Below are 56573 nucleotides of genomic sequence, written 5' to 3' on the forward strand. Positions count from 1 at the left end.
CTTGTGTACGGCTTATTTGGTATGCGCTTTTTCTTGGATACGTGCATTTGCTAAGGATTTCAGACTTCTTGCCTCCTTAATTGTCAACCTATAAAATTTGAGTAGTTAATAATTCACAGGAATCATACCATGTACTTTTATCGGTTGTGAAGAGAGGACTTTTAATGATCAAGCTTCGAAATGTATTCCATTCCTATCGGGACGGAACACGGATGGTATCGGTTCTGCGGGGCGTCGATCTCACGATACGGCAGGGCGAGTGGGTTGCAATAACCGGTGCCAACGGATCGGGAAAATCGACTCTGATCCGGACGTGCAATGGGTTGCTCATTCCGTCGGAAGGTACCGTGAATGTGGCCGGGCTGGATTTATCCGATCCGCAGAACAGGGAACAGGTCAAACAAAAGGTGCAAATTGTCTTCCAGAATCCAGATGCCCAAACTGTAGGAACAACACCGGTCGAAGATGTGGCGTTCGGTCTGGAGAATCGGGGAATTCACCGGGAAGAGATGCAGGTTCGGATCGACAATGTATTGCGCAAAGTGAGGCTGGAGGACAAGCTGTTCGCGGATGTCGCCACACTGTCCGGCGGGCAAAAGCAAAGGCTGGCAATCGCCAGTTGTGTAGCACTTGAACCGGATTGTCTGATCTTTGACGAAGCCACTTCGATGCTCGACCTGGTTGGGCGAAAAGAAGTCTACGCCATTGCCCGTTCGCTCTGGAAAGCCGGCACCACGGTCATCTGGGTTACACAAAGATTGCAGGAATTGCTGGATGCTGACCGGATTCTCGTCCTGGAAAGTGGTCAAATCACTTATGACGGGAATGCACGGACCCTTTTTTACGATTCGGACATACCGGTCCGGTGCAATTGGGAAGTACCGCCAGTTATAAAAATCGGATTGTGGCTTCGGCGGCAGGGAGTGCCCTTGCACACCCTGCCTCTGCTGGAAGAGGAGGTGCCGGATCTCGTATGCAAATTCGTTTCGCAAGCGTAGGGTTTCGGTATGAGCGGGAGCCGATTTTACGGGATGTGAATCTGGAGATTCCTGCAGGGAGTTTGACTGTAATCTGTGGTCGGACGGGCAGCGGCAAGTCCACTTTGCTGCAGCTGATGGCCGGACTCGAATCTCCAACTGCGGGAACCATTCGATACAAAGGGGCAGGTGAAACCGATGACCGCATTCTTCCCGCGATCCCGAGGGAACGGCTGGCGATTGTGTTTCAAATGCCCGAAGCACAACTGTTTGCCGGGACGGTTCAGCAGGATGTCGGATTCGGTCTTGAAGTAAGGAAAGTACCCAAGCCCAATCAACTTCCTCGCATCGAGGAAGCTCTCCGCAGGGTGGGGTTGGAGTCATCCGAATTTCTGGAGAGATCCCCGTTCCTCCTGAGCGGCGGCGAAAAACGGCGGGTAGCCATTGCGGGAGCGCTGGTGCTGGAACCGGAACTTCTTATTTTGGACGAGCCCACAGCCGGTCTTGATCCGGCTGCAAGCCGGGAATTGCTCGGGATTCTTGCGAGGCTTCGCGAGCAGCGGATGACGATCGTTGTGGCCACACATGATTTGGATTCCTTTTTCCCTCTGGCGGATCAGGTAGTCGTGATGGAAAAAGGGCAAGTCGCATATGCCGGGGGATCCAAAGGGCTCTTGATGGAGGCGACCATCTTGCAGGAGGCGGGTCTGGAATTTCCCTCTGCAGCAAGAATCGCTTCCCTCCTGCGGAAGAACGGAATCCTGGTGGAGGCCCCCCTGTCGGTGGATGAACTGATTGAATCATTGGAGAGAGGAAATCTGGCTGAACCATCCCAAGCGGCTGATTGGGAACTGATTGAGGATACCTATCGCTCCGAAGTTGTTCCTATTTCGAACCGATTGGCCGCTCCGGTCCTGAATCAACAACCTGAGAGTTCTATGCTGCACCGTCTCGATCCCCGAATGAAATGGTTTGCCATGGTTTCGTTATCGTTGGCGTGTTTGAGTGTAGCAAACGGTTGGGGAGTGGCGGCTTCATTCGCACTGACGGCAGCCCTTTTTCGATTTGCCAAGATCTCTTGGCGCAGGGCGTGGACTTTCTTTCGTCCGGTTCTCTTTGTGTTTGGATTTCTGTTCGCAATTTCCGCTGTCACTTTTCAAAATCCGGACTGGTCGCTCGGGCCAATTGGCATCACTTGGCAGGGAGCAAAGCTCGGGGGAATAGGGGTTGCCAGATTTCTGCTGGTGATCTTACTCGGTTTCCTGTTTACGGAAACCACCACGGGTGCACCGCTGCGAGAAGGCTTGGAATGGGCGATTCGTCCGCTTCGAAAAGTAGGAGTTCCAACTCGGGATATTTCACTGGCAGTCTCAATTGCCCTGCAATTCGTTCCGTGGATTCTTGAAAAAATGGGGCAGATCCGGAAGGCGTTGGCTTCCAGGGGACAAGAGATCACCGGAATCCGAAAATGGTCGCCGAGGCAAATTTCGATGATGGTAGTGCCGCTCATGATTTCTGTGTTGACCCTGGGAGATGAATTGGCCACCGCGATTGAATCGCGGGGGTATAACAGGTACGTCGAGCGAACGCCTTGGTACGAATTACGGTGGACAAGAACAGACACCGTCGCTTGCGGTATTACCGCAGTCACAGCCGGTTTGATCGGGTGGCTGGGATAAAAAAAGAGCACTCTGCAGCGAGTGTTCTTTTTTATGGCTATCGTATTACTCCGCTTTTGGTCCAGCTTGGCGGATTTCCCCGGAGACATCCGCAAATTTCTCGAAGTTCTTCACGAAGCGGGATGCAAGATCACGGGCTTTTGCATCATACGCTTCCTTATCTGTCCAGGTATTTCGCGGATTTAATACTTCACTGGGAACCCCTTCGACACGATCCGGCACCAATACGCCAAAAATCGGATCGGCTGTAAAGGAGGCTTGCTCGATGTTTCCGTTAATGGCTGCTGTTACCATAGCCCGGGTGTAGGAGAGGTTCATGCGCTTGCCCACACCATAAGGCCCTCCGGACCAACCGGTGTTTACAAGGTAAACTTTCGCGTTATGCCGGTCGATTTTCCTGCCGAGCATTTCCGCATAGACACTTGGCCGAAGCGGAAGGAAAGGCGAGCCAAAGCAAGTGGAGAATGTAGCTTCCGGTTCCGTTACTCCCCGTTCCGTACCTGCGAGCTTGGATGTATAACCGGATAAGAAATGGTACATCGCTAGTTCTTTCGTTAATTTCGAGATCGGTGGCAGTACGCCGAACGCATCGGCAGTCAAGAATACAATGACCTCGGGATGGCCTGCCACACCGGGAATTACGGCGCCCGGAATGTTATCGATCGGATAAGCCGCACGTGTATTCTCTGTAAGGGAGTTGTCGTCATAGTCGGCTACCCGTGTATCAGGATCGAGAACAACATTCTCCAGAACGGAACCGAATTTGATCGCATTCCAGATTTGCGGTTCTTTTTCTTCCGACAGTCCGATACATTTTGCGTAGCAGCCGCCTTCGAAGTTAAATACACCGTTATCGGACCAACCGTGCTCATCGTCACCGATCAGACGGCGGTTCGGGTCTGCGGAAAGAGTGGTTTTCCCTGTACCCGACAAGCCGAAGAAGAGAGCGACATCGCCTTTTTCCCCCACGTTTGCCGAGCAGTGCATCGGGAACACGTCTTGGAACGGCAGCAGATAGTTCAGGGCGCTGAAGATCGATTTCTTCATCTCGCCGGCGTACTCGGTTCCGCCGATCAGGACCACCCTTTTTTCAAAAGAAAGAGCGATGAATGTCTCGGAATTTGTACCGTCTGTTTTCGGATCCGCTTTCAGGCCGGGAACTCCGATCACGGTAAACTTCGGTTGATGTTCCACCAACTCTTCCGCTGTTGGACGGACAAACAGTTGATGAACAAACAGATTATGCCATGCGTATTCGTTCACAATCCGAATCGGCAAGCGGTAGTTCCGGTCAGCACCTGCAAACCCGTCAAATACGAACAAATCCCGATCTTTCAGATATTCAACAGCTTTTGTGTACAAACGCTCAAACTGTTCCGGTGTGAGTGGCTGGTTCACGGGTCCCCATGCCACATGCTCGTGAACAGACGGGTCATCCACAATAAATTTGTCCTTTGGGGAACGGCCGGTATACTTGCCTGTGGTAGCCCGCAAAGCGCCGGATGAGGCCAAGATTCCTTCGTTCCTGGATAGAGCTGCTTCCACCAGCTCCGCCACGGACAAATTGCGATGAACCCGTTCTGTTTGCAAAATGTCGTTCAATTCAACAGTATAAGCGTTCGCTTTCATTGCTTTCTCAGATCCTTTCTAACCGGATATCGGATAACCCGTTTATAGAGTAAATTGTATTATAATATGTCATATTCATCAATTAGTACATACTAATTATTTTTTTGACCGATTTGTGAACAGCCTATTTCCCAAAATGTAACCGAATATTGGTAAGTGACGTCTATAGGGTTAAACAAAAAATGGGGGGATATGTAATGAAAAAAATAAGGACTGGATTGCGGCGGTTTGTGCCGTGCTGCTGTTCTCCGATGGATAGAACATTGGACAGGTTCGCCTCGCTGGAACTGCGAATTCCATCCACGGTCATGGGAGAGGCAATCAACTCGCTGAAATCGATGGGGAAGGTTGCCAATGAAAGAAAGAGCGGACAGGATGTAACGGAAGAATATATTGACGTGGAAGCCCGGATTAAGGCGTTAAAGGTGGAGGAAGAGCGTTTGCTCGAATTGGTGAAAAAGGGCACCAAGCTGGAAGAAATCCTGCAGGTGGAACGGGAATTGACCCGTGTCCGGGGGGAGATTGAGCGGGCGCAGGGACGAATCAAATTTTTGGACAATAAGATTGAATATGCCACCATTCATCTGCAGCTTGAAAAAGCGAAAACGCTTGATAACGAAAGCCCGCAAAGCGCAACGAGCCGGACATGGCAAGGACTTGTCGATGATTTGGCCGATCTTCTGAATTTTGGAAAAGAGGCGCTCATCTGGCAGGCAAGCAACTTGTTTACCCTGCTGCTCCTGGTGACAGGAGGCTATATTGCTTATCGAAAATTGAAACCGGTCTATGACAAAAGAACGGGAGGACCGAAAGGCCCGACTCCGCCTGGCCAATAGGGGTTGTGATAAGGGGAGTTGGCGGTGATGGAGAGAGGGACATTCGTCCCTATCTCCTGTTTTCAAACAGTCCGATCAGTTTTTGAGCCCTGTTTTTCCAGGACAAAGATTCGCTAAGGGCAATTTCTTTGGCTGCCTTCTGTTCCGACCATTCCTCTTCCGCCCGTTCCAGAAGAGACAAAAATTCCTGGTGGTTGGAGCCTACAAAAATAGTGTCGCCAAAACGTAAGGCACTCGGCAAAGCTGTTGAGACGATCGGCTTGCCTGTAGCCATATACTCATATAGTTTTAAAGGGTCGGAAGCGAGGGAATGAGGCTGGTAATTGCGAGGTAATAAAAGTACGTTGAACTGATGAAGGAGATGCGGTACTTCTCCGTAAGGTTTGGCTCCCGGAAATTGAATTTTGGGATGGTCTTTCATCCGGTTCAACAAATCCGCAGGCACAGCACCTTCTATAAGAGGGCCTACCAACACCAGGGTACCTGTTTTCGGATGATCCGCAATTTTTAACAAAAGTTCAAAGTCGATCCAGCTCGTCAATGCCCCCACGAAACCAAATAAGGGTTTTCTGAAATCCTCCAGCTCTTCCAAAGGGGTTGCATATTCACTGCGATAGCGGAATTGCTCAACATCGACCCCGTTTGGAAGCCATTCTACGGGAATTGAATACTCTTTTTGGGTTTTGTTGACTAAATGCTCAGAAACAGCAGTAATCAGGGTCGCTTGATTTAGAAGCACCTGAAACTCATTTTCTAAAAGAGCCCTTTCGTCCTCTTGAATCCCGGGAAACCCAAGGTTGTCATCAAGAATATCCAAAATCAGCCACTTCGGTTTTAAGGTTACCGCTGCATCATACGATTGAGTAATCCCACCGGAAGAAAGATAGATCAGGGTTTCTTCCCGCCAGTTGGCGCCTAATTCCCGTTCCACCAAATCGTTGAATCGCTTTAAGATCCAGCTCTTTTTCATATTTCCCAAACCGAAGGAGGATGGAATTACTTCCAGCGGAGGTGTGCAGACAAGAACCCCTTGATCCTCTTTACATTCCCAATCGGTACGGAAGCCGTACCCCTCTTGAGAGGCCCGCCGAAACCCGACGCTTGGATTGATAAACAGCCTTTTATACCCTTCAAACGCTTTCGTCATTGAGCGCATGGTATCACTTATCTCATCGCTGTGCCAAGGATATGGATACATCCCCAGTACGATTATATTTTTTATTGTCACTCTACCACCTCAATAGCTTCAGCTGTCATTCGGTCTCTATTATACCTCAATTTTTTATACGAGGGGGATTGAGCAACTCTTATCGAATTTATGTAAATTCCTTCGGGACATACGGTTCTACGGATTGGCATAAAAATTTAAGAGCTTGCTTACTGGAGGAAGGAATTCGGAGGAAAAGACAGAATTTTCTGTGTGAAGGGTTGAGTAGGGATTCCCAGAGGGAGGTAGGAAGTACATGTTGTTAACGACAGGATTTTTGAATATTGTCCGGAACTGTGCGAACAAGACTGCAGTCCTGGATGGTGATGTCAGACTCACTTACGGGGAGTTTGGTGACCGGGTCAAGCGGCTGGCGGGCAAACTGCAGGAGATGGGGGTCGAAAAAGGGGATCGCATCGGGCTGCTGATGCTCAACAGTTTTCGGTACCTGGAGGTTTTTTACGCAAGCTTCATGCTGGGGGCGATTGCAGTCCCTTTGAATATTCGGCTTGCCGGGCCGGAAATTGCATTTATTTTAAACGATTCGGGAACGAAGGTGTTGTTTTTTCATCGGGAGTTCATTCCGGTTGTATACCAGCTGCGACAGGACTTGCCCGGGATTCAGCATTATGTTTTGGCAGAAGATGTCCCGATTGCAGAGGCGAGTGCGATTTTTTATGAAGATTTGATGCTGGAACCGGTTGCTCCGCAGGAAGCAGAATTGATGGATGAGGACACGGCGACGATTATGTATACAGGAGGAACCACGGGGCTTCCGAAAGGGGTTATGCTGACACATAAGAACCTGGCGGTTAACGCTTATCAGGTCGCTTTAGCAACCGGATATAGCCGTGAAGACGTGTACCTGCATGCGGCCCCTATGTTTCATGCGGCGGATGGGGCAAGCACTTTCGCCATCACCATGGTAGGCGGAACCCATTCTCATGTACGGGCATTCGAACCCAAACTGGTTCTGGAAACGATTCAACGAGAACAAGTTACGTCCATGCTATTGGTCCCGACGATGATTAATATGCTGGTGAATCATCCTGAGGTTACCAACTATAATCTTTCCTCTTTTAAACGTCTACTGTATGGGGCTTCTCCCATACCCGCGGAAGTGTTGAAGAAAGCGATATCAATTCTTGGATGTCAGTTTTTCCAGGCATATGGAATGACGGAAGCGGCTCCTTGTTTGACGTTTTTACGTCCTGAGCACCATATTGTTGATGGAGATGAGAAGGCGACCCGAAGACTGCAGTCTTGCGGTCAGCCGCTATTTAATGTGGATCTGAAGATCGCAGATCCGGACGGAAACGAAGTTCCCTATGGCACTGTGGGGGAAGTGGTTGCGCGCGGCCCCAACATCATGAAAGGGTATTGGAATCGGCCGGAAGAGACAGCCGCCGTTCTGCGTGACGGGTGGTATTGGAGCGGGGATATGGCGGTGATGGATGAAGACCGGTTTGTCTATATAGTGGATCGCAAGAAGGACATGATCATTACCGGCGGAGAGAACGTGTACTCAGTCGAGGTCGAGAATGTCATCTACCAACACCCGGCCGTGTTGGAGGCAGCAGTGATCGGGGTTCCGGATGAAACTTGGGGAGAAGCGGTGAAGGCAATTGTTGTACCAAAATCGGGACAAGAGTTGACGGCTGAGGATCTCATTGCACATTGTCGATCCCAACTGGCCAATTACAAAGTGCCAAAATCGGTAGATTTCGCAGATGCGCTGCCCAAGTCGGGAGCCGGAAAAATTCTCAAACGAACCCTGCGGGATCAGTATTGGCAAACAAGGCAGCGTCAAGTAAATTAACATCATTTTTCATTCGGGGGTATGTCGAGAGAAATTAAGGAAACAATGGGAGGTGAAGTTCAATATTTCATGAAGCGAGGTCGATGACAATGGAATTGAGTCTGACAGCGGAACAGGTTCTCGAGAAAATCAGGAACATGCACCAAAAAGGCGTCAATATGACCAAGCGACACATTAAAAAAGCGGAACCTGAACTTCTCCGTCACGCATCTTATTACTATCCGTCTTGGGAACATGCGTGCAGGGAAACGGGAATCGAAATTTGAACCATACTTTCCAACCTGGGACCAGTGTCCCGGGTTTTTTTATCGTTTTAAAAAAGGGCGTCCCCTGTACAAACCTGTTTGTACTTCCCTTCATACTCTAGTATCTAGGAAAGCCTTCTGGATACTTGGGGGGAAGAAGTATGGGGAGATTTGCAAAAATTTTGTATGGTGTTACGAAGCCTAACGGCGGTGGGAAATCGGAGCGTCTTTTGATTGTTCTGAAAAATAAGCACTGCTATCACAAATGTCTCTGGGAAATGAAATCCGTCGGACTTCAACCGGTGAAAAAACTTTTCGGTATTCATGCAGTCTGCTGCCATGTTCCGGAGGGTGCCGATCTCTTCGAACTGCAGCGGCACGGAATGGTGAAACGAATCGAAAGGGATGTAAAAGTCAAACTGCATCAGGAATCCCAGCCGGTCATCAGTTCACAAACCACTCCTTGGGGAATTCGGCGGATAAGAGCAAACGAAGTATGGAATGACACAACGGGCAGACGCGTCAAGGTAGCGGTACTGGATACGGGAATCAGCGATCACACCGATCTGAAAGTCGCGGGAAGACACAGTACGATCAACCAAAAACAGGCGCTTGATCCGAACGGTCACGGGACACATGTGGCGGGAACGATTGCCGCCCTCAATAACACATTTGGAGTTGTTGGAGTGGCGCCGAATGTTTCGCTATATGCAGTAAAAGCGTTCCAAAAAAACGGTTCAGCCTTTCTGTCCGATATAATTGAAGGAATTACTTGGTGTATTCGGAACGGAATGCAGGTGATCAACATGAGTTTCGGCATGAGTCAGCGAAGCGAGAGTCTTCATGAAGTGATCCAACGTGCTTTCAGAAACGGGATTGTCATGGTAGCCTCAGCCGGCAATGACGGACCCAATAATCAACGACTCGATTATCCGGCCCTGTTTTCGGAGACGATTGCAGTAGCAGCTGCCGCGAAGGGTGAGGGAATCGCAAACTTCAGCAGTCGAGGGGAAGGAATTGATGTATCCGCACCTGGGGTTGGCATTTTATCCACCGTCGGAACGAATCGGTATCAAGAGAAGAGCGGAACGTCTATGGCAGCTCCCCACGTGACGGGAACAGCCGCATTGCTTCTGAGCCTCCGACCCTCTCTGACGACTGATGAAATCAAAAGTATTCTCCGTAGCACCGCCACACCCATTTCCGGCTATAGTCAGCGGGAACAGGGGTCCGGTATAATTAATGCGGAGCGTGCAGTCAACTCGTTGCGATAATTGATCTGTTCGACTGAAGCCGTCAAGTCTGAAACGAGGTATCTGTTATGAAATATGTCTTCGTATACGGGACTCTGCGTCCGGGGCAGAAATACCACCATCTGATTGAAAAATTTGTTGAAAAGACCATCCCCGCTTTTGTAAAGGGAAGATTGTATCATTTGCGGGAAGGGTACCCTGCTTTACTATTGGAGCGGGATTTGTCTTCATCGGTTGAAATCGTCCCGGTTCGGGGGGATCTGCTCGGTTTTACTGAGTTGGACCCCGTCCTTCCGATACTTGACGAATTGGAAGATTACTTCGGACCCCGGGATCCTCGCAACATGTATGAACGAGTCACCACTCTAGCCATTACGTCCGATCAATCCGCCATCAGCAGCACGGTGTATGTATTTTCCGGCGAGAAGCTTGACTGGTTAGAACGGAATGCGGTTCCAATCCCGACAGGTGATTGGGTTCTAGGGAATTCCTAAACGAAGCCCCTTCTGACAAGAAGGAGGCTTTTTATTCTTTCTTCCGAAGCATTTCAATCGCACTTTCCTGAAGCGACTCGTCCATTTGCGCAAGAAAACCGTACAGCACTTTCCGCACTTCATCGTCTGACAGATTCGCAGTAGGCAAATTAACGCCAATCTCCTTTAAGAACGCCTGCACCTCTTTTTTCGGCATAGTCTTTAACGTCTGATCCCAGAATTGTTCCAGCACAGGTGTTGCGTTGGCCACAAGTCTTCACCTCTTCCAGAATAGGCTGTCCTTTAGTATTGACCAAGTAGTGGATAAAAATCATAAGATAAACAAGCTAAAAACCACCGGATGCCGGGTAAGAACTGGGAACTTCAGTGGAAGTTTGCTCCATTCTCTTGTGGTACCTGCAAACTCCGTGACAGAGCGGCCACCAGAAAAAGAAATAATGATTGAGATAGTCCGTGCTTACATGGAAAACATGATGAAACAGATTTGCATGGAGAATGGCGATTGCAACTGCGACCGGAAGCAGGAGCCAGGCACGGGCCCATTTTCTTGGAACGACAGGAGCGAGGAAACGTCCCATCAGACAGCCAAGGATGCACACACCAACAAGAGAAGTACCGACCAGTAAAAGTGTCGACCAGGAAAAAGCCATAATAACCCCCCTATTCAGAAAAGTCTTTCTTACTAGAGGTTCAAGGTGAGGCGAAAAAGTTCCTTTTTTGTTCACAAATTAAATTTTGGTTTGGAAACCAAAATGAGGAAGAAAAATTTGTTCCAATTCTGAAACTTAATACGTTAAAGTACGTATAGACATATATCGTGTGGTACTGAATGATCACAAAAAGGGGGAATTGAATGACCGAGCTCTATTGGGGGTGTCTTGCGGGTGGAATTCTGTTCGCGGCAATTACAGTGTTTTTTGGTGATGTATTGAGCGGGATCTTTGATGGAATGTTTGATTTCCTATCCGCAGATTTTCTTGAACCCATGGTGGTCATAGGCGGGATCACCGGATTTGGCGGGGCTGGGATTTTGCTTAGTCAGTACACTTCCCTAACCACCATGGCCGTTTTTGTTTTGTCGTTCCTGCTTGCGATTTTGTTGGCAATTATCGTCTATTTCGGTTACGTCAAACCCATGAAGAACAGCGAGAACTCGACAAGCTGAGAGATACGAATATTGCGGAGGCCGCAAAAGAAAAAGAATTGAAGGTCGCGTCTTTTAAGAAAGATCAGGATCTTGCGAAAGCGGAGGCGGATCAAGCCTACGCGATTCAGGAAGCCCGCTCGAAGCAGATGGTAGTGGAAGAACAGATGAAGATCGAACTCGTCCGAAAGGAAAGAGAAATCGATCTGGAAGAGAAAGAAATTCTTCGGCGGGAGAAGCAGTATGACGCCGAAGTGAAGAAAAAAGCGGATGCCGACCGGTATGCGGTGGAGCAGGCGGCGGAAGCCGACAAGGCGAAACGGATGCGCAGAAATATAAGATTGAAGCGGAAGCAAAAGCGCTTGCAGAACAGAAGCGGTTGGAAGGTCTCGCGATTGCGGAAGCGGAGAAGGCAAAAGGGATTGCCGAGGCAGAAGTGGTGCGCCTGCGGGGGCTGGCTGAGGCGGAAGCGAAGGAGAAGCTGGCGGAAGCGTTCCAAAAATTTGGCGAAGCGGCTGTCTTGGACATTATCGTGAAGATGCTGCCTGAGTTGGCCGGGAAAGTGGCTGAACCACTGAAGTCGATTGATAAGATGACCGTGGTGGATACCGGGAATGGAGAAGGGGCGGCGCGGGTAAGCAATTATGTCACTACCCTGATGGCGACTGCACCTCAAATGCTCAAGGACGTATCCGGCCTCGATTTGGATCGGCTTGTGAAAGGATTGACGCAAAAAACCGTTCATTCAGACGAACCTGCCGCAGAAAACAAAACCGCATAAAAATTTTCAAATTCGTGGATGAAACCTTTTTTGAAATTGCACGTAATACAACACTAGGGAAATGAAATCCCATTGTTGGTAAAAATCTTGGAACTTTTGAGGGGGAACTAGTGATGTCACTGTTCAAGCGTTTACGAGATCTCACATTGTCGAATGTTTACGCTTTGATTGAGAAAGCGGAAGATCCGGTGAAAATGACCGATCAGTACCTGCGGGACATGCACGATGATCTGGAAGAGGCGGAAAAAGCGGTTGCCGCGCAAATCGCACTGGAGAAGAAGTTTAAGCAGCTCTATGAAGAGCAGGAAGCATTGGTTAAGAAGCGCAACGAGCAAGCCCATACAGCGGCACAAGCAAAAAATGTGGACCTTGCCCGCCGGGCATTGGAAGAGAAAAAAGCGGCTGAGCAAAAAATGAACGAATATAAAGCAAGCTACGAACAGAATAAACTGGCGGCTGATAACCTGCGTGAGAAGCTGGAAGACATGCGAAAGCAAATCACCGAGTTGAAAAACAAACGGGAAACGCTTGTCGCCCGAGCAAACGCAGCGAAAGCGCAAAAAGACATCAACAAAGCAATGTCCGGGATTGGCTCAGATACCGCGATGGCAGGCCTGAAGCGGATGGAAGACAAGGTGCTCCAGATGGAAGCGGAGGCGGAAGCCAGCGGCGAGATCTATAAAAAAGAAAAATCGCTGGACGAAGAATTTGAGAAGTTGGGTAAAGACAAGCAAATTGAGGACGAATTGGCCGAATTGATGAAGAAATATGAATAAGGGGTTCACCGCTGTTGCGGTCCCCTTTTTCTTCTACTCGTTGCAAAGTATAAGTCAGGGGAGGAATCTGGTTTGACCTGGACGAATGTGCTGGCGATGGTGGTATGGACCGGTGCGGGAGCCGTATTGCTGTTCGTGCTCATGACGATTGACTCGTTGTTCACTAAATATAAGGATATAGCTGAGATTCGAAATGGGAACGTGGCGGTAACGACCCGTTTTGTGATGAAGCTGTTTGCGCAAGGGTATATACTGTCTCAATCGATTTCGAAATCAAATGATTTGTGGCAAGCGTTGATGGTCTCAGTGGTTTCATTCGTAATATTATTTGTTATCGAAATGATTATGGAGATTGCCCTGAAGAAAGGTGTCGGGTTAGATCTTGATCAAGGCACACAGGAAGGAAAAGTGGCCCATGCCCTCCTCGGGGGTTCCCTGCATGTAGTCGGGGCACTTATTTTGGCGGCGTGTCTCTAAAAAACTTCAACGTAGATTCTCTGCGCACAGAATTGACAGGAAGGGGAACGAATTGTGAGTCTGTTGAATCGAATCAAAAACATTCTCAAACAACCGGAACCTCCCAAACCGGAGAAAAGCATATTAACAGTCGGACCGGGTGATGTGATCGAAGTATCGTTGATAACGTATCAAATAACGGGCCGAACCCGAAACACCCACCGCAATGCGATTCTCCTGACATTGCAGGATGGGAATACAGTCCGTTATCTCCATATTGAAGAACGGGAACGGACGGCGTTCGCGTTATACAGTCCGATCGACGGACGGTTGGATTCGTTTAACGAAGTGCCAACCACAATCGAGATGGAAGGTACATCGTACCATCTGGAAGAGCAATATTCGGGGAATGTTACGGTGGCAGGGAAGACCCCTTTTTCAAACGGGGGAGAGCAGTATGTTTGGCAGTTTCAATCGGATGATCGGAAATTGCTGCGAATTGAGTGGCAGGACGGTCGGTTTATGTTGTATGAGGGAGAGTCGGTACTGCCTGCTGATGTGCAGGTATTGCGTGGAAGCTAGGGGGTGAGAGAACCGATGCAGGGGCTGTATCGTTACCTGAAGTTATTCATGGCAGCAGCGTTGGCGGTATCGCTTGTAAGCGGGTGCGGAAGCCGGTCTGTGAGCGAAACTTATCAACTGGAATCGGTGACGCAAAATGGGCCTCAAGCTTCCCGCGTATACCGGGCGGAGAATAAAACGGTCCCGCAGGTGGCGCAGGAACTGGCAGAACAGAGAACCCCCCGGGAAATCTCAAAAGAGGACCCGGAGCGAATGTTTCTCGTGTATCCGGATGAGTGGTACCATCTGCAGCGAGATCCGCAAAAACCTGGCGATACACTGATTGAAATAAGCAGCAAAGAATTTATTCAGCAGAATTATAGCCCGGGATTCCTGGAGGGATACATCCTGGCTGAGATTCTGGATGAACTGTTTGATGCTCACAAGCATTATTCGGGGAACTATCGGGGATACACGAGCAAGGATATTTATAAACCGAATATTGAGTATCGCAAGCCAACGGCACAGGAGAAAAAACAGGTCCCCCCCATCACAAAGCAGGGCAGCGGATCGATCATCAAACGGAGCGACAAGCCTTCGGCAGCTTCAGAACCAACTGTTGGTTCCGGGGGAAGCATCACGAAGAGAGAACCGGCGAGCCCACCAAAGGACACAGGTACATCTTCTTCTGCTGGCGGAAGCGGTACGATCATGAAATCTTCCCGAAGTATAACCGGAAGTTCCACATCGAAGTCAAGCTCTTCCAGCTTTTCGCCGCCCAAGAATAACTCTCCGCCAAAAACCAAAGTTGGCAGCTCCGGTTCCATTACAAAACGCAAATAACGAAAACCGCTCCGTTGGGAGCGGTTTTCGTGTTCTTGCCAGTTTTTCTCTTATTCGGAGATTACATTGAACAAAATAGAAGCGACTTCGGCTCTTTTTGCTTGATCGTTCGGTGCGAATCGTCCATCTGCATGGCCATGGATCAAGCCGTTCGATGTGGCTGTTTTTACGTAAGGAAGTGCCCAATTTGGGATGCTGTTCGCATCTGTATAATTTAACGTGTACTCATCGGTAACAGGCAATTCAAGACCTTTTGCCAAAATGGTCACCATCTCTGCCCGCGAAATCGGTTGGTTCGGACGAAGAGAATTGTCCTCGTATCCCAGCTGTCTGTACGTAACCGTTCGCCCAGGCCGGGATCTGGTCCTTGTCTTTAAACGTAAGGTTTGCAGATTGCGGTTCCAATTCGAGCGTTTTCACAGCCAGCGTAATAAATTCAACGCGGGAAATCGACTGTTCCGGCTTGAAATCATTGTGATCATACCCACTCACAATCCCTACGTCTCTTAGGCCTATACTGTCGAACCCGGGCAGATGAATGTTTTGTGCAATTTCCCCGACTTCGATAAGCGCAAAGGAGAACCCCATGTCACCATATTTTCGTGGGTTTTCAAACAAATGATAGACATAGAAAATTGCCACATTGATTTTGGAACTGTCAATGTTGTTCCCAAACTCTGTAATTCTTCTCAGGGTGTCATCATCCCGGTCATCAAAAATGCGCACCTTCTTTAAGGAATGGGTCAGGGGCAAATATTTATAGATTCCGTCCTCAAGCTTTTCGGTGTTTCGAATGATCATATAAAGATAGATTGGATATAGTCCTCCACCAGATGGGGCGGTCCGAATGGGATTAACAGTCTTTACTCCCAGAGATTCGGTTTCTAGCACGTTTTCTCCCTCAGAACTAACGTCAAACTCTCCGCTCACCCCATTGGCGTAATATAGAACGTTGGACAATTGTTGCAAAGACATCTTTTTGCCGCTCATTTCTCGAACGCTGCGTCTTGAACGAATGGCAGCTCCTAAAGATGTATTGATGTTTTTGTAAGGAGGAAGTTTTACTGTACCGTCTTTTACGTTATGTTCCTCTTCTTCTTTCAGATGCCTTTGCACTAGACTTCCAAGCACACCGGATGCAGCATAGGCAAATACGCCAAGTGGAAGCCCCATGTCAATGGTGCTGCGTCGGGAATTCAGCAAATACTCTTCGCTGGTAAAACGGGTCTCTGAAAGAATGCAGCTTCGATAACAAGCCTCTGCGAGCTTGACGCCTGTCGATTCCAGATAGACCGAGGCCGGCATGTTGGAGGCGAAGTCGAAGATATTCATGATCGGAGGAGCTTCAATATGTTTAAATTCAAGCAGGGTCATTTGTGTCTTTTTGGTTTCTTTCACAGCCATGCACTTACCCCCGTCTTAGTTGTATTTATAATTCAATTCCCACACCGGAATTCTCCTGATGCAACTTACGTTCTCTTTGTTGGCTCGTTTGTCGTTATGGTACTGCCAATATTGAATCATTTCTTCCGCTTCCTTCTGGTCGAATTTGTTGATTACGTTTCGTACGATGTTCTTCATGCAAACAGGCTGCTCAACCGTTATTTTCATTCCTCTGGCCAATTTGGTGCTCAGGCACCCGCCCTTACAAACCGACTTGTATTCACAGTCCCTACAGATTCCCTCCAAGTTGTCGACCATCTCATCAGAAAAAAGAGCGTTATAATCCTGTTTCATTTTCTCGATGCTATCCATCGACTCATATGTTCCTGTAGGCAAATCAATATAATGAGGCAAAACAGGACAGGGGACCAAAACAAGATTCGGATCAATTGCCATATACATGCTTGAGGCGGCCCCGCATCTTTTTGTTGTCATAATGTCTATATAATCGTGGAGGAAAATGTTATTTTTCTTCTTAAAATCAAGATTTTTACGATGTTTGATACCGACAGAAACAATTCGTGTCAAAAGATCCTCGTAAAACTCGCTCTCAAGCTTAATATCTCTTCCCCGATACACACTGAAAACGGCTTGAAATCTGATAAACTTCGCTCTGTTTTCCAACGCGAAATCTGCCAGATTTTCAATTTCATCAATGTTTTCTTCATAAATGGTAGATCCAATGGAAAATGGGATTTGATTGTCTCGCATAAATTTGATGGCGGAAATGACTTTTTCCATAGTATCGGTTAACGTAATCTTTTTGAAGCGATCCCTATCAAGCGAATGGAAGCTGACTCGTATATTGACATTTTTAAATTTCAAGCGGTTCACTGCTTTTTCATTGATAAACAATGCGTTGGTAGGGATATTGATATAAAATCCTCTTTCATGAGCGTAATCCACGAAATCAAATATATGTTTGTGCAAAAAGGGCTCCCCGCCTGTAAGATTTAAGTATTTATACCCGGATTCGCTCAAAGTGTCCAAGATATTGCAGACTTTTTCATAGGATATATGTTTGTTATGATCCTCCTGATTCCAAGCTCCGCAAAATACACACCCCATGTTGCAGTCAGTAGTCAGAAAGAGTTCAATATTCATGGCTTTGCCTCCCTTCTATACGTTGATTTGCGCTCTCTATTGTGGTTCTCCTTAGCTGACAATTTTTAAAGTCCCACCATTGTCGGGAAAGACAATGGTGGATTTGGTTGCTGCCCGAAAACCGTAATTTAAAACCCCCTGTTACCAAGCACAGCAGCAGGTCGAGCAAGAAGTGGACGCAGCACAACAGGTGCATCCGCCCGGGGCCATTACAACAGAATGGCTGGATGTACAAGTAACGCCAACGGTACCAGTAAATTTCAGCATATATTCACCCCTTATATGCAAGTTCGTATCAAATTTTACCATATCAATCATATTAAATCTACGTTCTATTAAATAAAATTAATATTAATGAAAAAATCTTCGGTAATTATTGAACTTTCCATTTCACCCAAAATTACCAAAACTCCGAAGAATACCTGGTATTGTTAAAGACTATAAGCGCATTGGCAATCCATAACAAAAGATTTTCCAAGAACCTAAGGTATCCCTCGAAGGAGTCTTTCATATTGAAGAAAAAATCACTTGTTTCATCTGGAAACTTGGGAGTTTGTTTTGGATTTCGGTTCTATAAAAGTAAACGTTAAAATAGTCCCCACCTAGCGAAAAGACTGTGACTCCGGTTATCTATTTTTCAAATACCGTTACACGATAGAGTAGTGTCTTCGAACCATCAAAATCGTGAAGACCTAACTGGTGGAAGTATATAAATTTTCGTCAACTGTCTTGAAAGTAAGTTTCACATCTTTCTGTAAGGCTTCCTTGCAAGTCTCTTACCCCCTTATCCCCACTTTTGACAGTCAACCTGTAAGCTTCGATTTTCTTGAACAAGCTGATAACCGCACATAAACTGGCCGTTCTTAAAATGGGCTTGAACATAAATATATCCCTACATAGAAAAATCTTTCTTACTATACGCAACATTCAACCGGATATCTATGTAAATTTGCCGTAAACAGATCAAATAATTAGGCCGTCTCATGAAGAATGAGACGGCCCTTGATGTTATTGAAGTTCCGTTTAAAACTCCTCAAACGTCTCCGGAATCACGGGTTCTTCACGGTGTGTCAGTTTACGGTAGACGAGTGTCATCCACACGGAACCCAGTGGGGAGATGTACAAAATCAAGGGGATCCCGAGAATCACTGCCACTAACGGGTGAGTCAAGTACCCGATCCCTATCAGTGCGAATATCACAATGCCGCCGAGAATCAACAATCCGATAAACGGAAGAATGGTTAGCAAAAAAGCTTTCCAAGCCAAGCGGAAACTGGTGCCGAGTGCTTGCCCGAACTTTTCCTTACCGTCAATGAGCGCCGGATAGAACAGAAGCAGCAAATACTCGATGACGATCATTAGAATTACATAAAGGACAGTCACAGTCACAACGGCTGCACCATCTTCCGGCAGGAAAGAGGTAACAATGCTGTTCAAAATCTTGATCGGAATCGTCATCACGAACGTCACAATTCCAAATACCAGACTCCATCCCAGATAACGAAAACCGCCTTTGAAGAAGGAACCCCAATAGGTTTTGTTCCCGCTCAGAACGTCAGAGGCGAGTTTATATGAACCTGCACTCATAAAAGCGGTTACTACCCATACCAATAAAGCGGACAATAAAAGAAACGGGATCAGAATCAGCAAAAAACCGGGCCCGATCTCATCAAAAATCGCTTCAAAATCAAATGAGCCGGGATCAAAACCGGAAGAAAAGAAATTTTCAAATGATAAAAAGATTCCGGTTCCTGCGACCAATAAAAATACAGAGATCAAAAATAAAAGAAAGAGTCCAATTGCAGTAACCACCGGAGGCCAAATCATTCCCAGATTCCGGTTGATGGTTCGGAAAGACTCTAATAATAATTTCATGGTTTCACTCCTCAAAAATACAGTAAAAGTACCATATATCATAATCGAGTATGGCATGTCTGATTCCTGCAGGCAAAGGAAATTTCTTGCTTTCTCCAAACCGGATTGCAATACTAAGAGAGAGAAACCTGTCTGGGAAGGGGAAATCACGATGTCATTTTTTAAACGTGCACTCGCAAGTATCGGGATTGGTTCTGCTCAAGTGAATGCCCATCTTGAAAAAACCGCCTACCAGGTTGGCGAGGAAGTCCGGGGAGTTGCAACCGTTGAAGGCGGCAATGCAGATCAACAAATTGATAATATCTACATGTACGTAATGACGCAATACTCCAAAGAAGAAAATGACAGGAAAGTGAAACTGAACGGCGTTGTCGGAAAGTTTCTCGTATCAGCACCTTTTTCGCTTAAGGCCGGTGAAACAAAGGAAATCCCTTTCGCTTTTGTGCTTCCCTATGAAACCCCTGTTACACAAGGAAGGATACCCGTATGGATTGAAACGGGACTGGATATCCCTAGTGCTGTGGATCCAAAAGATACGGATGTTGTCCAGGTACTCCCCAGCACTCTTCAAACGGTCGTTCTTGATGCGGTTAACTCACTCGGTTTCCGTCTTCGTAAAACGGATTGCGAATATTCCCGTGTAAGACACAGTCATCCATTTGTTCAGGAATTTGAGTTTGTTCCGGCGGGCGGACCTTTCAGAGGACATTTGGATGAACTTGAAGTGGTGTTCCTGAGTGGCGATGCCGACGCAGTTGAAGTCCTCCTGCAAGTGGATAAAAAAGCGAGAGGATTGTTTGGCGGATTACAGGAATCGTTGGGACTTGATGAGCGATATGTGAGATTTACCGTGACTTCCGAGCTCGCTCATTCGGGTTCATTGACCGCCCAGATTCAAAATATAATCGAACGAAACTTGAGGTAGATCTATGGGAAACATAAGATTGATGTTATTATGCGGATCCGGCATGAAAAGGGTTAAAAGGGAATCGCTGGAGTTTTGGCAGTGACTTGCGAATGAAAAAGAGCTTCCGAATGATTCGGAAGCTCTTTTTCATCCTCAATTACAAAAAGGTATGTATCTTGTATAAACAATCGGTCACGATTTCTGGAGGTACATGGTCCTTGATTTGAATCCTTCTTGATTTCCAATCTAAACTTTTGACTTGATCAGTAAGGATAGCCCCTTGAATAGCCAAGCCCTCTGGGAGCTCGACTTCAAAAGGCCATCCCTTTACTGTTTGAGTGATTGGACAAATAACTGCAAATTGTGTTACTTCATTAAATTCTTTCGGGGACAATACAATACCTGGGCGCCGGCCTGCTTGTTCATGTCCAGATTGCGGATTAAAATTAATGTAAACCAAATCCCCACGGTCTGGTACTTGCGTCAAATCATTTCATTCCCTTCGATACCAAAATCAATTTCATCATGGCGATTTTCCGGTTTTGCTAGGGCCAAAAGTTCTTCTAACGTATATTTCTTCTTTTTCGGAACTAATGTGATTCCATGATCATCCACGACACTTAATTCCATTTCAGAGCCTTGATGAATCGCGATTCGTTCAGCAACAGCACTAGGGATACGGACTGCAAGACTATTCCCCCACTTTTGAACAGTCGTTGTCATTGTCATAGTTTTCACTCCTTTTTCTCGATTGAATTCCATTATATCACCTTCCATTTCTTTTGTGTATACATAGTATATACACGGTTTTGGCATATGATACACCACAAAAAAGAAATGGACGCACAAAAAACTACCGGGAAGGGAGTAGGTCCGATGGGTTTCCGGCATCAATAACCGTGAAGAGATTTGCCCTTCGAAAATAAGGTTTTTCAGAACAACAGGGATAGCTGCAGGCTGTCCCTTTTTTGCATTGCTAATTCTTAGTTTACATAAATCTTTCATTCCCTTAGGAATTTTTCCGGAGATTTGGTACAATCGTAGAATGAATGGGTCCGAAAGGGGGACAAACACCATGACTGACATTGTAAACAACCAGCATACCCCTCTTTTCTGGGGTGGCGGCGATTATCATAAAAAGCGGTATCATACATGGAATCACCACTTGCGTCAGACCTTCAACGAGAAAATCTTCAAAGTTCCGCTTGATGCGGGCTTTACCTGTCCGAACCGTGACGGTACAAAAGGGACCGGCGGCTGCACATTCTGTTCAGCGGAAGGGTCGGGGGATTTTGCCGGGGACCGGAAGGATTCCCTGGAAGAGCAGTTCCTGAAGATCCGTGACCGTATGCACCAAAAATGGCCCCGTGCCAAATACCTTGGGTATTTTCAGGCGTATACGAACACCTATGCACCGGCGTCGGAACTGCGAGAGATGTATGAAACGATTCTCAAACAGGAAGGGGTCGTCGGGCTTTCCATCGCCACGCGGCCAGACTGTCTGCCGGATGATGTGGTGGAACTGCTTGCAGAGTTGAACGAGAAGACCTACTTGTGGGTGGAACTCGGCTTGCAGACCGTACATGAACGTACGGCACTTCTTATCAATCGGGGACATGATTATCAATGCTATCTGGATGCAGTTGAGAAACTGAGAAAGCATAACATTCGCATCTGCTCCCACATGATTCTTGGACTTCCCGGCGAGTCGGAGGAAGATATGATGGAGACAGGGCGGGCGATTGCCAACTTGCCGGTACAGGGAATCAAGATTCATCTGCTGCATTTGTTGAAATACACACCGCTTGTCAAGCTGTTTGAAGCGGGCGGGTTGAAATTCCTTGAGAAAGACCAATATATCCGGTTGGTAGTGGATATCCTTGAGATTCTGCCGCCTGAAATGGTCATTCACCGATTAACAGGGGACGGACCGCCTGATATCTTGATCGGACCGATGTGGAGTTTGGACAAATGGGGAGTATTAAACGGAATTGATGCCGAACTGGAACGGCGCAATACATGGCAGGGACGTCTTTGGACTCCGCAACCCATTTGGACGCCGGAGCAGGGACAGCTCCATAACCCCCAGGCATCATTTGAGGAACTGCCGGTATTTAAGGAGACGTTTCTATGAGTGGATGGAGGATTCCTTCCGTGCTGTGGCAAGCGAAGCTCTTGCTGCGGGAGCGTCTCACGGTTGGCGGGATTGCCGTGGATGCAACAGTCGGCAACGGGCACGATACCCTTTTTCTGGCGGAGAATGTAGGGGAAACAGGCCGTGTATTCGGTTTCGATATTCAAAAAGAGGCCCTCGAATCGGCGGAAGCCCGGCTGCACGATGCGGGGCTTCTTTCGCGTGTCACGCTTTTTCATGAAGGGCATGAAAGGCTTTCCGAGGTGTTGCTTCCGGAAGTCAAAGGACAGATTCAAGCGGTCACGTTTAACCTTGGCTATTTGCCGGGAGGGGACAAACAGATTGTGACCCGGCCGGACACCACGTTGCTGGCATTGCAATCCGCTTATGACTGGTTGGCGCCCGGGGGCCTGATTGCGGCGGTGCTTTACAGTGGACACCCGGGTGGCAAGCAAGAAGCAAACGAGGTACTGGATTGGGCGAAACGCCTGAACCAAAAACATACGCAAGTTCTGTGGTACCAGTTTCTGAATCAGCAGAATGACCCGCCCACCCTTCTGGCGATTAGCAAGTGAGGACACAGAATCATATGATACTACACTTAGGATCTCATAGGGGTGAAGGAGGAGCGGGATGGGGACGGAACAGCAGCGTCTGGTGGAAATGTTGGTACAGAAAACCGGAGAGTCCCGTGAAAAGGTCGAAGCATGGGTGGACGGGATGATCAAGATGCTGGAAGGTTCGTTTACGGTTTACGACGTTTCACGGATGGTGGCAGGGTTTATCGCCAAATATGGTCGGAATGCAACACCGTACGTCATCCGATTCGGACGATCTTTATTGGAATCCTTTGTGGAAGAACAGAGAAGAATCCGGGCACAACAAGAGCAAGAGACCGAACAGCAAGACTCACAGAAGCCCAATAATAAGAATAGAAACGTAAAAAGCAGATCGGTCACCAAAAAAACGGCCCTGCGTCTGAAGGGAATCTCCTCTTCTTTCCGATCAAAGAATCGCAAGACCGCGCAGGAGTTTAACCCGTGGGTCTCGAGGAAGGTTTTACGCAGGCATCGAATCTTTGTAACTTCATATAGATTGAAAAAGCACCTCATAGGCTGCAGGCGATGAGGTGCTTTTGTCTTGTTGGGCAAGTTAAAGCTAACAAAGGGTCAATGCACAATTTTACCTGAACATCCGCTATTGACCATACCCTTATTTGGAAATCTGACATTTATGGTAATAGTCGATTACATGGAAAAACTCAATCAAAAGGAGGATATGCATGGTTTATGACAATAAAAATGGCATGCCACTTTTAGATGCGACAACTGTTTCCCTCCGTAAGTATATATCCAAAGACGATGAGCCAGACGGGAAATACCGCATTCTGCGCAAAATTAAGACGCCCTTACAGAGAATCGCGGTGGTCAAGGAAAAAAATGGCCCAGTGCTGATCTATGGCGACGGTTACGTGATGTTTGGCACCACAGAGGATGACGAGATGTGGGCAGAAGCGTTGGTTCATATACCAATGGCCGTTGCCAAGAATCGGCAGCGTGTGCTGCTCATCGGCGGTGGCGGCGGAATTACGGCGCGAGAAGCGCTTCGATATAGCGAGGTAAAGGAGATTACGTCCGTTGATGCAGACGCGATAATGATCGATATCGGCAAGAATTTGAAGCCGCTGGTGAAGTTCAATAAAGGGTCTTTAAATAACCCCAAAGTGACAACAGTAGTTAAGGACGGCAGGTTGTTCGTGGAGTATAACCGGCAGAAGTGGGATGTGATTATCATCGACATTCCGGAGCCCAGCGAAGATAGCCTTGGGCTTGGCCGTCTTTACAGCCGGGAGTTTTACCGCCTCCTGAAAAAGCGGCTACAGCCGGGCGGAGTCATTGCCATAGCCTGCTCCGTACTGTCAGTGATGCCCGAATTCTGCGGGAGTATCCTGGCAACCCTCAAGGCGGCCGGTTTTTATGTATTGCCCTATCATTTTGATGTCATGAAGAAATATGAAGAGGACTGGGGTTTCTGTCTGGCGGCAACCAGACCGATCTCACAAAGCGACGTTAAAATTCTGATCCGGACTCGCTTCCTGCCCCGATCTAGACTCAAGGATATGTTCCGCATCCCATCCAAGTATCGTCGGAAGTGGAAGACGAGAAAAATCCAGACGGATCGTAACAGAGTTCTAGCTCAAATCCATGAACGACACTGAAGCCGTTCTCGATCGAAACCGTCCTAGAAGACCAAATCTTCAGGGCGGTTTTCATATGTGGAACTGGATTTATAAGAGAATCGAAACTCTTCCCCGTGTTTCCGGATTACTATTCTGCCGGCTTCTTCACCAGCCACAGCAAGGAGCCGTTCCATGGGTTCTTCCACCGGTTCATGGGAAAGGACAAACGTATCCCAGTGGATCGGCACCAGCCATTTCGCACCGCTTTCAAGAAACATCTGCCACGCTTGCTCGGGGGTACAATGTGCCCCTTGGAATGAGACCGGGGAATAGGCACCGATTGGGACGAACGCAATGTCGATCGGACCGATCGTTTGAAGTTCTTTCAGAGTGGGAGTATAAGCTGTATCTCCAGCGAAGAACAAGCGCACCCCTTTATATTCAATCAAATAGCCGGTCCAGGCATAATTGTGATTCCAGGGAAAGCGATTGCCCCAGTGCCGGACCGGGACTGCTGTGATGGTCATCCCGTTGTCCAATTCGATTTTGTCCTTCCCGCCGAGTTCCTGGATGCGTCCAAACTTCATACGTTTCAGAAGCCGACTGGTTCCCGCCGCAGTGATCACCTGTACGGAGCGGTTGGCAAGCCGTTTTAAACTGGGGAGATCAAAATGATCCATATGGGCATGCGAAAGCAGAATCAGATCAATGTCGCACGCCGATTTCAGCGGAAGTGCGGGTGCGGTGTGCCGTTTAGGGCCGATAGTTAAAGGGCCAAGTGAAAGGCCGACTCTCTCCGAAAAAACGGGATCCGTCAGGATTTTTGTACCGAAAAAGTTTATGTAGAGCGTTGAATGACCGATCCAACTGACCGTAATGTCGTCGTTCTTCCATTGGTGTGGGGTTGGAATCAGGAGAGGCCGTTTGTAGGGAGGTTTAGGCAAGTGCCTCCGCCAGCGATTGTATTGGTAGAACAGGAAACAAAGTGCTATCAGGATAAGAATGAATAGGATCGATGCGATTCTAAATCCCCATACCATTTGGCTCGGTTCCTCCCTTATGAGTTTTGTTCGGCAGATCTGGTGAACGATATAAACCATTATGCATCAATCCGGCAAGAAATTAAATGAAACAAGTCCTGCTTCTGCTCTAGAGACATACAATTGTTTTCTTAAAGCCTGTACACACAATAAATCCCACCATCATATTGTATTCCTAAGAAAGAGCACCGGTACGATGTCATTACTCTCGCAGTCAGTACGGTGTTGACTTGGATCACTATCACTCTTCCGAAGGGGTGAAGCATTCGAAATGTCTTCAAACACAATCGAATTGGAAGCGATTCAACAAGCTTTCGAAACATTGCGCAGGGTAAAGGAAACATTTGCGGCACGCGGCTGGTTTCCAGCCACCAGTGGGAATCTGTCCTTACGTATAAAGACCGATCATCAGGATCGCAATCGATCGCTTATTGCGGTTACCGTCAGCGGAAAAGACAAATCCGTTCACACTCCGACCGATTTTCTTGTAGTGGATTTGGAAGGGAAACCGGCAGCTGCTTCCCAATTGAAACCATCTGCCGAAACTTTGATTCATACAGCTCTATACCAGAAAGTCTCCAAATGTGCTGCTGTGTTCCATGTTCACACCGTATCGAATAGCCTCGTGTCGGAACTGTATAAACACCGGGGAGGGGTCACCTTCAAAGGACATGAACTGATCAAGGCGTTTGACATTTGGGAAGAAGGCGCCTCCATCACCGTTCCGATTGTAGAAAATTACGCTTGTATTCCAACGCTTGCAGCAGAAATTTGCAAAGTCCTCGACTCGCGGGTTCCTGGGGTGTTGATCCGCAACCATGGAATCTACGTGTGGGGCGAAAGTGAATTTGCGGCGAAACGTCATTTGGAAGCATTTGAATTTTTATTCGACTACCATGTTAAGCTTCTTATCTTAAGCAAGAACTAACAAAAGGAAAGGAGTCTATTAGACTGTGGCAGAAATTCGAATCCGTAACACCAATGAGAGATTGCCAGGGGAGGAAGCCGTAAGAGAGTTTCTAAATGAGCAAGGAGTTCTCTATGAGCACTGGGATCCTGAAAAGCTGCCGGCGAACCTGCGTGATAAATTTACACTTTCGGATCAGGAAAAGGAACAGATACTTGAAATTTTTGATCCCGAAATTCAATCTCTCGCAGAACGAAATGGCTATGTTCAGTGGGACGTTGTTGCCCTGTCTGAAGCGACACCGAATCTGAATGAACTTCTCAAGAAGTTTGAACAGGTCCATGTGCATACCGAGGATGAAGTCAGGGCCATCACGGCAGGAAACGGCATTTTTACCATCAAGGGAAAGGGTGAAATCGGATATTTTGATGTTGAATTGAGTGCAGGAGATGTGATTTCGGTTCCGGTTAACACCCCTCACTACTTCACCCTGATGGAAAACCGTCGGGTGGTTGCGGTTCGTCTTTTCATCGATTCATCCGGTTGGGTGGCCCACCCTTATGAAGATCCTGAATTTCAGAGGTAATGGCGGTCTCTGTTAAACAATTTCCGGGTGGAAGGAAAAATAGGCTCCTACGTTGTATAAGCGTAACGTAGGAGTTTTCTTGTTGATCTGGATGAACTATTTACTTCTTCGCTTCATGTTTCAATAGATCCGCTTTATCAGTTTGCTCCCACGGCAGACTCACATCCGAACGGCCAAAATGACCGTAAGCTGCCGTTTGGACATAGATCGGACGACGCAGGTTTAACATCTTAATAATGCCTGCGGGGCGAAGATCAAAATGTTTGCGGATCAATTGAATTAAAGTCTTTTCCTCAACCTTTCCGGTACCGAATGTATCCACGCTGATTGAAACGGGTTGAGCGACCCCGATGGCATAAGCGAGCTGCACTTCACATTTATCAGCCAGACCGGCTGCAACAATATTTTTAGCGACGTATCTCGCAGCATAGGAAGCAGAGCGGTCAACTTTTGTCGGATCCTTGCCGGAGAAGGCACCACCGCCATGCCTCGCATAACCGCCGTACGTATCCACAATGATTTTGCGGCCGGTCAAACCGGCATCCCCCTGTGGACCCCCGATAACAAAACGTCCTGTTGGATTTATGAAGTATTTTGTGGTTTCATCAATTAAATCAGACGGAACAACAGGAAGAACTACGTGTTGAATCACATCTTTTTTAATTTGTTCAAGCGCTGCTTCCGGATCATGCTGGGTCGAAATTACGATCGTATCGATTCGCACAGGCTTATTTTCTTCATACTCGACAGTGACTTGTGTTTTCCCGTCAGGACGCAAAAAAGGAATCACACCCGTTTTCCGGACTTCGGCTAAACGACGGGCCAGTTTGTGAGATAAGGCAATTGGTAACGGCATTAATTCTTCTGTTTCATTGCAAGCAAAACCAAACATTAGCCCCTGGTCGCCCGCTCCGATCGCATCATTTTCGTCTGTATTTGCCGCTTCACGCGCCTCTAAGGCCTTGTTCACTCCCATGGCGATATCAGGGGATTGTTCATTGATTGCCAGCAAGATGGAACAGGTATCTGCATCAAACCCATACTCAGGATTGGTATAGCCGATATTACGGATCGTTTGACGGACAATTTTGGGGATCATGACAAATGCATTCGTGGTGATTTCTCCGGTTACAAGCACCAAGCCTGTACTGACAGCACATTCACAAGCAACACGGGCATTCGGATCTTCCGCGAAAATGGCATCTACTATAGCGTCGGAAATTTGGTCACACATTTTATCCGGATGACCTTCCGTCACTGATTCCGACGTAAAAAGACGTCTTTGATGTGATGACAACTCTACGAACCTCCCAGCCTTTTTCAGTTTATTTTGATAGATTTGATAGAAGAAAAGATTCCCAAGAGAGTGCCGCTCTCTCAAAGGAATCTTTTTTAGTCGAACTTTGGACCCACTGCTTTCTGGTAAAACTTGTGTAAAGTCAGCTGATCCAACGTGTTTGCCTCCACATTTTTGCGAACGGAGAGAACGGCATCATCGAAATGAAACCAGGAGGAAAGGTCTTTCGGTAATGTTCGATTGGGTATCGAGACTTGAATTAACCTCTTGATTGGTCGCGTGTGTCCCGCCAAATGGAATCCCCAGTCACCGAAAGACGGAACATTCACATGGTAACTGAGGGTGGGCAATCCTGCGCTTTCAAGGGTTTCGGCAATGCTCCAAAATACAAACGGTGCATTTTGAGGAGAATGGGACTGACAAACCAGGATCCCGTCCGGAGCCAGGTGATTGGACAGAGTTTCAAAAAATTCTTTTGTATAGAGACGGCTGAGCACTGCATCTGCCGGATCCGGAAGATCCAGAATAATCACATTGTACCTGCGGCGGCGGCGAGTTAAGAAAAATTGGGCGTCCTGTTGAAAAACACGAACCCGTCGATCTGAAAAGGCTCCCTCATTAAGGGCAACCATCTCAGGCACGTTCGCGGCTGCATTCAGTATCATAGGGTCCAGATCCACGAGGTGAACCCGACTGACGTCCGGATATTTCAGGACTTCCCGAAGGGCCAAGCCATCGCCGCCCCCAATGATCAGAACACGATCACGTTCCCGGGCTAGTGATAGCACAGGATGGACCAATGCTTCGTGATAGATCCTTTCATCCAAAGCGCTGAACTGCAGCTGCTGATTCAAGTACATCCGCAAATCAAATGCTTCTACGAGCAGGACCTCCCGATTTTCACTGATCGCTTGATAAACGATCCGATGTCGTCCGGACAGCAGTTGCCGCAGCTCGGTCACATCTCTGGCATCCCCGTGCACAGGCCTATGTGGGTACTGTTGTTTTGTTCGCCAGACTGACGAATGGGAGTGCAGATGGATCTCTCGAACAGATGGTGGGGCACCCGCCGCATCTCCGCGGGCCAGCTGATACACCACAGCCCTCTCGGCCGACAGTTGTCGCAGCAGGTCTTCAATCTGTTCCCAGGAAGCCATGTCGCCGCAGGTAAACAGATCCAATGCTGCATATTTATGTTCCGGCCACGTATGAATTGCCAGGTGAGAAGTGGAAATAATAATCGCTCCGGTTACTCCCTGGGGGTGAAAACGATGAAAGTGAGTGTGGAGGATCTCCATCCCTAAATCCTGGAGCAGGTTTGTCAGTATTCGTTCCAGCAAATCTGCATCGTTCAGTAGTGCCGAATCACAACCAAAGGCATCAATAACCACCTGTTCCCCGACCACTGATACAAATCCCCCCTTAAAGGACCGAACTTGATTCCTTTTCAACACTACCACTCTTTCAAATCAACGTTTAGCTATGTGTGAGGCCCTGCCCCTACTGGTTCCTGAAACCAAATTATTTTTTACGATACGGTATGACAAGCGTATCCGAAAGTAGCTAGTATTAATGGCTCATTTTAGAAGAAATAGACCATCTCCCGCTTGGTGGTTCTTCCAGATATTGAGCCGCAGGTTTTCGATCGATTCAAAGGGTTTGGGCTACCGGGCGGCGAATACTGTTCAGAAAGCAAGTTTCGGGCGGAGGACTTATGAAACGCATATACACAGGATGGTATACGAATGAATTGAGACTGAAATGGACGGAACAATGCAGGCAAGCGCTGCAGGAAGGGAGACGGAATTTTCGTTTCCTATTACCGACTCGCCACCTGATCCAAGAAGTCCGGGAATCACTGACTGCTTCCGGCTTAGGGGTGTCGAATCAGGTTGGCACCTTTGACGATTTTGTTGATCTTGGATTGTCCAGGGAAGAACAGGTTCTTCGGATTGACGAACAGGGAAAATTGGCCGTGCTGACCCGGGCGCTTGAGGTTGCCGGTGAGGAGGCAGTGGCCCCTTTTCGACAGATTGTGGACAAGCCCGGCTTTTGCCGATCCATCCTCGAAGCAATCGAGGAAATGAAAAGCTCAGGGATAACCGAGGAAATCGCCGAAAGATGGGATTGTGGACCCCATCCATATGTTCGTTCGTTTTTTACAATCTATCACCACTATCAGCGGCTGTTGCGGGAGCATTCCGGTGTTCGTCTGCTGGACAGGCAGGAAGGATATCGCGTGGCGGCGGAACACTTGCTTCGTTACGGAGCGGAATTGTTCAGCGGGATGGAAGCGGTTTACATAGATTTTCTTACCGTCACCCCTTTGCAGTTCCCGATTGTGGAAGCGATCTGCAGGCATGTGCCGCATGTTGAGATTTTCATGCCGTATCCTGCCGATGCGGAAGGAACAGGGCTGCTTCGAAAAAGCGGTCATCGACTGATTAAAGCCCTTGGTGCACTGGGGGTGGAACATATCGAGCTTCCGGGACCGGTTGCACAGAAAGAAGAGCAGATTACGCTGTGGAAAACGGGATTGCAGGAGGGGGCAGAGGTTGATCCCGACTATTTCGCACGTTTCGCCCGAACCGTTTTTGCAGAAAACCCGGAGCGGCTGCCGGCTCGCGGGGTGGAGTTGATTCCGACCGCCTCTCCATTGCAGGAAGTGCGAGCGGTGGCAAAGGAAATCAAACGATTGGTCAAGGACGGTTGGGGCGTGTCCGATTTTGCAATTGTGGTAGCGGATGATGCAACCTACCGCCCTTTGATTCGCCGCGTGTTCCAGGAGAATCAAATCGCAGTCAGTTTGGCGGATATTCAAAACGTTGTCGAAGTCCCGGTTGTTCGCCGGATGATGCAGGCTGTCGTTCAGGAACAGGCCGATTTTTCCGAAAAAGCGACCTATGCTGCTCATGCTGAATCGGTCCGGAACCTGGTCACCCGCTTGCAGTTGGTGGATGAGTTGTACGTACGGGCAGCACAGGGCGGAGTGTATACGATTCAAGATCTGCGGCGAGATGTCAGGGCTTGGCAGACCTGTCTGGACAGTTTGGAAAGTTTGGTCCGGGCAAAGCGGCTGTTCGGGGATCGCGAGGTTCCGTTTTCCCTCTTCTGGAAGGAATGGAGAGAACTCTTGCACCAACAAAAAGTGCAGGTCGATGCGGGGGCCGGTCTTGGTGTTCGCGTATTTCGTCCGGCCGAAATGAGAGGGCTGTCTTTTCGGGGCGTGTTTCTATTGGGATTGAATGAAGGGCGCTATCCGAAAAAGACAGGAGACCACTGGCTGGTCGAGAGAATCGAACAGGTGACTCAGGAGCAGGGAGTGATTCTGCAAAGGCGGGAACAAATGGAACTGCAGAGCCTGCTGTTTCGAAATTGTATCCAGTCGGCGGCAGAAAAGCTCTACTTGGGATATCAGAGTCCGGAAGCGGATGAGCGAAACCTGCCTTCTCCCTATCTGGAAGCGGTTATTCGCTGCCTGGAGGAGGGGGAATGGACTGCACCCGCCCGCTTTCGAGGGGCGATGTCGAAGCTTCCGATCCCGGATCAGTGGGAGGAGATTTCCAGCGTGCAGGAGTGGCGTGAACGGGTATCGATCTGGTTGGGCGGTGAGCGTTCATTGCACGTCAGGACGGAACCGGATGCGTCGGTAGAGAAGCGCTTCCAGCAGGAGCTTGCGTCCGGGGAATGGCAGCAGTTCCTTGATCGGGTAGAGGTGGAATCGGAACGGAGCAGTGGGGTTCCAACCCGCTTCGCGGGACGGTTGGAAGACCCCGTGATCAAGGCGATTCTGCGGGAGAAGTTTCATCCGGGCTATCCGTGGAGTGTGTCTGTTCTTAATGATTATGCGGTATGCCCGTTTAAGTTTTTTTCGGCCAGAGTGTTAAAAATCCAGCCGCAGGAAGAAGTACAGGACGGGATTCCGGTTAACGGGAAAGGGATTTTCCTGCACGACCTTGCGCAACGGCTCCTGCAGCCACTGACACGGCAGAACCGGGTAAGTACGGAAACAGCACAGGCTGTATTGGAGAGCTATGACCCGATTTTTGAAGAGACATGCAGGGATTGGGAAGATTCGGAGCTCACCGCTTCCCATTATTGGCCGGTGGAAAAACTGCGTCTGAAAAAAGAGGTTCGTCTGTGGCTGGAACGGGAGCTTGAGACTCTCGTCCAGTCACGGATGCGTCCGGCTCATTTGGAGTGGTCGTTTGGGAGCCAAATCGGCGAGGACGAACGGCAGCCTGCCGATGAGAACTCCACGGAAGAATTGATTGCTTTGCGGGTGGGCGGCGAGATCATGCGGTTCCGCGGACGAATTGACCGCATTGATGTGTCGGAAGACGGGTCACGCTTTGCCATCTACGATTACAAGACAAGTTTGAATCCGAAGAAATACAAAGGCATCAAGGATCTGGAACAGGGGACCAACTGGCAGCTTCCCGTGTACTTGGCCGCATACAGCGAATGGGCTTCCCGGCAAGGGAATGAAGTGAGTCCGCTTGGCGGCGGCTTTCATCAAGTGTCCCCTTTGCCTGCCAAACTGGTAGGCGTCTGGGCCGAAGAGGCAAGTATGTGGGGCATCAAGGACACCAAAAAGGCAGATCTAAGGCAGGAACTGACGGTTGAATTGGAAGGGGCGCTGGAACGGATCGGGGATCAGCGTGAGGCTCTGCGTGACGGTGTTTTTGACGCTAGACCCCGGGTTGAGTGTGATCCATATTGCAAGTATCTATCCGTATGCAGATTTGCCAAAGGTTACCCCGCTAAGATCGGCGCCGTCCATGGCGACAACGCGGGATAAAACGTCCTGTTTTAAGAAGGAGCGGTCGAAATGACACTGCAAACACCAATGAATCGAATTCGCAATCCGGAACCGAACGAAGCGCAGTTAAAAGCAATCATCAATCTGGATGACGATCTTTTGGTGGCGGCCGGCGCAGGTTCGGGGAAGACGTGGGTGCTTACGGAACGCTATATGGAGATGTTGGTGCGGGGTGCCCGACCGGGTCAGATTGTCGCGATTACGTTTACCGAGTTGGCAGCGGCGGAGATGAAGCGAAGGATTCGGGGAGCGGTTCAAAAGTGGATCGATCAGGCACCCGATCCGGCAGAGAAAAAACGTTGGCGCCAAATGTACAACGAGCTGGATTCGGCGATCATCTCGACGATTCACGGCTTCTGTATGCGAATTCTGAAAGAGCACCCGGTGGAAGCGGGAATTGATCCGCTGGCGGAAATTTTGGAGCCGGACGAAGTGGAACGACTGCTGGAAGAAGCGGTGGAAGAACTGCTCAAAGAGGCGATGCGGGAACGGTTTGAAGATCTCAAACCGCTATACCTTGCCTGGGGAGGCCGCCGGGGGATCGTAGAATCGCTTCTGGCCGCCCACGATGCAGTACAAACTTTCGATTATCCGGTAGAGCAGATTTTGATTGATACGGAGAAATCTTTTGCTTCCATGCGGGAACAGATTCGCTCGATTGTCGATGAGATTGACAAGATTGTGGACGTTACGGTGAGACCGGAGTTGGCGGCGTTGCTGGCCGACACGAAGAAAAAACTTCCACAGTACGCCCTCCATATGGAAGCCTGGGTAACCCAGTGGCAGGAAAAATCGGCTCTTCTGCGGACCTGGGACGGTGTGGTCAATCCGGAAGTCCGGAAAACGCTGCGGGATCTGTTGAAGACCATATGGCGCAAAAGCGGCTCCGAAGCGCTGAAAGACGCTCAGGCACAGTTGAAGGAAGTGCTGCTCCCGCACCTCATGCGCTTGGAAATTGGGCCTGATGCGATGCATCGAGTCCGTGTTTTTTGCAGCTTGTTGGAATCGTTGGAGGCTCGCTGCCAGCAGAAAAAAGAGGAGCGGCATGCTCTTGATTTTCATGATTTGGAGCGACTCACAGCCAAGATGCTGAAAGAATACCCGGAAGTGGCCGAATCGTACGGCAAGCGATTCCGCTTCGCGATGATCGATGAATTTCAGGATACGAACCGGCTGCAGAAGTCGATTCTTGACCGGATCGCAGGAACAGACGGCAGGGTGAAACGCTTCCTGGTCGGCGACGGGAAACAATCGATCTATAAATTCCGCGGGGCGGATGTTGATGTGTTTCAAGAAGTAGAAGATGAACACCGCCTGTCGGGAGCCGGTGACCGCCTGATCGATATGGGGATCAACTTCCGGACACAGGCGGGAATCATTACCTATATCAACGATTTCTTCGCCAATCTGATGCAAAACGCCGATACTGCAAACGTGAAGCAGGTCCGATTTGCGCCGCTTCACGCGGCGCGGAATCCGGGTCACACCAATCCTTGCGTTGAGATTTTGATTCATAGAACAGAAGAAGAGGAAGACGCAAGAGACGGCGAAGCCGATCTGATAGCCCGGCGCATCCGGGAGTTGGTTGGGGGTCGTGCACCCTTGGTATATCGGAAGAAATCAGGGGAACAAGCAGAGACTCCGCATCCGGTTCAGTATGGAGACATTGCGATTCTGTTCTCCGCAACCACTCACCTGTCTGTGTATGAGCAGGCATTGCAGCAGTACGGCATTCCCTATTCGGTGGAAAAAGGCAGACAGTTCTACAAGAAGCAGGAGATTACAGATGTTTATTCGCTGCTGAAGGCGATTGTCGATCCGACGGATGAGGTCGCTTTGGCTTCGGTGCTCCGTTCTCCCGTATTTGCACTTTCGGATGAAACCCTGTTTTGGTTGGCGCAGGAGGGATCTGTTGCGGAGGGTCTGGAGGCGCTTGGTTTAGCGCCTGTCACGAATGATTCCGCCGGAGACTTGTCGGACGATGGGACGACTCTCTCCCGTCTCTGGGAACTGATTGGGGAACCTGAATTTTCCAAGGCATTATGGGCAGCGAAAAAGCTTACTCAATGGAGGGAAAGCTGCCACCTTCGGCCGCTATCCGATTTTCTGCGGACGATTTTGCGGGACAGCGGGTATTTGCAGGTTCTGCTTGCCGGATTTGGCGGGGAACTGCGTTTTGCGAACGTGCTGAAACTGATCGAGATTGCCGAGGAGCTGCAGAGGAAAGATGGTTATGGGGTCGCAGAGTTCGTTCCGTATTTGCAGCGAATGCGGGAAGATGAAGTTTCTGAGACAGAAGCCCAGTTGGGAAGTGGAGCCGGGGCAGGCGGCGGTGCCGTAAGGTTAATGACCGTTCACGCTTCGAAGGGACTCGAGTTTCCGGTTGTTATTCTTCCCGATCTGAAACGTCCTCTCACGACCGGCGATTCCACCCGTTGTCTGATCCGCCCTGGAATAGGGATGGGGCTGAAAGGGGAACGGTTCGGGGATACAGCGGCTGAAGGGGAACTGGAAGTACAGGGAGATGGCCTGTTCCAGTTGATGAAAGAGCAGGAAAGTGACAGAGAGCTGCTGGAAGAACACCGCAAACTTTATGTCGCCATGACCCGCGCCCGCGACTACTTAATCCTGACGGCAACAAAGCCCAAAAGGGAACAGCGTTCCTGGCAAAAATGGATTCTGGAGCAGGCCGGTTTTCCAAAGTTTGATGAAATCACCTGCGGTATAGTGGAAAAAGGGGATCCGGCACAAGGAAGCGATTACCGCATCGTTGTAAACGCCGAAGTGGGGCTGCCGGATGCCGATTCGGATCAGGGGCTCAGCAAACCTTGGCAAATCTGGCGGGAGAGAGTGTTTCAGCGAGAGACAAAACGGGAAGCCGGTCAGGAAGCCGGTCAGATCGGCGATCCGCCTGGTCTTCTCTTCCCTGTCGGAAACCCGAACTCCATCAACTTGCCGATGATCTCCGCCTCTGCCTATATGGCGTATCGAACCTGTCAGCGCCGATTTTATCTCCGTTATGTGTTTCAACTGCCCGAGCTCCGGAGCCTGGAGCTGCAGCAGCTGGCGGGGGGAGGAACAGACAGTTTGCCGGATCGCGAAGAAGAGGAAATGGCAGAGGCTGGGACAACAACTATGGCGGACGGAGCTGCCGGAACACAGTCGGAAGCTCAACATCGACGTATCCACGCGGATATCCGCGGTACATTGGTGCACGAATTGTTCGAGCAATTACACAGCCCCGAACAGAAAAGGGAATTGATTCGCAAACACGTTCAAACGGCCAAGGGAATCCGGAAAGAACAGATTCCGGAGATCACCGGCTATCTTGAAAAAATGGCGGATCGCTATTTGAACAGTCCGTGGTTCCATCCCGGATCCGAACGGGAGCAGGCCTTCTATTTACGAATAGGACCCACGATGGTTCACGGTTTTATCGATGCGGTGATTAAGGAAGCGGACGGAACGCTTACGGTTGTCGATTTTAAGACGAACGAGATCCGAAGCCAACAACAATTGACTGAACTTGTGGACAAGTACCGGGTGCAATTGCAGCTCTATGCGCTTGCGGCAAAAGCGGTTTTTCAAAAACCTGTGAAAAGCGCCGTTCTTTTCTTCCTGGATGCGGATCAGTCGGTACAGGTGGATGTAAGTGAACGCGTGCTTGCGGCTTTACGGGACAATCTTGCGCAAACTTGCACAAAGCTGTTGGAAGGTTGTACCATAGATGCATACCCAATGACTGAACAACGTGCGGACTGTATGAGATGCGGGTACCGCACACTTTGCGGAAGAAATGAGAGTGGTGTATGAATCTAAAGCGCATTCGAACCTTTATGATGGTTGTCGAACATAAGAATTTCTCGACTGTTGCGGATCTCCTCGATATAAGTCAACCGGCTGTAAGCAAACAGATTAAGACTCTGGAAGAAGATCTGGGAGTCATGCTGCTGTACCGTGATGCGGTTGAACCGACCGAAGCGGGACGCCTGGTGTATAAGAAAGGAAAAGAGCTTCTTGATTCATGGAATGAACTTGTGGATCAATGCCATGGGATGCAGGGAGAGCTAACGGGCCTGATGCGAATCGGAACAAGCACCATCCCGGGATCTTATCTGATTCCTCCCATTCTTCGGGAATTTCGGAACCGGTATCCCCGTATGGAGGTCCGGCTTTCCGTTCATGATTCGGAGGAAGTGCTGGGATTGCTTCGGGACGGAAGGCTCGAGGTCGGCATTATCGGTATGGAACCTCGGGGCGAGCAGTTTGCCGGGCATGTGATTGCCCGGGACAAAATGCTGCTGATCGGACCGGTTGACAGCGAAGATGTTGACGGATTCGGGGATATCAAGGGGAAACCGTTTATTTTCCGTGTCGAAGGCTCTGGCACTTGGCAGGCTGCCAAGGAAGGATTGCGCGAATGGCGAGGGTCTGTCGAGGAACTGAACTGTGTGGCTGAGGTGGACAGTACGGAAGCGGTGATCTCGATGGTTGAGGCAGGACTCGGGTATTCCATCGTATCCGACCTGGCTGCACGACCGGCCACCAGGCACGGACGAATCAAAATCCTGGCCGAATTGCCCGGGGAACGGGAGTTTTACCTGGCTTATCTGTCTTCCAAACGGCAAAATCCTGCGATCGCTGCGCTGGTGAATTTGGCGACCAGTGAATAAGGTATCAAAACAGACGAGGAGCTGATCTTCGTCTGTTTTGATAAGTACTGTCATACTTGCAAATAAAAACTTTTTTATCGGTTTTCACGATCTTTTAAGAAACGAAGTGCCCGATTCATTTTCCTTGCGAATACTATGGGATTTTCAATTGTTTCCCAGTGCATAAACATCAGCCGGGGGTTATCAAATAACCAGTGGTTGTGCACAGCAGTGACGATAATCCCTTCTTTTCTCAAGTTGGAAAGCAATCTGTTTATTTCGTTTTGAAACACTACGGTTTCACCAAGACAAAGGGCTTTACCGCTTCTGTCAAGCGATTCAAATGAGAAGAACTGATATTTGGTTAAAGGTGATGTTGTACGTCTGCCTAAAATTGTAGCGGGGAATCTTCTAGGCCTACTAACCAAGCAAACAGGTCCTTCGTCAATCTCATGTTCTCCGCCAAGAATTCTGGCAAAACGGTCACAGAGTCTTTTGAATTTTGGGCTTACTTCAGCCATTAAAACACCTCCTCTCCCGTAATACTAAAAATATGAAGAGGAGTTTATTTTGAAATGGGTTTGTGCCCTATTACTACAAATTCCGCTCTGTGTTTTTGCGAAGGATTCCCCTTTTGGGTTGCAGAAACTATTTGTTAAACATTGTCGTGGGATCATTGCCAATTGTATCAATCAAACTGGCTAAAGCTCGATCTGTGGAACAGAAAGAGGAACAGAACCAAATCACCCGTTTTGAGTTTTGGAGCAACACCGACCAAAACACGCTTGAATCGATCGCCAAGGTGTACCTTCAAGTTCCGGTAAAATGACGGCTCTAATTTTGATTACGTTCGTAGTGGGAACAGGATTGGTTTTGATTGTCCTTGCAACACGATACTGATTAAAAACGAAGGGTAACATTGATGTGTTACCCTTTACACGGGGCTGAAGCCAATTCACGGGTAGAAGGAAGTTGGTACCCAGACCGAATTTCACCGCTTAAGATTTTGGTTCGAATTTGCTCGTACACCTGCCGAATTAGCGGAATATCCAGGGTTTTATCGACCGAAATGCACACCATTCTAATTCCACTCCCAACTGGTACCATGAAAATCCGCTTTTAGTGGATCTACTGTAAACCAGTTTATCATGGTACGTTACGGGGAGAAAAGTGAAAGGGGAATTCACTATGATGTCTAACGACGAACTCCGAGTTGCAGATGCACTGAAGGCGATTGCTCGGAACGAACAGATTAAATCCTATATTCAGGGATCCCGAGACCTGAATCGATTGTTATGGTGTGCTGCCAAGCGTTTTGTAACAGGTGAAACACGCGAGGAAGGGGTACAAAGAGCCTAAGAATTGTTTGCGGAAGGGTATCTGGTTTCCCTTGATTTTATGGGGGAAAACACTGGAACGATCGAGGTTTGTCAAAACGCAAAAGAGGAATACGTGAAATTGATACATCAGGCGGGTTCCTGTTCGATTGGTGCTGACATATGCCTGGATCTGTCGCATATCGGACTGTCCGTGGACTCTGAATTAGCCTATCAACATCTGGTTGAGTTGGCAGAGGAAGCGAAACCATATCATTTATCAGTCATCGTTAGTATGGAGGAATCTGCTAAAACCTCACAAATATTCGAGGTTTATAAAAAAGCCAGTTGAACCCATCCGAACGTAGGAATCACGATCCAAGCCCATCTGGACCGCTCAGCAAGTGATCTGAAAGAACTGTTGAATTACCCGGGAAAGATTCGAATTGTAAAAGGGGCTTATCAGGAGCCGGCAGATATTTCGATTCCCCGCTCGGAGCAGTTAAACGAGCGTTATCTTGAACTGGTTGATTTTTTAGTGAAAGCGGAACATTCTGTTTCGATAGCGACTCATGATGAGAGAATCATTGAAGAAGTCGAGCAAAGGGAGTACCTTTCCCTTCCGCATGTCGAAGTGGAAATGCTTTACGGGATTCGTTCAGCTCTGCTTGAACAGCTCAAAAATAAGGGTTCTCAAGCAAGAATCTATCTCCCTTACGGAACGGAATGGTACCTGTATTTATGTCACCGTCTGGCTGAATATCCGCCAAATTTATTTCAGGCAATAACAGATATTATCAAAGGGGCGGGGAGTCAGATTCTCTCTGAACCGGTGTTGAGGTGATGAAGTATGGAATTCGCCAGTTTGCTTTATTTTATCGCGGTTTCGATGCTGATGACGATTGCACCCGGCCCCGATATCTTATTTGTAATCGCTCAGAGCGTTTCGCAAGGGAGAAAGGCTGGAATTGCAACCGCATTAGGTTTGTGTTCAGGAGTTACTGTTCACACACTGGCGGCCGCTTTGGGTATTTCCGCACTTTTGCATCAATCCACGGTCGCTTTCCAAATTGTAAAATATGCCGGGGCGCTCTATCTTTTATATATGGCATGGCAAGCAATAAAAGAAGGAAGCGATTCTCCGGTGAACCAAACAGCGACTCGTATGAGTCCCGGAGCACTCTATAGACGGGGAATTCTGATGAATGTTTTAAATCCAAAAGTCTCTCTCTTTTTTCTTGCTTTTCTCCCCCAGTTCGTATCTCCTGAAGTGGGTAACATCTCAGGACAAATGATCGTATTGGGGCTGATTTTTATGCTGCAGGCGATCATCATTTTTACTCTGGTAGCCATTTTTTCAGGAAGTTTTGGCAGAAAAATAGTTAACAATTCAAGAATCAGTAAATATGTCAATATGGCGAAAGCAAGCATATTCGTTTTTATAGGAATCCGCTTGGCTTTGTCTGATAAATGATGACCGGAGGAAAAAATATGAGGCGCATGCTCTACGGAGTACAGTTGACGACGGCTGCCTCAGCGGGAATTATCACAAGCACCATACCGGCGCTTACCGGGTTGATCGCTTTTTCTTTCTGAAGGAACGATTGAATCGGAACCAGACGTTGGGCATTCTGGTGTCCGTATTGGGAATAGTAACCCTCAACATTGCGGACTCTTTCTCGGAGACCCAGGGTGGTTGGAATCCCTTTCTTGGCAATCTGCTGATCTTCCTGGCGGACTTGGTACTGTCCGGACATGCCCACGGGGGGCAATGTAGATTACCTTTTATCGTCGGATTGATCTCTCCGGGCCAGGGCTTTTTTCCAAGGTATACCGCAGGCGTATATCAGGAAGGAAACACGTCGATGGTTGTGAGCAGAGGCTTGGGTAACAGCATTATTCCGCAAAGAATCTTTAACCGGCCGGAAGTGGTTATTCTTACGTTGCGATAGCAGCCGGAGGATTGTCACTTTTCTGCAAGTAACCGTTTATGGAATAGTGGCGTGAGATGAAGAAAAGGCTGAGAATAACTTCTCAGCCCGATTCTATCAAATTCAACCTCTCCGACAGCGTCTTAGTTGTCTCCGACAACGTCTCAGTTGTCTGCGACAACGTCTTAGTCGTCTACGGCAACGTCGTAGTTGCTCAACATGTGGTCCAGGCATCAATGAATACCTCCTTTGTTCTTTATGTTATTACTATATGCTCTCTATTTAAAACCTCTTGGACGGGTGCTCGTAGCCTTATGTTTGTTTTCGTATTGGTAGTATGCGAGGATCGGAACAACGGTGTTGGCCACGAGACAGGGCAGGTGCAAAGAGCATTTACGCAGATCAATCATTATGAGATGATAGGTGTAAACTGGTCAGCAAGTGAGGGATGGCGTTGGTTGATTTTAAAAAAGTGGATGAACTAAAACAAAAGCTGGACAGCAAACGTCCATTGCCGGAAGCTGCAGTCCGGAATTTGCGGGAAGTGTTCCGGGTGGATTGGACATACAATTCCAACGCGATTGAAGGAAATACGCTTACTTTGCTTGAAACCAAATTGGTGTTGGAGGAAGGTCTCACTATCGGCGGTAAATCGCTGCGTGAACACTTTGAAGTCCTCAACCACGGGGAAGCGATCACGTATATAGAGGAACTTGTAAGCACCCAAACTCCACTTTCGGAAAAAGTGATTAAGGATGTCCATCATCTGATCCTCAAAAATATCGATGATGAGAATGCGGGGATGTATCGGAAGATCAATGTGGCAATCTCGGGCAGCCAACATCAGCCCCCCCATTTTTTGAAGGTTCCGGATGAGATGGGAGGCCTCATGAGGTGGTACCAGTCCGAAGTCAAAAAACTGCATCCGGTTGAACTTGCAGCGCTGCTTCATTTTAAGTTTGTCTACATCCACCCTTTCGTGGATGGGAACGGACGAACCGCAAGATTGCTAATGAACATGATTCTTATGAGCTATGGCTATCCTCCGGCAATTCTTAAGGCTGATACAGAAAAACGCATAGCCTATTATGATTCGTTGGAAAAAGCCAGTGTACAAGGAGAAGTCGAACCGTTTATCCAAATGGTTGTTGATAGTACAGAGGAAAGTCTTTTGCGATACATAAACGCGATAGAATAAAGAACTCCAGAATCAAAGGAGAATCCAACATGCAATACGACAAAATTCCACCTGAGCTGCTGCGTGATTTTCGCCGGGACATGGTTCGCCTGTCTTGGACGACCTTGACCACCTGGCCGCAACGGGACCTGGATCAGGTGATTACCTTGATTTCGAATGATTTCGAGCACCTGATGGAGAAAGAGGAGCACCTCGCACTCCGGGAGGCGTACCTGACAACCGAGGACAATGAAGTGCGGAAGAAATTTCTTTTCGAACATTATCAGACACTCTTAAAAAATCGCGGTTTGGATCAATGACCCTTGCGTAATTTTTGGAAAACAAAATTTATTGACAATTCCATGCAAGTTCGTGTATAAATATAAAAATAAGTGAATCGGTTATTGTGATGATGGAGTGAGTAAGTCTGTCGAGACGTCCAGAGAACGGGATTCAGCGGCTGTGAGATCCCGTCGTGCAGCAGACCGAACCCGCCTCCTGAACTTCCCGTGAAAAGCGGGACGGCTCCCGGCCGTTATTCGGATTGAGTGGACAGAATACCTGTGTGTTTTTGCTATGTTCTTGCTAAAAGGATTCTGTCAATGAAGGTGGTACCGCGAAAGAATGCCTTTCGTCCTTCTGGGACGAGGGGCTTTTTGTTTTTGGAAAGAGGGTGAGTGGAATGAGTGCAAAGCGCATCGTTGTGAAAATTGGTTCCAGCAGTCTGACGAATGAACAGGGTCGCCTGTCAGTCGAGAAGATGAGCGGTTTGGTCAATCAAGTCGCGAATTTGCAAACTCGACAGGAATACGAGGTGATTCTCGTGTCGTCCGGGGCAGTGGCAGCGGGACTTGGGAAGTTGGGATGGCCGCGCCCCAATATAACCATGCCGGAAAAACAGGCGGCAGCGGCAGTAGGGCAAGGTTTGCTGATTGAGCTGTATCAGAAGTTGTTTGCCGAACATGGGATCGTGATTGCCCAGCTTCTTCTCACCCGTTCGGATATTGAAGATCGGAAGCGGTTCATTCACATTCGCAATACGGCGGAGACACTGATGCGTCACGGAATTCTGCCCATCGTCAACGAGAATGATACGGTTACTGTCGAACAAATTCGATTCGGTGACAATGATACGCTCGGCAGCCTGGTGGCTCTTGTTACAGAAGCGGATCTGCTTGTTCTCTTAACGGATATTGACGGACTTTACACAGCCAATCCAAAAACCGATCCTGACGCGACACGAATCCAGGACGTGTGGGAGATCACACCGGAACTGGAAGAAGCTGCGGGAGGAAACGGAACCGCTTTGGGAACCGGCGGCATGAAAACCAAGTTGACGGCAGCAAGAATGGCTGTCGATTCGGGCATTGACGTGGTAGTGGCCTCGAGTTCCGAACCGAATGTTCTCAGTCGAATCATGGAGGGGGAGTCCCTCGGAACCCGATTCTACTCGAAACAGCGGCTTTCCAGCAAAAAATCCTGGATCGCGTACGGCACACGGACAGAAGGCCGTCTGGTGATCGACAACGGCGCGGTACGCGCTTTGATCGAACGGGCAAGCAGTTTGCTTCTGCCCGGGATTGTGGAAGTGGAAGGCGATTTTCACGAAGGTTCGATTGTGCAAGTGGTGTCGCAAGACGGTCGGTTGATCGGAAAAGGGGCTGTCAGCTTCTCTGACCGCGATCTGCGGCTCCTGATCGAGCGGCGCCAGTTAGGAGAGAAATTGCACAACTATCATGAAGTCATCCATCGGGATGCAATGGTCATTCAATCCAGGGAGGGGATTTTCACATGAGTCAAATCGAGCTGAAGGAAACGGTATTGGCTAAGGCGCAAGCGGCAAAGAAAGCTGCACGGGTACTTGGGGTAATGCCTGCGGATGACAAAAACAAAGCACTCCTCGCAATGGCTGAATCCCTCTGGAAGAACCGGGAGTCGATTTTTGCCGCTAATGCTGAGGATGTACGGGAAGCCCGGGAGAACGGAATCCCGGAAACCCGGATTGACCGCTTGGTACTGACCGAGAAGAGGCTGCAGGACATGATGGAAGGATTGCGTCAAATCGTGGAATTGGCCGATCCTGTAGGCGAAACACTCGAGACGATCGAGCGTCCGAATGGTCTCTTGATTGAAAAGGTGAGGGTTCCGTTTGGCGTCATTGCGATGATTTACGAATCCCGTCCGAATGTTACGGTTGACGCTGCGGGATTGGCACTTAAGACAGGCAACGCGGTAGTGTTGAGAGGCGGCAAAGAAGCGCTTCGTTCCAACATTGCTCTGGTCGATGCAATGCGGGAAGGTCTTGCCGGCAGCCGAATTCCGCTTGAGGCAGTTCAACTGATTGATCGGACCGAACGGGAATCGGTCGACATCCTGATTCGGGCGAAAGATGTAGTGGATCTTGTAATTCCGCGAGGCGGGGCAGGACTGATCCAAAGAGTTATCGAAAATGCGCTCGTACCGGTTATCGAAACCGGAGTCGGCAATTGCCATGTTTATGTGGATGAAGCGGCTGATTTTGACAAGGCGACCCGGATCGTACTGAACGCAAAAACACAACGCCCTTCTGTTTGTAACGCGATGGAGACACTGCTTGTGCACGAACAGGCCGGCAAGTGGCTCCCCGGGATTGTGTATGCCCTGCAGGAACGGGGTGTGGAGGTCCGCGGCTGCAGAAAGACACAGGAGATTCTGGGGGAAACTCAGTGTCTGGATATCTCGTTTGCAACGGAAGAAGATTATGCAACGGAGTACCTCGATCTGATTCTCGCGATTAAAGTGGTGTCCAAGGTGGAAGAGGCAATTGAACATATCGAGCGATACGGTACGCGTCATTCGGAAGCAATTGTGACGGAGAATCAGGCAGCGGCTGAGAAATTCCTGGCCGAAGTGGATGCGGCTGCCGTGTACCACAATGCATCCACCCGTTTTACAGACGGCTTTGAGTTCGGATTTGGAGCGGAGATCGGGATCTCTACCCAAAAGCTTCATGCAAGGGGGCCAATGGGGCTGCGGGAGTTGACAAGTTACAAATATATCATCAGGGGAACCGGGCAAACCCGGTGATAGGGGGAGAATGAGATGAGAGAAACCGTTCTGCAAGGCAAAAAAATTCTGATGTTGGGCGCCGGGGCGATTGCAGAAGCGATGATTCGCGGGTTGACGGAGGGGGATGCATTGCCGGCTGAACACATAGTTGTCACCAATAGAAGCAACCTCGATCGTTTGCAGGATTTGCAAGTACGGTATGAGGTGTCGATTGTGAAATCTGTGACAGACGAGTCGGGGGCAGAGGCACTTGCTTCAGCGGACGTGATCATCCTCGCTTGCAAACCTCATGATGTAGCACAAGCACTGGAACAGATCCGCGAAAAAATCAGCAATCCGATTGTACTGTCCGTTGCGGCAGGGATTCCTGCAGAGATGATCGAATCTATTCTGGGGAACAATGTACAAGTGGTACGGGCAATGCCAAATACCGCTTGTGCGGTGCTGGAATCGGCTACCGCGGTTTCTTACGGCCAATACTGCACGGAGGACACAAAGCAGGTGGCGGAAGCGATTTTATCTGTTTTGGGAACCGTATCGGTAGTAGAGGAAAAACTGCTGGATGCGGTGACAGGACTTTCGGGGAGCGGGCCGGCCTATTTTTATTATATGGTGGAAGCGATGCAGCAGGCGGCTGAATCCTTGGGCCTCCCCGCTGACACGGCAAGAACTTTAATTTTGCAAACTTTATTCGGGGCTGGCAAGATGCTGCAGGAAACAGGCCTCGATCCCCAGGAACTGCGCCGTCAGGTAACATCCCCTAACGGCACCACAATGGCGGGGATTCGGGTCTTTCAAGAAGCCAATTTTAAAGAATTGGTGGAACGGGTCATCACCCGTGCCGCCGAGCGGAGCAGAGAGATGGGAGAAGAGCAGGCTTCCATGACCCGGTGATTGGTGGAGGTTGACCATGACAGTTCGTTTTAACATGGATGATGTTGCAGAGATGTTGAAAGTTCCGATCGAGCGTGTCCGGATGGCGCTTGAGGAACTGAGAGAACAGGGGGATTTGACGGCTGAGACCTTTCTGTATGCAGAAAAGGCCTGGCGGATTGCCCCGATTGATGTCAAACGGATTCAGAATTTGCTGCGGGAAAAAGGGCTTGATACGGTGGATCCGCAAGCGGAGGCACCCAAGCGGCGCATCGTGAAAAAGGTAGTCAAAAAGCCTGCAGGGCAGGAAGGCGATTCATAAAACAAACAAAGCCAGGTGAATTGACAAAACACAAATTCGGTGTACAGTCAAAAATAGTTGGTGTATAGGAGGGAAACGAGATGAGATTAGATGGGAAACGAGTCATTGGCCTGGTTGATGAGGAGTTCGAAGATCTGGAGTTGTGGTACCCAATTTACCGGGCTCGCGAAGAAGGGGCAGTTGTTGATCTGGTCGGCCCTGAAAAGGGAAAGGTATACTATGGGAAATATGGTGTTCCTGCCGTGGCGGAGTTTTCATTTGATGAAGTGAACAGCGCGGATTACGACGGTATTTTGGTTCCCGGGGGATGGGCACCGGATAAACTTCGCCGTTATGACAAAGTGCTTCAAGCAGTCCGTGAAATGGATGCTGCAGGCAACCCAATCGGCCAGATTTGCCATGCCGGTTGGGTTCTCATTTCGGCCAGAATTTTAAAAGACAGAAAGGTTACGTCCACTCCGGGGATTCGGGACGATATGGAAAATGCGGGAGCGATTTGGTTCGACGAGCCTGTTGTTGTGGACGGACACATTGTTTCCGCCCGCCGTCCGCCGGATTTGCCCGAGTATGCAAAAGCATTCTGTGACGTTTTGGCTGCAAGGTAAAGCAAACTTTCACCGGTATGCCCTATCGGCGGCATACCGGTTTTTTCACGTCTCTTGCTTCATTTATTCGTTGGAGTTTTTTACGAATTTCGATCATTCCCTGAAAGGGACTTCCAACCGTTTGGAAACCATTCTTTATCCAAAAGGAAAGCGCTCTTTTGTTAGCAGTCTGAACATGACCTTCAATTACCCTCACGCCTTTCGCTAACGCCTCTTTTTCCACTTGACGAACCACTTGGTTGCCTAATCCTCTGTGTTGAGCAGTAGGTATAAGAATCAAGGCACTCCAGTACATCTTCCGGGATGGATAGACAGTGTAACCGTAATAGCCGATCGGTTTTCCGTTTTGTTCGATGATTCTGGTTGTTTCATTTGCGTTTAGTTGCTCACGGATAACATCTTCTGTTAACGAGCAGCCGGTTGATTCTTCAAAAATTTTTTTCATGGTCAACAACGCAGCATCGATGATGAATCGATCGTCTGTTGATTGGTAACTGCGATATGACAGCGGGCGAACCTTACCCACCAAAATCCCCCCTTTCTCTATGCTATGGGTCATCCAGTACCTGTGGGATGCACCAGATGCCCATGTCTTGAATAGGCTAAAGGTGAATTTTTGTGTAAACAGGGGGAGTGCAAGTGCGGATTCATGTTGTCAAACGCGGAGATACGATCTGGAGTCTGGCCCGTCAGTATAGAACTGCCGTTGAAGACATCATCCGTCTGAGTGAGCCGCCCAATCCCGCATCTCTTGTGGTGGGGCAAACGCTGCTGATTCCAACGGCAGAACGAATTCATATTGTAAAAGCAGGTGATACATTTTACAAGCTCGGACAGCAGTATGGGGTCTCCCCTCAGCGGATTGCGCAGGCGAATCCGGGAGTGAATCCCAATGCTCTGAGAGTTGGACAACGAATTATCATTCCGGAGGTGACGGCGCCCAAACGAACAATCGAAGTCAATGCGTACATTGAGCCGAAAGGATTGCAAGCCGACAGGGAAATTCTTGCAGATGTCGCTCCGTACCTTACGTACGTGAGTGTTTTCAGCTATCGGGCCACTCGCGAGGGAGGTCTGACAGCTCCCAATGACTCGGTTGTACTGCAGGCGGCACGTGATTTTCGAATCGCGCCCTTGCTGGTAATGACCAATTTTGACGGAACGAACTTTAATACCGAAATCGCTCGTACGGTGATCAGAAACCCGGATGTGAAGAACCGGCTTTTCGATAATCTGGTGCAGACAATCCGGCAAAAAGGGTTTGTCGGCGTGAACATCGATTTCGAGCGGGTAGGCCCGGAGGACCGGGAGGCGTACAATCAATTTCTTCGGGATTTGGAAGCCCGGCTTGATACGGTCGGTGCCTCGTTGTCCACTGCGTTGGCCCCAAAAGAAGCGGATTGGACCACAGGTGCCTGGCACGGTGCACACGATTATCGGGCACATGGGGCAATTGTCGACTTTACTGTCATCATGACCTATGAATGGGGATGGTCGGGAGGGCCTCCGTATGCTGTGGCACCGATTAACAAGATGAGGGATGTTTTACGGTATGCGGTGAGCGTGATTCCTTCCAACAAGATCCTGATGGGTTTTCCCTTGTACGGCTATGACTGGACACTTCCGTTTGTTAAGGGGACATGGGCACGCGGGATCAGTCCGCAGGGCGCCATTATCCAGGCTGATCGCGAAAACGTGGACATCCAATACAACGAAACGTTGGAGGCTCCTTTTTACCGGTATTACGACAATCAACGCAGACAGCATGAGGTTTGGTTTGAAGATGCCCGTAGTGTCGTGGCAAAATTGGACCTGATCAATGAATTTAATCTGCGCGGTATCAGTTATTGGGTGCTCGGCAATGACTTCCCCCAAAACTGGGTGCTCCTGGCTGACACCTTTACCATCCGAAAACTTCGGTAACGCTAGAGGAGGAGGCTTAATGCAACGGGATATGCAAAGATACCATCAAATTGAATTGAAGCCCTTGCCGGAGCGAATAGTAAAACTGGTTGGAATTTCAGCGAACACGATCAAGGAACACTACAAACTGTACGAAGGATATGTAAAGAAAGTGAACGAAGTTCGGGCAAAGCTCGCGAAGGTCGATCTGGCAGCCGCCAACTCCACATACAGTGAGTATCGGGCATTGAAGCGCGGTGAGACATTTGCCTTAAACGCAGTGAAGCTGCATGAATTATATTTTGAACAATTAGGCGGAAAAGGCGGTAGACCTACCGGGCGGACTTTGGAATTGATTGAGCGGGATTTCGGCTCCTATGAAGAGTGGGTGGCGAGGTTTAAAGCGGCAGGGAAGGCGGCAAGAGGCTGGGCGATCCTTGCGTATGACCAGGATTACGGACATTTGTTCAATTTTATTACCGATTCGCAGCATGACGGAAATGTGCTCCAGGCATCGGTGATTCTCCCGATGGATATGTATGAGCACTCCTATTTTATCGATTACGGGACCGATAAGGCACGCTACATTGACGCGTTTTTGGCCAATATAGATTGGTCGGTCGTAAGCCGGAGAATTCATCACGCCCACCCGACAAGACCGATTCTTAAATTTCTTTCTCGCTAGCGTCCAAAAAATTCTTCTTTTGTTAGCAAATTAGGATTGAGTTTATGCGGTTTTTGGGTATAATAAAAAACACAAAGAGCGAATCCATTTCCTGCGATGCTCGTCAGAACGGTAACTTGTTTTGAACCGATAAGTGTTTTCGGGGAGACAGAACTCGTTGCGGATGTCATGCCCACCTCCTTCGGGACGATGGGACGGCAGCAAGCTTCGATGAGTCGCCCACCTGCGAGTGCGGGTTCTGAAAACAATCCGTCTCGACGGCATAAGCGGGGTACATAGTAGCAGCAAGCGATCCACTTGAAGTGGGTCGCTTTTTTACATCGGATGATGGTCATACTTTTTTCATATCTTTCTAACAAAATATTCTCATTTTTCTCATAGAATGATTACTTTTGTCTTTTACATTTTTAGATAGCGACCGGATTGATGTGGGAGAGGATTTGAATTGGCAACACTACAGCATCACTCGTCAAGGGCGCATGAATTCCAAGCAGGCAACCCGAGCCCTTCAGCATCTTGTAGAATTAAACATACTGCCGCACAAAGTGTTTCGAGAAATCGTGGGGGATTTTGGTGACGATAGATTGTCTTGGGCGGCGAAAGGCATATTGGTGTACCTGAAAAACAATCCGGATGCCGGTTTGGAGGATCTCAAAGAGCTTGCAGGGCAATCCAAAGACGATGAACTCAGTATTCAATCAGCACTTGAAGAACTGAAACGTTACAGCTATTTGGAGGAAATGGCGCTAGAGAGCAAGGATTAGAAAGGGAACCTGCGGTAATGCGGGTTCCTTTTTTGTTGGCACACTTGCAAAATCGCTTGTTTCTGCGAAAACTATAGTAAACGCGCTTTTATATAATGATAGATTTTATCCTTTTGGAAAACGTTTAAAGGAGGTTCATGATGATGCTGCATAAACAGGTATTGCTTGCGGATGATGATCCGAATGTGCGAGAGATTATTCGGCTTTATTTTAGAAAACAGCAGATTGAACTCCTTGAAGCGGACAATGGCGAAACGGCTCTCGAATTGGCAAAAAACCAGAATCCTCATGTGGTGATCCTGGATGTCATGATGCCGGGGATGGACGGCTTTGCGGTGTGCCGGGAAATTCGCAAAAATTCGGATGTGCCCATTATCATGCTGACAGCAAAGGATGAGGAATTTGACCGAGTGCTGGGACTGGAACTGGGCGCGGATGACTATATGACAAAACCGTTTAGTCCCAGGGAACTTGTAGCGAGAATGAAGGCAATTTTCCGACGGATGCAGCCGAGAGAAATCAAGGAAGAGGAAGCGGCCAAAGTTCTGGAATTTGATAAGTTAACCATTGACACGGAAAGACGCGAAGTCCTTGTTAATGATGAAAAAGTGGCTTTCCGCCCGAAAGAATTTGATTTGCTGGTACACATGGCCAAATCGCCGGGCAATGTATTTACCCGGGAACAGCTTCTTGAACAAATATGGGGATATGACTTTTTCGGGGATATTCGGACTGTCGACGTGCATATCAAAAAAATCCGGGAACGGTTAAACGGTCTCCAGATGAACTTCATTCATACCGTCTGGGGCGTAGGATACAAATTTGAGGTTGAAGCCTGATGGCTTGGATTAACAAAAGCCTGTTTCGCCGCCTTTTATTCAGTTATCTGATTACGGTTCTCTTGGGGCTGGGGGCGGCGGGACTCACCATGTCGCTGCTCATTAAGCAGTCCATTTACGAAACCACTCAGGAAGAATTGCTGCGCAAGGCCAAAAATGTCAATCTGGCAATTCAAAACTCCCCGCAGCTTAACGAGAAATCGGTCGAAACGCTGGCATTTTTCGACCAGTCTTTTGATACCCGCATCTGGGTGTTTAACCGGGAAGGAAAAATTCTGGCCACCTCGATGATGGATGAAGTGTTTATCGGAAAATCGGTCTCCTCTTCCATCATCAGCAAGGTGCTGCAAGGACAAAGTGCGGTCACGGAGCTCGAATTTGCGGGGATGACCAAGCCGATGCTGTCTGTTGTGGTTCCCTGGGGAAAAAAAGACCAGATTTATGGCGGTATTGTCCTGCATGCTCCCGTCGAAGGAATCGATAAGACATTTGGTTTTATCCGGGAGACAATCCTCTGGGCCACTCTATTCGGAATCCTATTGTCGACCGCTATGGTCTCTTACCTGTCGTGGTCGATTACACGCCCCTTGAAAAAAATTGATCAAACAGCCGTAGAGATTGGAATGGGAAACTACAGCAAGCGAGTTCACATTCAAGACCCCGATGAGATAGGGGATTTGGCTCAAACCATTAATACGCTGGCCGAAAAACTCGAACGGGTGGAAAGGGATCGCATCCGGTTGGAACAGGTCCGCAGTGATTTTCTCGCCAACATTTCACATGAGCTCCGCACCCCGCTTACGGCGATACAAGGATTTTTGGAAGCGCTGCAAGACGGGTTGGTGGAAGATGAGGAAGCGAGAGAAAAGTATCTTTACGTGATGTACCAAGAGACCCTGCATTTGAATCGTCTGGTGGACGATCTGATGGATCTCGTCAAACTGGAGAACAAGGAAGTCACTCTGTTTAAAGCGCCGGTTGATATTGCGGAAGTGATGAAGAAGGTAGCCTTTTCGTTTCGCCAGGAGGCTGAGAGAAAGAATGTTCAAGTGAAAGTGTCCGCCGGTGAAAACCTGTCTAAACTTTATGCGGACAAGCACCGGGTGATGCAAATTCTCAAGAATCTGGTGAATAATTCGATCAAATTCACCGAAAACGGTACGATTGAATTGACTGCCGCCCGGGAACGAAACGAACTGAAAATCGTGGTGGCGGATACAGGAACCGGAATTGCCGAAGACGATTTGGAGCGGATTTGGGAAAGGTTTTTCAAAGGAGATCGTGTACGGTCGAAATCCAATAAGGGAACCGGACTGGGGCTTGCCATCGTCAAAGAACTGGTGGAACTCCATAAAGGCAAAATATCGGTTCACAGCGAGTTGGGGAAAGGAACGACTTTTACTCTTTGGATGCCCACTGTTGACGAAATCGGTACCGATCAGCAGGATCATAAATTTTTAATAAAAGGATAAATGATCAATCCCTTTTTGCTAATGGAATGGTTATATTTTGCAGATAACATGAAGATGTGCAAGATAACGATCCTGAAGCGAAAGGGGAGGTATCTGTGAAGAAATTGATGGTGGTTACTCTTGCGGCCTTACTGGCGGGGGGAGGACTTACAGCTTGCTCTGGAGGAGGTACAGGCACGAAACCCGCCGATTCGACCGGTAAGGAGGAAAAAGGGGTTGACCTGAATCCTTCTTCACCGTTTTCAAAGGAAGAAAAACCTGGTGCCGGTCAAAGCAACCCGGTTGGCGGAAACAGCAGCAGCGGAGCCGAATCGCCGGCCAGCGGCGGCAAGGATAGCAGTAAGGACAGCAGTAAGGACAGCAGTAAGGACAGCAGTAAGGACAGCAGTTCCGGCACTGAATCGAAAAGTCCCGGCAGCAGCACCGGTCAATAATAAAGAGCCCCATTACGCAATCGTCGCGTAATGGGGCTTTAGCTGTCGGACGCTTCCTCACATTCCTGACAAACATTTTTTTGGCGGCGGTCCTCATCTCCATCATAGAACTTGCCGCATTCCAGACAGATGTAATCCTCCATCTTGGGGATCACCTTCCTTCCTGATACCACCCTCGGTTAGTATATGCGGCATGTATGTTCCGGTGCCTCCGGTCATTCCACCGAATTAATCGGGCTCTCTTCGGAAACGACCAGCACAAGAGAATCGCTTCGCTCGATCAATCCCATCGCAGCACGATGACGAGTCCCTAGCTTTTCCCATCTGTCATGGCATTCGAGAACGGAAGAACGTTAGCTGCTGAAACAAGTCCTGGCACCCATAACGTCTTTAGCAGACGATACACTTTAGAGGTTCCGGACTTTACCGTAATCCTGCTTCACACCAGAAATTATTTCCAGAGAACATTTGTTTGCATATATCCAAACGAAGAGATTATAATACCCATACCAGAACATATATTCGTGTTTGGGGGTGCGATATGCGTGTCACGGCTGTGATTCGCAAGATTCTCGAACTTGAAATATTTGAACAGCAAATTTCCCAACAGATGCGAGGGTTGAAACAGCAGCTCCGGCAAAAAGACATTTCCATACTTGAACGCCACAACCGGCCTCTGGATATCTGGATCCAATACCGATGGAACGGACGTGTGCATGAAGTTGTTTTTATGCGGTCGATGCTGGACGCTGAGATGCAGGGGTTACTGAGAAGATGGGTGGGGGAAGAGAGGTAATCAATGGATCTATGGTCTCATCGACATGCAAAGCTTTTATGCGTCATGTGAGGCAGCTTCCCGGCCTGAATTTGCATTGGATCGGCACGAATACGATGACTCCACCGACCCGGCGCTGGTGGTATCCGGTGATCCTCAGCTGAGATCGGGTATTATTTTAGCGGCAACGCCTACGGCCAAGAAAGCGGGAATCGAAAATGCCATGCGGCTTGGAGAAGCGTTACAGCGCTGCCCAAAGACTTTTATAAGCGTGAGGAGGTTACCGTTGTCATACTGGAATTGCTGGATGAGGTCTGTCGAAGAGCAAGGGCTGCAGGACAGAAAGGCAGGCGTGTGGGGCTCGGGTTGACTTACGAAGGACTTCAGGGCGGATTTTTTAAAACGAAAACAATCGACTTTTATTCGGATGAAGCGAATCAGTTATACCCCTTTTTGCTCCACCTGCTGGACCGCTGGTGGACCCGGGACGGTGTGAGAGCTGTCACCGTTTCACTTGATTTGCTGCGAAAGTCGAATGCACTTCAACTCTCGTTGGTAGACGATGTGATAAAACGCAACAGCCTATCCAAAGCGATGGATGACATTCGGGCAAAATACGGGGAAACGAGTATCATGCGGGCCATCAGCCTCAAACAAGCGGGGCAATTGGCAGACAGAAGCAAAAAGATCGGCGGCCACTATATGTAACGGACAGGGGGAAAACCATGCGAATTATCGACGGCAACATTTTCGAGGCGATGCGGCTCGTGCTGCCGGAACACAGGGAACTCATGGAACGTTCGAAGCAGGAATCAAAAAAACGGAAGCAACCTATGCTGTCCGAAGATGAAATGGTACGAACTGAACTATCTTCTACAGGAAGCATTGGAACATGGCCGCAAAATCAGGGTGACCTTGTTTGATCCATTTCAGAATGTGATATGGGAAGGGGGCCCCATCCTGAAGAACGGAAAACTGCAGCTTGAAAGCGATGACGGTGTTCATCAAGTATCTCCGAAGAAATTGGTTAAGATCGAGATCATGTAAAGCGATTCACTTTTCTGTACAGGTAGGGGCGATGTTCTGATAGACAGCGTTTAGATCAAATCCATCCCCCGCAGGAAATGGCGCACAATATCGAGTTGGTATTGAATCCGCAGAGCAAGCGGAAGGTTCATGGATGTTTCGACGGTTACCGCACGGGCACCTAACACGCGGGCGACGGCAGTTCGAAACGACCCGGGCAATACTCTGAGACGGATCGTAAAATGTCTCGATTTCCGGTCGATTGAGCAGTTCATGCGGTTGACAATGCGTTTCACCACGGGTAGGGAAGAACTTGTGGGATTCGTGATCAACGACTGGCCAAGGGCGGATTTTTTTAGTCGGGAAAACCCGTTGGCTTCGTGGAGATCGAGGCATAGTTCAGGCTCATAACGCTTTGCCAATCGAAATAAATCGTTCGCCAGGACATGATTCGCCGAATCCTCCGAATTCCGGGGAAAGGTCCGATTCAAATCGGGGTTTCCCCGTATGCGTTGTCGATATGCTTGTACATTGACAATCGGCACCACAAGTAAAGTCCCCTTTTTAATTCGAATGTCGCGCAGTTTTTGAGCCGCGTACATACCGGCAATTTCTGTTCCGTGGATACCTGCCGTGACCATGCAAACAGGCCCTTTCTCACTTCCTTGCAGCAAATAATAAGACGTTTCGAAAGGAGTGCCCGCTGCCAACCGATGTTTGGTTCTCTGCACTGTATGTCCACCTCCCAGGATGTAATACAGTACGCAAGAACTTGTCTCAACGAAACGGACAAATTCCCAATTTCCAAAAACTTGTTGAGTAACTCCTCCGCCTTTGGAAACTCTACTGTAGGGAGGTGATTACACGATGACGGTTGGAACGAAACTTCAACAAACGGTAGCTTCCATCGAATCCGCATGTGCGAGTTTGAAACAGTTCGCTCTTGACACAAACGATCAACAGGCGAAGCAGATGTACAATCAATTGGCACAGACTCTGGACAATTGCAAGAGCACATTGCAATCCCGTATGAACTACGTGCAGCAGCAAGAACCGCAATATAAGCAATCGTAAAGATAATGAAAACAGGAACCTGGATACTTCAGGTTCCTGTTTTTATGTATCAAAAAGTTCGAGAATAAAATTTTTCAAATCCACCAGCCGGGGCCGTTCGTTCAGAGGGTGACCCGTTCCAGCCACAATAAGGGGAAGCAGCGAATCATACTTGTGCAAAGAACCGTGGCAGCCGCCGTTCGCATGCCGGGGATAATACCGGCTTAAAAATTCATAGCGGGGACGGGCGGTGATCACAATCATGGGAATGTCTTGCGAATACAAAGCCCCGTATAACCTGGACAGAGCATCAGGGTAATCACCGTAATGTACAATCCCTTGATCGGAACGCAAATCCAACACAGACCCTTCCCCTGTGATGCTCCACGTTCTTCCGTAGATATCGGGATTCGGCCCGCCCGGTTCAAAATACACTTCTCTGCCCGATCCCCCTTCTTTGACCAAAACTCCCTTGTCTCTCTTCCAGGCAATTAGATCGATCCGGGATTCGGACAGAAGCTGCTGCACGATTTCCGATTCTTTTTCCTGTGCCAGAGGATAGATATAAGCACTTCGTTCGTTGTTGCACAACACCAGGTCATGATCCTTCACTTCTTCTCCCAGTTGAAGCACGCGAAATGGTGTCAAAAGCTTGTCCAGATCCACGCTGAATTCTTTCTTGCTTCCGACTCTCGTCTGGCCATG

Annotated in this window: 59 protein-coding genes, 1 other RNA gene, 5 pseudogenes and 1 other annotated feature (1 of these 66 running past the window's edge); of the genes and pseudogenes, 45 read left to right on the forward strand and 20 right to left on the reverse strand. The window is 48.7% G+C overall.

The window, feature by feature from the left end; all coding sequences use genetic code 11:
* The first annotated feature begins 164 nt into the window (after positions 1-164).
* Entirely contained in the window at positions 165-998 is an 834-nt protein-coding gene (locus ACFO8Q_RS04525; RefSeq protein ID WP_380024549.1) for an ATP-binding cassette domain-containing protein, read from the forward strand.
* Complete coding sequence (locus ACFO8Q_RS04530; protein WP_380024550.1) at positions 974-2656, forward strand: ATP-binding cassette domain-containing protein; 1683 nt, start codon at positions 974-976, stop codon at positions 2654-2656. The genes ACFO8Q_RS04525 and ACFO8Q_RS04530 overlap by 25 nt, the downstream gene beginning before the upstream one ends.
* Positions 2657-2701: 45 nt before the next feature.
* On the opposite strand, the gene pckA is transcribed toward ACFO8Q_RS04530, so the two are convergent.
* Positions 2702-4285: a phosphoenolpyruvate carboxykinase (ATP) gene (gene pckA, locus ACFO8Q_RS04535; RefSeq protein WP_380024551.1), complete on the reverse strand. Its 1584-nt coding sequence runs from the start codon at positions 4283-4285 to the stop codon at positions 2702-2704.
* 149 nt (positions 4286-4434) lie between these two features.
* On the opposite strand from pckA, the gene ACFO8Q_RS04540 reads away from it, so the two are divergent.
* Positions 4435-5121 (forward strand): DUF4349 domain-containing protein, encoded by a 687-nt coding sequence (locus ACFO8Q_RS04540; RefSeq protein ID WP_380024552.1) that lies wholly within the window; start codon positions 4435-4437, stop codon positions 5119-5121.
* Between the two features lie 49 nt (positions 5122-5170).
* Here ACFO8Q_RS04540 and ACFO8Q_RS04545 read toward each other — a convergent pair whose 3' ends face one another.
* Positions 5171-6349, reverse strand: a complete 1179-nt coding sequence (locus ACFO8Q_RS04545) for a glycosyltransferase (protein ID WP_380024553.1) — start codon at positions 6347-6349, stop codon at positions 5171-5173.
* A gap of 235 nt (positions 6350-6584) precedes the next feature.
* Here ACFO8Q_RS04545 and ACFO8Q_RS04550 point away from each other — a divergent pair, with 235 nt between their 5' ends.
* From ACFO8Q_RS04550 to ACFO8Q_RS04565, 4 genes are all read left to right on the forward strand, one after another.
* Positions 6585-8147, forward strand: coding sequence for a fatty acid--CoA ligase (locus ACFO8Q_RS04550; protein ID WP_380024554.1), 1563 nt, complete (start codon positions 6585-6587; stop codon positions 8145-8147).
* A gap of 89 nt (positions 8148-8236) precedes the next feature.
* A complete protein-coding gene (locus ACFO8Q_RS04555; RefSeq protein ID WP_380024555.1) occupies positions 8237-8413 on the forward strand; it encodes a hypothetical protein in 177 nt (58 codons plus the stop codon).
* Positions 8414-8553: 140 nt separating this feature from the next.
* Positions 8554-9666, forward strand: coding sequence for a S8 family peptidase (locus ACFO8Q_RS04560; RefSeq protein ID WP_380024556.1), 1113 nt, complete (start codon positions 8554-8556; stop codon positions 9664-9666).
* A 47-nt stretch (positions 9667-9713) separates the two neighbouring features.
* The gene (locus ACFO8Q_RS04565) at positions 9714-10139 is read left to right on the forward strand and encodes a gamma-glutamylcyclotransferase family protein (RefSeq protein ID WP_380024557.1); all 426 of its coding nucleotides are present in this window, start codon (positions 9714-9716) and stop codon (positions 10137-10139) included.
* Between the two features lie 31 nt (positions 10140-10170).
* Here ACFO8Q_RS04565 and ACFO8Q_RS04570 read toward each other — a convergent pair whose 3' ends face one another.
* Entirely contained in the window at positions 10171-10389 is a 219-nt protein-coding gene (locus ACFO8Q_RS04570) for a hypothetical protein (RefSeq protein ID WP_380024558.1), read from the reverse strand.
* Positions 10390-10465: 76 nt separating this feature from the next.
* Complete coding sequence (locus tag ACFO8Q_RS04575; RefSeq protein WP_380024559.1) at positions 10466-10789, reverse strand: hypothetical protein; 324 nt, start codon at positions 10787-10789, stop codon at positions 10466-10468.
* Positions 10790-10992: 203 nt separating this feature from the next.
* Between ACFO8Q_RS04575 and ACFO8Q_RS04580 the strand changes: the two genes are divergently transcribed.
* The 6 genes and pseudogenes from ACFO8Q_RS04580 to ACFO8Q_RS04605 all read left to right on the forward strand — a co-directional run bounded on the left by ACFO8Q_RS04580 (position 10993) and on the right by ACFO8Q_RS04605 (position 14700).
* On the forward strand, positions 10993-11304 hold the full coding sequence (locus ACFO8Q_RS04580) for an NfeD family membrane protein (RefSeq protein WP_380024560.1): 312 nt from the start codon (positions 10993-10995) through the stop codon (positions 11302-11304).
* Positions 11298-12064 (forward strand): annotated as a pseudogene (locus ACFO8Q_RS04585) (flotillin domain-containing protein); the annotation flags it as partial. The gene ACFO8Q_RS04580 and the pseudogene ACFO8Q_RS04585, both read left to right, overlap by 7 nt.
* Before the next feature lie 113 nt (positions 12065-12177).
* Entirely contained in the window at positions 12178-12840 is a 663-nt protein-coding gene (locus ACFO8Q_RS04590) for a PspA/IM30 family protein (RefSeq protein ID WP_380024561.1), read from the forward strand.
* A gap of 72 nt (positions 12841-12912) precedes the next feature.
* Complete coding sequence (locus ACFO8Q_RS04595) at positions 12913-13317, forward strand: DUF350 domain-containing protein (RefSeq protein WP_380024562.1); 405 nt, start codon at positions 12913-12915, stop codon at positions 13315-13317.
* 54 nt (positions 13318-13371) lie between these two features.
* Positions 13372-13878, forward strand: a complete 507-nt coding sequence (locus ACFO8Q_RS04600) for a DUF4178 domain-containing protein (protein ID WP_380024563.1) — start codon at positions 13372-13374, stop codon at positions 13876-13878.
* Between the two features lie 15 nt (positions 13879-13893).
* Complete coding sequence (locus ACFO8Q_RS04605) at positions 13894-14700, forward strand: DUF4247 domain-containing protein (RefSeq protein WP_380024564.1); 807 nt, start codon at positions 13894-13896, stop codon at positions 14698-14700.
* Positions 14701-14750: 50 nt separating this feature from the next.
* On the opposite strand, the gene ACFO8Q_RS04610 is transcribed toward ACFO8Q_RS04605, so the two are convergent.
* The 4 genes from ACFO8Q_RS04610 to ACFO8Q_RS04625 form a co-directional block, all read right to left on the reverse strand.
* Positions 14751-15026, reverse strand: a complete 276-nt coding sequence (locus ACFO8Q_RS04610; protein ID WP_380024612.1) for an S-layer homology domain-containing protein — start codon at positions 15024-15026, stop codon at positions 14751-14753.
* A complete protein-coding gene (locus tag ACFO8Q_RS04615) occupies positions 14944-16104 on the reverse strand; it encodes a SagB family peptide dehydrogenase (protein WP_380024565.1) in 1161 nt (386 codons plus the stop codon). Before ACFO8Q_RS04615 ends, ACFO8Q_RS04610 begins: the two co-directional genes overlap by 83 nt.
* 15 nt (positions 16105-16119) lie before the next feature.
* Positions 16120-17247, reverse strand: coding sequence for a radical SAM/SPASM domain-containing protein (locus ACFO8Q_RS04620; RefSeq protein ID WP_380024566.1), 1128 nt, complete (start codon positions 17245-17247; stop codon positions 16120-16122).
* Positions 17248-18270: 1023 nt separating this feature from the next.
* A complete protein-coding gene (locus ACFO8Q_RS04625) occupies positions 18271-19122 on the reverse strand; it encodes a hypothetical protein (protein ID WP_380024567.1) in 852 nt (283 codons plus the stop codon).
* A gap of 151 nt (positions 19123-19273) precedes the next feature.
* Between ACFO8Q_RS04625 and ACFO8Q_RS04630 the strand changes: the two genes are divergently transcribed.
* Positions 19274-20047: a sporulation protein gene (locus tag ACFO8Q_RS04630; RefSeq protein ID WP_380024568.1), complete on the forward strand. Its 774-nt coding sequence runs from the start codon at positions 19274-19276 to the stop codon at positions 20045-20047.
* A gap of 139 nt (positions 20048-20186) precedes the next feature.
* On the opposite strand, the gene ACFO8Q_RS04635 is transcribed toward ACFO8Q_RS04630, so the two are convergent.
* The gene (locus tag ACFO8Q_RS04635) at positions 20187-20516 is read right to left on the reverse strand and encodes a type II toxin-antitoxin system PemK/MazF family toxin (protein WP_380024569.1); all 330 of its coding nucleotides are present in this window, start codon (positions 20514-20516) and stop codon (positions 20187-20189) included.
* Positions 20513-20791 carry an AbrB/MazE/SpoVT family DNA-binding domain-containing protein gene (locus ACFO8Q_RS04640; RefSeq protein ID WP_380024613.1) on the reverse strand — a complete coding sequence of 93 codons (279 nt, stop codon included), beginning with the start codon at positions 20789-20791 and terminating at the stop codon, positions 20513-20515. The genes ACFO8Q_RS04635 and ACFO8Q_RS04640 overlap by 4 nt, the downstream gene beginning before the upstream one ends.
* 313 nt (positions 20792-21104) lie before the next feature.
* Between ACFO8Q_RS04640 and mnmL the strand changes: the two genes are divergently transcribed.
* From mnmL to ACFO8Q_RS04660, 4 genes are all read left to right on the forward strand, one after another.
* Positions 21105-22163, forward strand: a complete 1059-nt coding sequence (gene mnmL / locus ACFO8Q_RS04645; protein WP_380024570.1) for a tRNA modification radical SAM protein MnmL/YtqA — start codon at positions 21105-21107, stop codon at positions 22161-22163.
* Positions 22160-22738 (forward strand): tRNA 5-(aminomethyl)-2-thiouridylate-methyltransferase MnmM, encoded by a 579-nt coding sequence (gene mnmM, locus ACFO8Q_RS04650; RefSeq protein ID WP_380024571.1) that lies wholly within the window; start codon positions 22160-22162, stop codon positions 22736-22738. The genes mnmL and mnmM overlap by 4 nt, the downstream gene beginning before the upstream one ends.
* A gap of 58 nt (positions 22739-22796) precedes the next feature.
* The gene (locus ACFO8Q_RS04655; RefSeq protein ID WP_380024572.1) at positions 22797-23291 is read left to right on the forward strand and encodes a hypothetical protein; all 495 of its coding nucleotides are present in this window, start codon (positions 22797-22799) and stop codon (positions 23289-23291) included.
* 154 nt (positions 23292-23445) lie between these two features.
* The gene (locus ACFO8Q_RS04660; RefSeq protein ID WP_380024573.1) at positions 23446-24381 is read left to right on the forward strand and encodes a spermidine synthase; all 936 of its coding nucleotides are present in this window, start codon (positions 23446-23448) and stop codon (positions 24379-24381) included.
* 23 nt (positions 24382-24404) lie between these two features.
* Here the strand turns inward: ACFO8Q_RS04660 and ACFO8Q_RS04665 are convergent, their stop codons facing one another.
* Entirely contained in the window at positions 24405-25382 is a 978-nt protein-coding gene (locus ACFO8Q_RS04665; RefSeq protein WP_380024574.1) for an MBL fold metallo-hydrolase, read from the reverse strand.
* Positions 25383-25653: 271 nt separating this feature from the next.
* Here ACFO8Q_RS04665 and mtnB point away from each other — a divergent pair, with 271 nt between their 5' ends.
* Together mtnB and ACFO8Q_RS04675 are read left to right on the forward strand one after the other, a co-directional pair.
* The gene (gene mtnB / locus ACFO8Q_RS04670) at positions 25654-26310 is read left to right on the forward strand and encodes a methylthioribulose 1-phosphate dehydratase (RefSeq protein ID WP_380024575.1); all 657 of its coding nucleotides are present in this window, start codon (positions 25654-25656) and stop codon (positions 26308-26310) included.
* 25 nt (positions 26311-26335) lie between these two features.
* The gene (locus ACFO8Q_RS04675) at positions 26336-26875 is read left to right on the forward strand and encodes a 1,2-dihydroxy-3-keto-5-methylthiopentene dioxygenase (RefSeq protein ID WP_380024576.1); all 540 of its coding nucleotides are present in this window, start codon (positions 26336-26338) and stop codon (positions 26873-26875) included.
* Positions 26876-26975: 100 nt separating this feature from the next.
* Here the strand turns inward: ACFO8Q_RS04675 and metK are convergent, their stop codons facing one another.
* Both metK and speD read right to left on the reverse strand, forming a co-directional pair.
* The gene (gene metK, locus ACFO8Q_RS04680) at positions 26976-28172 is read right to left on the reverse strand and encodes a methionine adenosyltransferase (protein WP_380024577.1); all 1197 of its coding nucleotides are present in this window, start codon (positions 28170-28172) and stop codon (positions 26976-26978) included.
* Positions 28173-28267: 95 nt separating this feature from the next.
* A complete protein-coding gene (gene speD / locus ACFO8Q_RS04685; RefSeq protein ID WP_380024578.1) occupies positions 28268-29578 on the reverse strand; it encodes an adenosylmethionine decarboxylase in 1311 nt (436 codons plus the stop codon).
* Between the two features lie 308 nt (positions 29579-29886).
* On the opposite strand from speD, the gene ACFO8Q_RS04690 reads away from it, so the two are divergent.
* The 3 genes from ACFO8Q_RS04690 to ACFO8Q_RS04700 are packed head-to-tail and all read left to right on the forward strand — an operon-like array spanning position 29887 to position 37667.
* Positions 29887-32973, forward strand: a complete 3087-nt coding sequence (locus ACFO8Q_RS04690) for a PD-(D/E)XK nuclease family protein (RefSeq protein WP_380024579.1) — start codon at positions 29887-29889, stop codon at positions 32971-32973.
* Positions 32974-33003: 30 nt separating this feature from the next.
* Positions 33004-36807, forward strand: a complete 3804-nt coding sequence (locus ACFO8Q_RS04695; protein WP_380024580.1) for a UvrD-helicase domain-containing protein — start codon at positions 33004-33006, stop codon at positions 36805-36807.
* The gene (locus tag ACFO8Q_RS04700) at positions 36804-37667 is read left to right on the forward strand and encodes a selenium metabolism-associated LysR family transcriptional regulator (RefSeq protein ID WP_380024581.1); all 864 of its coding nucleotides are present in this window, start codon (positions 36804-36806) and stop codon (positions 37665-37667) included. The genes ACFO8Q_RS04695 and ACFO8Q_RS04700 overlap by 4 nt, the downstream gene beginning before the upstream one ends.
* Before the next feature lie 74 nt (positions 37668-37741).
* On the opposite strand, the gene ACFO8Q_RS04705 is transcribed toward ACFO8Q_RS04700, so the two are convergent.
* The gene (locus ACFO8Q_RS04705) at positions 37742-38167 is read right to left on the reverse strand and encodes a DUF1259 domain-containing protein (RefSeq protein ID WP_380024582.1); all 426 of its coding nucleotides are present in this window, start codon (positions 38165-38167) and stop codon (positions 37742-37744) included.
* Between the two features lie 424 nt (positions 38168-38591).
* A pseudogene (locus ACFO8Q_RS04710) lies at positions 38592-38726 on the reverse strand (GntR family transcriptional regulator); the annotation flags it as partial.
* Between the two features lie 111 nt (positions 38727-38837).
* Here ACFO8Q_RS04710 and ACFO8Q_RS04715 point away from each other — a divergent pair.
* A pseudogene (locus tag ACFO8Q_RS04715) lies at positions 38838-39806 on the forward strand (proline dehydrogenase family protein).
* 6 nt (positions 39807-39812) lie between these two features.
* Complete coding sequence (locus tag ACFO8Q_RS04720) at positions 39813-40436, forward strand: LysE family translocator (RefSeq protein WP_380024583.1); 624 nt, start codon at positions 39813-39815, stop codon at positions 40434-40436.
* A 31-nt stretch (positions 40437-40467) separates the two neighbouring features.
* On the opposite strand, the gene ACFO8Q_RS04725 is transcribed toward ACFO8Q_RS04720, so the two are convergent.
* Positions 40468-40719 carry a hypothetical protein gene (locus tag ACFO8Q_RS04725; protein ID WP_380024615.1) on the reverse strand — a complete coding sequence of 84 codons (252 nt, stop codon included), beginning with the start codon at positions 40717-40719 and terminating at the stop codon, positions 40468-40470.
* On the opposite strand from ACFO8Q_RS04725, the pseudogene ACFO8Q_RS04730 reads away from it, so the two are divergent.
* From ACFO8Q_RS04730 to ACFO8Q_RS04765, 8 genes and pseudogenes are all read left to right on the forward strand, one after another.
* Positions 40699-40914, forward strand: a pseudogene (locus ACFO8Q_RS04730) (metallophosphoesterase); the annotation flags it as partial. The gene ACFO8Q_RS04725 and the pseudogene ACFO8Q_RS04730 overlap by 21 nt on opposite strands.
* Before the next feature lie 433 nt (positions 40915-41347).
* Complete coding sequence (locus ACFO8Q_RS04735; RefSeq protein ID WP_380024584.1) at positions 41348-42091, forward strand: Fic family protein; 744 nt, start codon at positions 41348-41350, stop codon at positions 42089-42091.
* Positions 42092-42120: 29 nt separating this feature from the next.
* Entirely contained in the window at positions 42121-42390 is a 270-nt protein-coding gene (locus tag ACFO8Q_RS04740; protein WP_380024585.1) for a hypothetical protein, read from the forward strand.
* A gap of 80 nt (positions 42391-42470) precedes the next feature.
* Positions 42471-42712: a binding site (T-box leader), on the forward strand.
* A 40-nt stretch (positions 42713-42752) separates the two neighbouring features.
* Positions 42753-43865: a glutamate 5-kinase gene (gene proB / locus ACFO8Q_RS04745; RefSeq protein WP_380024586.1), complete on the forward strand. Its 1113-nt coding sequence runs from the start codon at positions 42753-42755 to the stop codon at positions 43863-43865.
* Positions 43862-45136 (forward strand): glutamate-5-semialdehyde dehydrogenase, encoded by a 1275-nt coding sequence (locus ACFO8Q_RS04750; RefSeq protein WP_380024587.1) that lies wholly within the window; start codon positions 43862-43864, stop codon positions 45134-45136. The genes proB and ACFO8Q_RS04750 overlap by 4 nt, the downstream gene beginning before the upstream one ends.
* A gap of 15 nt (positions 45137-45151) precedes the next feature.
* Positions 45152-46012, forward strand: coding sequence for a pyrroline-5-carboxylate reductase (gene proC / locus ACFO8Q_RS04755; RefSeq protein ID WP_380024588.1), 861 nt, complete (start codon positions 45152-45154; stop codon positions 46010-46012).
* Between the two features lie 16 nt (positions 46013-46028).
* Positions 46029-46313, forward strand: coding sequence for a hypothetical protein (locus ACFO8Q_RS04760; RefSeq protein ID WP_380024589.1), 285 nt, complete (start codon positions 46029-46031; stop codon positions 46311-46313).
* An 80-nt stretch (positions 46314-46393) separates the two neighbouring features.
* Positions 46394-46918, forward strand: a complete 525-nt coding sequence (locus ACFO8Q_RS04765) for a type 1 glutamine amidotransferase domain-containing protein (RefSeq protein WP_380024590.1) — start codon at positions 46394-46396, stop codon at positions 46916-46918.
* Positions 46919-46940: 22 nt separating this feature from the next.
* Here the strand turns inward: ACFO8Q_RS04765 and ACFO8Q_RS04770 are convergent, their stop codons facing one another.
* Positions 46941-47444: a GNAT family N-acetyltransferase gene (locus ACFO8Q_RS04770; RefSeq protein ID WP_380024591.1), complete on the reverse strand. Its 504-nt coding sequence runs from the start codon at positions 47442-47444 to the stop codon at positions 46941-46943.
* Positions 47445-47557: 113 nt separating this feature from the next.
* Between ACFO8Q_RS04770 and ACFO8Q_RS04775 the strand changes: the two genes are divergently transcribed.
* The 7 genes from ACFO8Q_RS04775 (at position 47558) to ACFO8Q_RS04805 (ending at position 53014) form a co-directional block, all read left to right on the forward strand.
* Positions 47558-48841, forward strand: coding sequence for a glycoside hydrolase family 18 protein (locus ACFO8Q_RS04775; protein WP_380024592.1), 1284 nt, complete (start codon positions 47558-47560; stop codon positions 48839-48841).
* Positions 48842-48860: 19 nt separating this feature from the next.
* The gene (locus ACFO8Q_RS04780; RefSeq protein ID WP_380024593.1) at positions 48861-49505 is read left to right on the forward strand and encodes a superoxide dismutase; all 645 of its coding nucleotides are present in this window, start codon (positions 48861-48863) and stop codon (positions 49503-49505) included.
* An 85-nt stretch (positions 49506-49590) separates the two neighbouring features.
* Positions 49591-49782: non-coding RNA, 6S RNA (ssrS, locus tag ACFO8Q_RS04785), on the forward strand.
* A 115-nt stretch (positions 49783-49897) separates the two neighbouring features.
* On the forward strand, positions 49898-50269 hold the full coding sequence (locus ACFO8Q_RS04790; RefSeq protein ID WP_380024594.1) for a hypothetical protein: 372 nt from the start codon (positions 49898-49900) through the stop codon (positions 50267-50269).
* Positions 50270-50412: 143 nt separating this feature from the next.
* Positions 50413-51108, forward strand: a complete 696-nt coding sequence (locus tag ACFO8Q_RS04795) for a response regulator transcription factor (protein WP_380024595.1) — start codon at positions 50413-50415, stop codon at positions 51106-51108.
* Positions 51108-52580, forward strand: coding sequence for a sensor histidine kinase (locus ACFO8Q_RS04800; RefSeq protein ID WP_380024596.1), 1473 nt, complete (start codon positions 51108-51110; stop codon positions 52578-52580). Before ACFO8Q_RS04795 ends, ACFO8Q_RS04800 begins: the two co-directional genes overlap by 1 nt.
* A 95-nt stretch (positions 52581-52675) precedes the next feature.
* Positions 52676-53014 carry a hypothetical protein gene (locus ACFO8Q_RS04805; RefSeq protein ID WP_380024597.1) on the forward strand — a complete coding sequence of 113 codons (339 nt, stop codon included), beginning with the start codon at positions 52676-52678 and terminating at the stop codon, positions 53012-53014.
* 215 nt (positions 53015-53229) lie between these two features.
* Here ACFO8Q_RS04805 and ACFO8Q_RS04810 read toward each other — a convergent pair.
* Positions 53230-53384 (reverse strand): annotated as a pseudogene (locus ACFO8Q_RS04810) (diadenylate cyclase); the annotation flags it as partial.
* A 171-nt stretch (positions 53385-53555) separates the two neighbouring features.
* On the opposite strand from ACFO8Q_RS04810, the gene ACFO8Q_RS04815 reads away from it, so the two are divergent.
* The 4 genes from ACFO8Q_RS04815 to ACFO8Q_RS04830 all read left to right on the forward strand — a co-directional run bounded on the left by ACFO8Q_RS04815 (position 53556) and on the right by ACFO8Q_RS04830 (position 54836).
* A complete protein-coding gene (locus ACFO8Q_RS04815) occupies positions 53556-53810 on the forward strand; it encodes a YhjD family protein (RefSeq protein ID WP_380024598.1) in 255 nt (84 codons plus the stop codon).
* A gap of 25 nt (positions 53811-53835) precedes the next feature.
* Positions 53836-54159, forward strand: coding sequence for a Y-family DNA polymerase (locus ACFO8Q_RS04820; RefSeq protein WP_380024599.1), 324 nt, complete (start codon positions 53836-53838; stop codon positions 54157-54159).
* Positions 54090-54497: a DinB/UmuC family translesion DNA polymerase gene (locus tag ACFO8Q_RS04825; protein ID WP_380024600.1), complete on the forward strand. Its 408-nt coding sequence runs from the start codon at positions 54090-54092 to the stop codon at positions 54495-54497. Before ACFO8Q_RS04820 ends, ACFO8Q_RS04825 begins: the two co-directional genes overlap by 70 nt.
* Before the next feature lie 138 nt (positions 54498-54635).
* The gene (locus ACFO8Q_RS04830) at positions 54636-54836 is read left to right on the forward strand and encodes a hypothetical protein (RefSeq protein WP_380024601.1); all 201 of its coding nucleotides are present in this window, start codon (positions 54636-54638) and stop codon (positions 54834-54836) included.
* Positions 54837-54886: 50 nt separating this feature from the next.
* On the opposite strand, the gene ACFO8Q_RS04835 is transcribed toward ACFO8Q_RS04830, so the two are convergent.
* Positions 54887-55546, reverse strand: a complete 660-nt coding sequence (locus ACFO8Q_RS04835) for a M14 family metallopeptidase (RefSeq protein ID WP_380024602.1) — start codon at positions 55544-55546, stop codon at positions 54887-54889.
* A 136-nt stretch (positions 55547-55682) separates the two neighbouring features.
* Here ACFO8Q_RS04835 and ACFO8Q_RS04840 point away from each other — a divergent pair, with 136 nt between their 5' ends.
* Positions 55683-55889, forward strand: a complete 207-nt coding sequence (locus tag ACFO8Q_RS04840; RefSeq protein ID WP_380024603.1) for a DUF1657 domain-containing protein — start codon at positions 55683-55685, stop codon at positions 55887-55889.
* Positions 55890-55931: 42 nt separating this feature from the next.
* Here the strand turns inward: ACFO8Q_RS04840 and ACFO8Q_RS04845 are convergent, their stop codons facing one another.
* Positions 55932-56573, reverse strand: the 3' end of a protein-coding gene (locus ACFO8Q_RS04845) for an alkaline phosphatase family protein (RefSeq protein ID WP_380024604.1). It continues 819 nt past the right edge of the window; only the last 642 of its 1461 coding nucleotides appear in the window; its start codon lies off the right edge, out of view; it ends in the stop codon at positions 55932-55934.

The organism is Effusibacillus consociatus, assembly GCF_042652925.1.
Taxonomy (GTDB): Bacteria; Bacillota; Bacilli; order Tumebacillales; family Effusibacillaceae; genus Effusibacillus; species Effusibacillus consociatus.

Coding starts and splice junctions, on each gene's coding strand:
- ACFO8Q_RS04590 (WP_380024561.1), top strand. CDS start 12,178: ATGTCACTGTTCAAGCGTTTACGAGATCTCACATTGTCGAATGTTTAC.
- ACFO8Q_RS04640 (WP_380024613.1), bottom strand. CDS start 20,791: ATGGAATTCAATCGAGAAAAAGGAGTGAAAACTATGACAATGACAACG.
- ACFO8Q_RS04655 (WP_380024572.1), top strand. CDS start 22,797: ATGGGGACGGAACAGCAGCGTCTGGTGGAAATGTTGGTACAGAAAACC.
- ACFO8Q_RS04780 (WP_380024593.1), top strand. CDS start 48,861: ATGCAACGGGATATGCAAAGATACCATCAAATTGAATTGAAGCCCTTG.
- ACFO8Q_RS04840 (WP_380024603.1), top strand. CDS start 55,683: ATGACGGTTGGAACGAAACTTCAACAAACGGTAGCTTCCATCGAATCC.
- ACFO8Q_RS04625 (WP_380024567.1), bottom strand. CDS start 19,122: ATGAAATTATTATTAGAGTCTTTCCGAACCATCAACCGGAATCTGGGA.
- ACFO8Q_RS04820 (WP_380024599.1), top strand. CDS start 53,836: ATGCAAAGCTTTTATGCGTCATGTGAGGCAGCTTCCCGGCCTGAATTT.
- ACFO8Q_RS04750 (WP_380024587.1), top strand. CDS start 43,862: ATGAGTCAAATCGAGCTGAAGGAAACGGTATTGGCTAAGGCGCAAGCG.
- proC (WP_380024588.1), top strand. CDS start 45,152: ATGAGAGAAACCGTTCTGCAAGGCAAAAAAATTCTGATGTTGGGCGCC.
- ACFO8Q_RS04760 (WP_380024589.1), top strand. CDS start 46,029: ATGACAGTTCGTTTTAACATGGATGATGTTGCAGAGATGTTGAAAGTT.
- pckA (WP_380024551.1), bottom strand. CDS start 4,285: ATGAAAGCGAACGCTTATACTGTTGAATTGAACGACATTTTGCAAACA.
- ACFO8Q_RS04605 (WP_380024564.1), top strand. CDS start 13,894: ATGCAGGGGCTGTATCGTTACCTGAAGTTATTCATGGCAGCAGCGTTG.
- ACFO8Q_RS04830 (WP_380024601.1), top strand. CDS start 54,636: ATGAAATGGTACGAACTGAACTATCTTCTACAGGAAGCATTGGAACAT.
- ACFO8Q_RS04630 (WP_380024568.1), top strand. CDS start 19,274: ATGTCATTTTTTAAACGTGCACTCGCAAGTATCGGGATTGGTTCTGCT.
- ACFO8Q_RS04815 (WP_380024598.1), top strand. CDS start 53,556: ATGCGTGTCACGGCTGTGATTCGCAAGATTCTCGAACTTGAAATATTT.
- ACFO8Q_RS04800 (WP_380024596.1), top strand. CDS start 51,108: ATGGCTTGGATTAACAAAAGCCTGTTTCGCCGCCTTTTATTCAGTTAT.
- ACFO8Q_RS04720 (WP_380024583.1), top strand. CDS start 39,813: ATGGAATTCGCCAGTTTGCTTTATTTTATCGCGGTTTCGATGCTGATG.
- ACFO8Q_RS04565 (WP_380024557.1), top strand. CDS start 9,714: ATGAAATATGTCTTCGTATACGGGACTCTGCGTCCGGGGCAGAAATAC.
- ACFO8Q_RS04560 (WP_380024556.1), top strand. CDS start 8,554: ATGGGGAGATTTGCAAAAATTTTGTATGGTGTTACGAAGCCTAACGGC.
- ACFO8Q_RS04795 (WP_380024595.1), top strand. CDS start 50,413: ATGCTGCATAAACAGGTATTGCTTGCGGATGATGATCCGAATGTGCGA.
- ACFO8Q_RS04525 (WP_380024549.1), top strand. CDS start 165: ATGATCAAGCTTCGAAATGTATTCCATTCCTATCGGGACGGAACACGG.
- ACFO8Q_RS04690 (WP_380024579.1), top strand. CDS start 29,887: ATGAAACGCATATACACAGGATGGTATACGAATGAATTGAGACTGAAA.
- proB (WP_380024586.1), top strand. CDS start 42,753: ATGAGTGCAAAGCGCATCGTTGTGAAAATTGGTTCCAGCAGTCTGACG.
- ACFO8Q_RS04575 (WP_380024559.1), bottom strand. CDS start 10,789: ATGGCTTTTTCCTGGTCGACACTTTTACTGGTCGGTACTTCTCTTGTT.
- ACFO8Q_RS04580 (WP_380024560.1), top strand. CDS start 10,993: ATGACCGAGCTCTATTGGGGGTGTCTTGCGGGTGGAATTCTGTTCGCG.
- mnmL (WP_380024570.1), top strand. CDS start 21,105: ATGACTGACATTGTAAACAACCAGCATACCCCTCTTTTCTGGGGTGGC.
- ACFO8Q_RS04725 (WP_380024615.1), bottom strand. CDS start 40,719: ATGTCCGGACAGTACCAAGTCCGCCAGGAAGATCAGCAGATTGCCAAG.
- ACFO8Q_RS04695 (WP_380024580.1), top strand. CDS start 33,004: ATGACACTGCAAACACCAATGAATCGAATTCGCAATCCGGAACCGAAC.
- ACFO8Q_RS04615 (WP_380024565.1), bottom strand. CDS start 16,104: ATGGCTGTGAAAGAAACCAAAAAGACACAAATGACCCTGCTTGAATTT.
- ACFO8Q_RS04765 (WP_380024590.1), top strand. CDS start 46,394: ATGAGATTAGATGGGAAACGAGTCATTGGCCTGGTTGATGAGGAGTTC.
- ACFO8Q_RS04660 (WP_380024573.1), top strand. CDS start 23,446: ATGGTTTATGACAATAAAAATGGCATGCCACTTTTAGATGCGACAACT.
- ACFO8Q_RS04740 (WP_380024585.1), top strand. CDS start 42,121: ATGCAATACGACAAAATTCCACCTGAGCTGCTGCGTGATTTTCGCCGG.
- ACFO8Q_RS04705 (WP_380024582.1), bottom strand. CDS start 38,167: ATGGCTGAAGTAAGCCCAAAATTCAAAAGACTCTGTGACCGTTTTGCC.
- mnmM (WP_380024571.1), top strand. CDS start 22,160: ATGAGTGGATGGAGGATTCCTTCCGTGCTGTGGCAAGCGAAGCTCTTG.
- ACFO8Q_RS04620 (WP_380024566.1), bottom strand. CDS start 17,247: ATGAATATTGAACTCTTTCTGACTACTGACTGCAACATGGGGTGTGTA.
- ACFO8Q_RS04665 (WP_380024574.1), bottom strand. CDS start 25,382: ATGGTATGGGGATTTAGAATCGCATCGATCCTATTCATTCTTATCCTG.
- ACFO8Q_RS04550 (WP_380024554.1), top strand. CDS start 6,585: ATGTTGTTAACGACAGGATTTTTGAATATTGTCCGGAACTGTGCGAAC.
- ACFO8Q_RS04700 (WP_380024581.1), top strand. CDS start 36,804: ATGAATCTAAAGCGCATTCGAACCTTTATGATGGTTGTCGAACATAAG.
- ACFO8Q_RS04530 (WP_380024550.1), top strand. CDS start 974: ATGCAAATTCGTTTCGCAAGCGTAGGGTTTCGGTATGAGCGGGAGCCG.
- ACFO8Q_RS04555 (WP_380024555.1), top strand. CDS start 8,237: ATGGAATTGAGTCTGACAGCGGAACAGGTTCTCGAGAAAATCAGGAAC.
- mtnB (WP_380024575.1), top strand. CDS start 25,654: ATGTCTTCAAACACAATCGAATTGGAAGCGATTCAACAAGCTTTCGAA.